Consider the following 55,719-nt stretch of genomic DNA (forward strand, 5'->3'; position numbering starts at 1 on the left):
TTCGCGAAACCTCGACGACGCAGACCCATGACAGGAGCCGAATGACCGCAACCGAAAGCCCCGCCACCGCACCGGTGCGATTCGTCGTCATGTACGAAACCCCGTCGGACGTCGACGCGTTCGAACGGCACTACGACGAAGTCCACATCCCGTTGGCGAAACAGCTTCCCGGCCTGCGCCGGTACACGCGCAGCCGGCAGCCGGCGCCGGTGCGGGGCGCGCCGTACTACCTGGTCGTGATGCTGGACTGAGACGACCTGGCCGCGCTGGAAGCGGCGTTCGGGTCCGAGATCGGCCGGCGCACCGCCGAGGATGCCGAGCACCTCGCCCGCTACGCGACCATGCGCGCCATGGTCCTGCGGCTCGACGAGGTCTGAACGCGAACGCTGGTCGCCGCCGTCACGACTCCCGGCAGCACCGAAACTGCCGGCCGGCTACGAAGACGGGTCAGCGCTTCCCGCCGACGCCCGGGAGCGCCCCCATCCTCAGCCGCGCGGGGCGGTCGAGGTCGCGCTCCGGGTGCAGCCACCTGCGTCCTGCCGCCCAGGTGAGCGCGCCCACGGCGAACCCGTAGACCGAGACGAGTCCGTGGCCGTTCTCCTGGAGGAACCACAGCGCCAGGCCGAGCACGACGACGGCGGCCGCGGTCAGCCGTTCCTTCGGGACGCGGGTGCGCACCAGCAGCGGGGCGGCGAGGGTCGCGCCGAGGAAGTAGGTCGCACCGGAGCTGCCCGCGAAGTTGCGGGGATCGACCGGGCCTGCGGCGAGCCCGAGCAGCGCGTCGATGTGCTGCGGCAGCAGGATTCCCGCCAGGAAGAGGACGAGGGCCGGCGGACGGCCCCAGAACCATTCGGCGAGGGCCGCGACCAGCGCGAGGGTCGCGATGTTCCACGCTGCCCCGGCCACGCCGCCGTTCTGCATGAACACCGACGTGAGCACCCGCCACCACCCCGGCTTGGCGGGGTCGGCATCGAGGGCGTCCATCGCGCCGGGCCAGCACAGCTGGAGCACGACCCCGGCCACGGCGGGCACGGTCAGGGCGATCGCGAGCCAGGGCAGCCGCCGGCGCGGGACGGTGTCCCGGCCGACCAGTGCCAGGCCCGCCGCGGCGATCAGGATCAGCAGCAGCGCCGTGGTCAGGGTGAAGACGATCGCATCCATCGGAAACCCCAGTTTTGAACAGTGTTCGAATCAGTCGGACCGCAGCCTAGCGGTACCAGAGCCAAATTCAAACACTGTTCGAATCGGGGTAGGCTTTCATGATGAAGCTCACCACGGCGCGCATCGTGGAAGCGAGCATGGCGGTGTTCCACGAGGTCGGCTACGCGGGACTGTCGATGCGCCAGGTGGCCGACCGGCTCGGGGTGCACGCCGGCAGCCTCTACTACCACGTCCGTGATAAGAACGCCCTGCTCTGCCTGATGGCCGACCGGGTCGCCCAGCAAGCCTACGACGACGGCACCGCGGCCCTCGACGCCCTGCCACCGGAGGCGGCCTGGCCGGAGCGGATCGTCGCCCAGGCCGAGGCGCTGCGCGGGACGCTGCTGCGTCATCCCGGCGGCGCGGTGCTGCTGGCGAGCAGCCCGTGCACGCTCAGCCCCGCCGCACTGGGGTTGATGGAACGGCTGCTGCGCACGCTGGGCGACGCCGGGGTCCCGGTCGCGCACCGGAGCGTCGCGGCGGACGCGGTGCTGAGCCACGTCACCGGGTTCGTCCTGCAGGAGCAGGCCGAACCGGTCACGCCGGACGTGCGCGCGGTGGACGTCGCGGAGCTGGCACAGCGGTTCCCGCTGACTTTCGCCGAAGCCGGCGCCGGTGATCAGGACGAGAAGTTCCACCACGCCGTCCGGCTCCTGTGCGCGGCCATTCGGGCGGCCATCGCGGACTGACCGGCAAGACCTGGACGACGCGGCGATACCGCAAGACCGCCCGCCCGGGAGCCGCGCGCTCCCGGGCGGGCGGAAGCTCAGCCCACCTGCAGGTCGATGCAGGAGTAGAACGCGTTCGCCGTGTCGGCGATGTTCCACACCGCCAGCACCGTCTGGCGTCCGGTGTGGCCGCTCAGGTTCACTTGGTGCGCAACGGTTTCGGACGGCTGCTGGTCGTTGCCGCTGATGTCGGCGACCTTGTCGCCGCCGATCCAGTACTCGTAGTTCGTGGTGCGGTGGCGGGCGGTGAAGGTCCACGTGAACGTCGCCGTCGTGCCGACCGGGGACACGTGCCAGCCCTTGCTGTCGTCGTTCAGCTCGGCGAACTGCGCGTTGCCGCCGTTGCAGGACTTCAGGCCCTTCGGCCCTTCCACGCTCTGGGGCTCGTACTTGATTTCGCCGCACGCCACCGTGCCCTGCGCGCACTGCGCCTGCCGGCTGGCCGGGGAGTTGACGTAGCCGTGCGCGCTCGCGATTCCGGCGGGGCTCACCACCACCAGCACCGGGGCCAGGAGGGCACCCGCCGCGGCCGCGACCAGTTTGCGGTTCATAGCAGCTCCTTCGGGGACAGGCTCGCTTCCCGCCGCCGGGGTACGACGAAGCAGCGGCGAAGCACACCCGCCGCGTCGGGAAGTGGTTCGAGCGAAGGAAATTGTGGTCTAGACCATACGTCGGTTCATGACCTGGGTCAACGGCTGGCAAAGTACTGGTTCATGTTGGTAAGACGCCAACCGGCACCCGATGTTCCGGTCAGCGGGACTCGCCGGGGCGACCGGGACGCACCGCGTGCCGCGCCTGCCTCTAGGATTCCGCCGGTGACCACCTACGACGACACGTTCGAGCACCTCGACGCCTCCGCCCTGCCGGAGCGGCAGCAGAAGATCCTGGTCGCGATCCGGGACTGGGTGGTCCACCACGGCTACTCCCCCAGCACCCGCGAGATCGGCGAGGCCGTCGGCCTGCAGTCGACGTCGTCGGTGTCGAAGCACCTGGCGAGCCTCGAGGACAAGGGGTTCCTGCGCCGCGGCGCGGGCGTGTCGCGCCCGATGGACGTGCGCGCGTTCCTGAACGGCAGCGAGGCGCGGGGAGACGGCGACTCCGTGCCGGTGCCGGTCGTCGGCGACATCGCCGCCGGCACGCCGATCTCGGCCGTGGAGCACGTCGACGACGTCCTCACGCTGCCGCGCGACCTCACCGGGCGGGGCACCGTCTTCGGCCTGCGCGTGCGCGGCGACTCGATGATCGACGCCGCGATCTGCGACGGCGACATCGTCGTGGTCAAGCAGCAGAGCGAGGCCCACTCGGGCCAGATCGTCGCGGCGATGATCGACGAGGAGGCGACGGTGAAGGTCTACCGCCGCCGCAACGGGCACGTCCACCTCGAGCCGCGCAACCCCGCCTACGACGTCATCGACGGCGACCGGGCGGCGATCCTGGGCGTGGTCGTCTCGGTGCTGCGGAGCGTCTGACCCGCTTCACCAGGTCACCGGCAGCTCGTAGACGCCGTACACGGACCCGTCGTGCTTGAACGGGATCCGCTCGACGTCGGTGGCCAGCGCCAGCGTCGGGATCCGCCGGTACAGCGTGCGGTAGACGACCTGCAGCTCCAGCCGGGCCAGCGGCTGGCCGAGGCACTGGTGGACGCCGAACCCGAAGGCGACGTGCCGGTGCGCGTCGCGGGTGAGGTCCAGCCGGTCGCCGTCGGGGAACACCGACGGGTCGCGGTTGGCGACGTCGTTGGCCATGATCACACCCTCGCCCGCGCGGATGGTCTCGCCGCCGATCTCGATGTCCTCCAGCGCGACGCGGCGGCGGCCGTTGTGCGTGATGTTCAGGTACCGCAACAATTCCTCGACGGCCGACGCGACCAGGGCCGGGTCGTCGCTCTCTCGCAGCAGCGCCAGCTGGTCCGGGTGCTCCAGCAGGGCGAGGGTGCCGAGCGCGATCATGTTCGCCGTCGTCTCGTGGCCGGCGATGAGCAGCAGCACGCCCATCTGCGCCGCCTCCGTGCGCGACAGCTCCCCGGCGTGCACCCGGGTGGCGAGCCCGGAGAGCAGGTCGTCGGCGGGTGCCGCGAGCTTCTCCCCCATCAGCCGGTCGAGGTAGCCGACGAGCGCCTGGTGCCCGGCCGCCCGCTCCTCGGGCTTCGCGTCGCGCCGGATGATGACCTTGCTGTTCTCCTGGAAGAAGTCGTGGTCGGCGTACGGGACGCCGAGCAGCTCGCAGATCACCAGTGACGGCACCGGCAGCGCGAACGCCTCGACGAGGTCGACCGGCTTCGGGCCGGCCAGCAGGTCGTCGAGGCAGTCGTCGACGATCTTCTGCACGGCCGGGCGCATCGCGGCGACGCGCCGGATCGTGAACGGCGCGGTCACCATCTTCCGCAGCCGGGCGTGCTCGGGGTTGTCCATCAGGATGAAGCTGATCCCGGTGCCGCCCTTCGGCAGCGGTGCGGGGCTCGGGTAGCCGGGCCGGGTGACGTCCGCGCTGACGCGCGGATCGGCCAGCAGCGCCCGCTGCTCCGCGTAGCGGGTGACCAGCCACGGCGTGCTGCCGTCCCACAGCCGCACGCGCGCGAGCGGCGCCTCCCCCTGCAGTGCCCGGGCCGCGGGCGGCGGATCGAACGGGCAGCCCGCGGCGCGCGTCATCGGGAACTCGGGGATCTCGGCGGTGCTCGTCATCGGTCCTCCGCGGTGGCCGTCGGTTCGTGATCAGTCAACCGAAGACTGCTACGCTAAGTCAAGCGACTGATTTAATTCGGACATCCGGAGGACCTCCGTGCTCGACCCAGCCACGCCCGCCAGAGAGGCGTCGCCCCGCGCGAACCTCGTCGTCGCGGTCCTCGCCCTCGCGGGCATCACCGTCTCGCTCATGCAGACGCTGGTCATCCCGCTGATCCCCGCCCTGCCCGGGCTGCTGCACGCCTCCGCGGCCGACGCCACCTGGGCCATCACCGCGACCCTGCTCGCCGGCGCGGTGGCGACGCCGACCATGGGCCGCCTCGGCGACATGTACGGCAAGCGGCGGATGCTGCTCGTCAGCCTCGGCGCGCTCGTCGCCGGCTCGGCGGTCGGCGCGCTGTCGGACACCCTCGTGCCGATGGTCGCCGGCCGGACGCTGCAGGGCCTCGCCGCCGGCGTCATCCCGCTCGGGATCAGCATCATGCGCGACGAGTTGCCCGCCGAACGGCTCGGCTCGGCGACGGCGCTGATGAGCGCGTCACTCGGCGTGGGCGGCGCGCTCGGCCTGCCCGCGGCGGCCCTGCTGGCCGAAAACGCCGACTGGCACGTGCTCTTCTGGACCGCGGCCGGGCTCGGCCTGGTCGTCACCGCACTGGTCGTCGCGCTCGTGCCGGAGTCGCCGGTGCGCACCGGCGGCCGGTTCGACGTCCTCGGCGCGGCCGGCCTCTCGATCGCCTTGGTGTGCCTGCTGCTGGCGATTTCGAAGGGCGCCGACTGGGGCTGGGGCAGCGCGACCACGCTCGGCCTGTTCGCCGCGGCGGTCGTCGTCCTGAGGCTGTGGGGCCGGTGGGAGCTGCGCACGCCGACGCCGCTGGTCGACCTGCGGACGAGTGCGCGGCGCCAGGTCCTGCTGACGAACGTCGCGTCGGCGGTCTTCGGCTTCGCGATGTTCGCGATGTCGCTCGTGCTGCCCCAGCTGCTGCAGCTCCCGGCCGCAACCGGGTACGGCCTCGGCCGGTCGATGCTCGTGGTGGGCCTGGTGATGGCGCCGTCCGGACTGGTCATGATGGCGCTGGCGCCGGTGTCCGCGCGCATCACCGCCACGCGCGGCCCCAAGACGACATTGATGCTCGGCGCGGTCGTCGTCGCCGTCGGGTACGCCCTCGGCATCGTGCTGATGAGCGCGACCTGGCACCTCGTGCTGGTCTCGAGTGTCATCGGCGCCGGGATCGGGCTCGCCTACGGCGCGATGCCGTCGCTCGTGATGGGTGCCGTCCCGGTGTCCGAAACGGCGGCCGCCAACAGCTTGAACACGCTGATGCGGTCGATCGGGACGTCGGTCTCGAGCGCGACGGCCGGACTGGTCCTCGCGCGGCTGACCGTCCGGTTCGGACCGGCGACGTTGCCTTCGCAGAACGGTTTCCGGCTCGTGCTGGGGATGGGATCGGCCGCGGCGCTCATCGCGCTGGCCGTCGCCGCCTTCCTGCCGCGGCACGCGCGAGCGGTACCGGCGCCCGCTCCGGCAGCCGCCGCGGTGGGCCGCTGACCGAACGCGCACCTCTCGGCCGCTGGATCACCGGCCGCACCACTCCGGCGGCACGTACCTCGGTCCGATCACCTGAGCCGGGGCCGGCCACCCGGTCAGGCCCGGGCGGCCACGCCGTCGAGGTGGAGCACGCCGCCGGTGTGGTGCGCCGTGAAGGTTCTCCAGTCTGGCTCGCTTGTCACCAAGGTCTTCGCGACAACTTTTGTTGTCAAGGCTTCGCCGCGACGACCGCCAGCGTCGTGTACTGCAGCGTGAAGACACCGCCGAGCGCGTCGACGGCCTCGCCGACATCGGCGAGAACCTCGGCCACCGCGTCGGGCTCGAGCCGGGTCAGGCCGCCGGTCGTGCGCAGGAGATCCAGCCATGCGTCGCGGACGTAGGTCCGCTCCCACGCGAACGACGACCGCTCGGGTTCGCCGAAGCGGCCCGACTCCCGGATGCCGTCGGCGAACTTCGCGAACATGACTTCGTAGAGTTCAGCGGGACTCCTCGGCTCCTGCGCGAGCGGCCACTCGGGCCGGACGCGCCGGATGCCCCGGACCTGGGCGTCCGCCACCGCGGCCGGCGGCTGGAACACGTGCGCGAAGAGGGCGAGCACCCCGGCGGGGCGCAGGACGTCGGCCGCCTTGGCCGCGCCCGCCACGGGATCGACCCAGTGCCAGGCCTGCCCGGCGACGACCGCGTCGAAGGCCCGTCCGCCACTGTCCCAGTCCTCGAACTTCGCGACTTCGACGTCGACGCCGCTGCCGCGCGCGACAGCGGCCATCCGCGGATCGGGGTCGACGCCGAGCACCCGGCGGCCCGCGGCGCGGAACTGCCGCGCCGCGATCCCGGTGCCGCAGCCGACGTCGAGGAAGTCGGGGCCGGGACTGGCGGCGACGACGCGGGCGACCAGTTCGGCCGGATACTCGGGCCGGGCCCGGTCGTAGCGTTCGGCGTCTATGCCGAAGGATTCGGCGAAGGCACGGGCTTCATGAGGCTGAGTGGGCATGTGCCCACTCTAATGGGCACTCGCCCACTCGAACTACCGTGTGCGCGTTCGCGGCGGGCGTAACGGAGAATGGGGCCATGCCGACCGGTGTCCACCTGCGCGACGTGCGCCAGCAGCTGTTCCACGCCGCCGAGCGGGTCCTGCTCCGCGGCGGGCCGAACGCGCTCACCAGCCGGGCGGTGACTGCGGAGGCCGACGTCGCGAAGGGCGTGCTGCACCGTCACTTCGCGGACTTCGACGCGTTCCTGGCGGAGCTGGTGCAGGACCGGATCGCGCGCCTGACGGACCAGGCGGCGATCCTGGAGGCGTCGGCGGGGACGCGCACGGTGGCGTCGAACCTGGTGGACGCGGTGACCGAGCTGTTCGACCCGGTCTCGGTGGCGTTGACGAGCTTGGTGTTCATCCGCGACGAGCTCCGCGCCCGCCTGCGCGGCCCGGGTGACGGGCTGCCCTTCCTGGCGGAAGCGCGGGAGATGCTGTCGGCCTACCTGACCGCCGAGCGCGCCCAGGGCCGCATCGCGCCGGACGCGAACGTGGATTCCCTGGCCCTGTCCCTGATCGGAGCGAGCCACCTGCTCTTCGCGGGCCGCCGCCCGAACACGCTCCCGGACCCGGCAGAGCTGGAGAAGCTGGTGGACACCCTGATGGCGGACGTGGTCCAGCGAAGGCTGCTCTGAAGTCCGAAGTAGACAAAGCGAACAATGAAACGCAACCACACGCGGGGGTCCGGGGGGTCGCCCCCGGCGGGGGCGTGGGGGCTCGGCCCCCACAGGACACAGAACGAGAGAGCCCCTGTTCGCGCATTCCGCGAACAGGGGCTACCCCGAATCGAGTGGGCGATACTGGGATCGAACCAGTGACCTCTTCGGTGTGAACGAAGCGCTCTCCCCCTGAGCTAATCGCCCGCTGTACGAACTTCCACGAGGTCCCGGGGGTGGGCTCCTGGTGCGCGATACTGGGATTGAACCAGTGACCTCTTCCGTGTCAGGGAAGCGCTCTCCCGCTGAGCTAATCGCGCGCTGCGGAACTCCGTACTCGCTGAAGCATATCGGACGGTTCCGGAGCGTCAGCAGGGGGCCGGGTGTGACCGCGCGCACGGCGGAAACCGCCGTGACACGAAGGGGCCGAAACGGGCAGACTGCAAGAAGACAGCACGCTTGCGCCCCGGCCGTCGCCGGGCCCGTGCGCCGGAACTGGAGAGCTTCCGCCCTGATGACCGACACCGTGTCCACCCCGCCCGCCGACCTCGACCGCGCTCCGGTGCGCCCGGGGCTCCTCATCGGGGTCCTCGTGCTGTCGGCGTTCGTGATGATCCTCAACGAGACCATCCTGAGCGTCGCGCTGCGGGACCTGACCGGCGACCTGCGGGTGCCGACCACGACCGTGCAGTGGCTGACCAGCGGGTTCCTGCTGACGATGGCCGTCGTCATCCCGACGACCGGGTTCCTGCTCGAGCGGTTCTCGCCACGGCAGGTGTTCCTGTTCTCGCTGTCGGCGTTCAGCCTCGGCACGCTGCTGTGCGCGCTCGCGCCCGGCTTCGGGATGCTGATGGCCGGGCGCGTGGTGCAGGCGTGCGGCACGGCGGTGATGCTGCCGCTGCTGATGACGACGGTGATGCGGCTGGTGCCGCCGGAGCGGCGTGGCGCGACGATGGGCACGATCACGATCGTCATCGCGGTGGCGCCCGCGATCGGGCCGACGATCGGCGGCGCCGTCCTCTCGTGGCTGGGCTGGCGGTGGATGTTCTGGATCGTGCTGCCGCTGGCCGTCGCGGCGCTGGTGACCGGTGCGCTGCAGCTGCGTCTCGACAGCGAGACGCGGCGGGTGCCGCTGGACGTGCCGTCGGTGCTGCTGTCGGCGATCGGGTTCGGCGGCGTGCTCTACGGCCTGTCGTCGACCGGCGAGCAGGCCGGGGCGGAGCCGCTGGTGCCGGCGTGGGTGCCGATCGTCGTCGGGGTGGTCGCGCTGGTGGTGTTCACGTGGCGGCAGCTGCGGCTGCAGCGCCGCGACCGGGCGCTGCTGGACCTGCGGCCGTTCACGCACCGGAGCTTCGTGGTGGCGCTGGTGCTGACGGCGCTGCTGTTCGTCTGCCTGATCGGCGCGGCGGCGATCCTGCTGCCGCTGTACCTGCAGACGGTGCTGCACACGAGCACGTTCGTCAGCGGCCTGGCGGTGCTGCCCGGCGGCCTGGTGCTCGGCCTGCTCGGCCGCCCGGTGGGCGCGCTGTTCGACAAGGTCGGCGCGCGCCCGCTGGTCATCCCGGGCGCGGCGGCGATGGCGGTGTCGCTGTGGCTGTTCACGACGCTGGGGCCGGGTTCGCCGCTGATCGCGGTGATCGGGATCCACGTGCTGCTGATGGCCGGGCTGGGGCTGATGATGACGCCGCTGTTCACGGAGTCGCTCGGCGTGCTGCCGGACCACCTGTACTCCCACGGCAGCGCGATCCTCTCGACGCTGCAGCAGGTGGCAGGGGCACTGGGGACCGCGGTGTTCGTGAGCGTGGCGACGCTGTGGAGCGCGAACGGGGCCACGACGGGCCCGGACGCTTCGGGGTTGCGGGCGGCGTTCGTGGTGGCCGGGGTGATCGGGTTGGTCGCCTTCGCCGGGACCTGGCTGATCCGCTCGACGGGCGCCAAGGCGACGCCGGAGCACTGACTGTCCACTGAGGACAAAAGTCCCGCTTCCGCTCAGCGAAGGCTTGGGGGGAGACCTGCGAGCGGAAGCGGGAGTTCGAGGCCGGTACGGGGGTCGCCTCGCGGCGAGTGGCTCGACACGGCTCCAGCCGAACTGGTGTTCCGTGAAGGCAAGGGGTGAGGCCCGGGGACTCCTCCGTACCGACACCCGTTACAACGCCTCGTGCGCGCCGGTGTTCCCCGACGTGACCGGGCTCATGCCGCATCCGCCCCGGCTTCCGGATCGACGCGCGCCCGGTGCCCCTCCAGGACGTCAAAACCCCTGGAGGGACACCGGAACGACTCAGCGCGTCGTCGTCACTCCTTGACCTTCGGGGTCGCCCGCACGCCCGAGTGCAGGTACCGCTCCCCCGTCGGCAGCGTGGAGAACGTCACCGACACCCAGCCGCGCATGCCCGCCGGGCTGTAGGCGAAGTGCGCCGGGCCGACCGGCACCAGTTCGTCTTCGGTCGTCGGCTCCGGCATCAGCTCGGCGAGCGGGCCCGTGATGGTCTGCCGGATCCACAGCTTGCCCTCGCGGGTGAGGACGTCGATCCGGACCGACTCCCGCTCGTAGACGCCGAGGAACTCCGTGGCGTCGACGTCGGGAGCCGGCACGGCCGGTTCCAGCGGGCGCGGCATCGCGACACCCGCCAGCTCGGCGAAGATCTCGCGGTAGAGCTCTTCGTACAGGTCGTGGGTGCTGCCGCCGTTGGTGAGCAGCGTGACCGCCAGCCCCTGCTCGGGCAGGATCCGCAGGAACGCCGCCTGCCCGATCGTGTTGCCGTCGTGACCGTGGACGCGGTGGCCGTCCCAGCCGAAGCGGATCCAGCCGAGGCCCCACGAGTCGCCGAGCGTGTCCTTGTCCGGCATCTCGAACTGCTCCTGGGTCATCGCCTCGGCCGACTCCGCCGAGAGGACGCGCGAGCCGTCCGGGCCGAGGCCGCCGGTCAGGTGCAGGCGGGCGAACGCCAGGACGTCGTCAGTCGACGCCGTGATCAGCCCGGCCGGACCCGCCGACCGCTGCAGGCCCCACACCGGTGCCGGCTGCGGCTCGTCGTCACCGGCCGCGACGTGCCCCATCGCCGCGCGGTGCAGGAGCGCCTCCTCCGGCAGGGTGCTCGTGCGCTTCAAGCCCAGCGGGGTGAACAGCCGCTCGCGCAGGGCCGCGTCCCACGTCTTCCCGGTCAGCTTCTCGATCACCCGGCCGACCAGGACGAACCCCGAATTGCAGTAGGACAGCGTCGCGCCGAGCGGATGCGTCTGCGCGGCCTGGTCGAGGATCCCGACGTACTTCTCGAGGCAGTCGTCGCCGCGGCCGGTGTCGGTGAACACGTCGCCGTCGATGCCGCTGGTGTGCGTCAACAGGTGCCGCAGCGTCACCTTCTTCGTGACGTCCGGGTCGGCCAGGCGCAGCTCGGGCAGGACGTCGATGATCGGCGCGTCCAGCTTCAGCAGTCCTTCGTCGACCAGCTGCATCGCGACGGTGGCCGTCCACACCTTGGTGATCGAGCCGATCTGGAACACCGAGTCGTCGGTGACCTCGACGCCGGTCGCCTTGTTCAGCACGCCGTGGCTCGCCTGGACGACCTCGTCGCCGTCGAGCCGCAGGATGCCCAGCGCCGCACCGGGGACGCGGTGCTTGCGCGCGAGCTCGGCGAGGCGGCGGCGCCAGTGGGCGGCGTCGATCGGCCGCCGCACCGGCTTGCCCGGCTCGCCCGCGTACTGCTCGACCCAGTCGACGATGCGGCGGTTGAAGTCCACGCGGTGCGACGGGCGGCCTTCGAGGATGAACAGGTGCGACGCGCCCGGGTAGAGCACCAGCCGGGTCGGCACGCCCTGTTCGCGCAGCGCGCTGAACCACTGCTCGGCCTGCCCGGCCGGGCACCGGTCGTCGGCGGCGCCGTGCACGACCAACGTCGGCGTGCGCACCTTTTCCACCTGCGCCAGCGGGGAAAGCGCGGCGTAGTGCGCACGGTTCTCCGCCGGGACGGCCCCGAGCTCGACGACGCCCAGGTAGTGGCCGCTGTCGGACGTCCCGGCCATGCTGACCGCGTCGCTGACGACCCCGCCCGCGACCGCGGCGGCGAACCGGTCGTCCCGGCTGGTCAGGTAGCAGGTCATGTAGCCGCCGTAGCTGTAGCCGGCCACGGCGAGCCGCCGCGCGTCCGCCACCCCTTCGGCGACGAGCTGGTCCAGCGGCTCGAGGAAGTCCTTGGCGTCGGCCACGCCCCACGCGCCGACCGCGGCGGTGTAGAACGCTTCGCCGTAGCCGTCGCTGCCGCGCGGGTTGAGCAGCAGCACCGCCCAGCCGCGGGCCGCGAGCTGCTGGTGGTAGAGGTGCACGGCGTCGGCGCCGCCGCTCCACGCGTTGTGCGGGCCACCGTGGATGTCCAGCAGCAGCGGGAGCGGGCCGGTGCGGGCGGGGTCGCGCAGCAGCCAGCCGTGCACGACCGTGCCGTCGGAGACGGTGAACTCCCGCTCCTCGTGGGTGAACAGCTCGACGTCGTCCGCGCCGTGCGAAGTGACGACCGTGGCCGCGCCCCCGGTGACGTCGAGGGTCGCGATCTCGCCGTAGGACGTCGGCGTGGTCAGCACGACCGCCGCGGTGGTCCCGGCGACGCTCAGCCCGGCCACGGCCGTCCCGGTCTCGCCGAGGACGAGCCGCGGCTCGCCGCCCGCGACGTCGACGGCGTACAGGTGCGTGTAGCCGCGGTCCCGGACGCAGAACAGCACCGTCGAGCCGGCGAGCTGCGGCAGCGCGCCAGGGTAGCCGGGCCCGCCCGGCATCACGTTGCGGTCGAGCGGTGCGGCGAGGTCGACGGTCTCGCCGCCGTCCAGCGGCACGCGCAGCAGCCCGGCGTGGCCGGTGGCGGTGTCGAGACGGCCGACGACGAGCAGCGCTTCGCCGTCGGCGGTCCAGGTGACGGTCCCGCACATGCCTTCGGCCGAGCCGGCCAGGCGAGGCTCGGCGGTGCGGTCCCCGGCGTCGAGAACGTGGACGGCGGACCGGAAAGTCAGGTCGGCGTCGGCATCGGGCGCCGCGGGGAAGGCCAGCCGCGCGCCGTCCGGCGACCAGGCCGGGTCGCCGGCGTGCCAGTCGCCCGACGTGACCCGCCGGACCTCGCCGGTGGCGACGTCGAGGACGTGGACGTGCTTGCGCAGGGTCCGCAGGAACCCGGCGCCGTCGGCCTTGAAGTCCAGCCGGTCGGCGACGACCGGGGCGCTCGCGCGGCGGCCCTGCGCGCCGTCGTCCTCGCCCTCCTCGGCGGCGAGGTCGATCGGGGCGCTGAAGGCGATTTCGGCGCCGTCCGGGCGCCACACCGGCGTGCCCGCGCCGAGCGGCAGCGTGGCGACCTGCTCGGGCTCGCCGCCGTCGGCGGGCAGCAGCCACAGCTGCGGCGGGCCGTCCTGGGCGCGCAGGAACGCGATCCGCGTCCCGTCCGGCGACCACGCCGGGGCCGCGTCGGCGGTGCCGCGGGTGAGCCGGCGCGCCTCGCCGCCGCCGGTGGCGACCTGCCAGAGCGACCGGCTGTCCTCGTCCTTGTCGCGGTCGGCGGTGCGCAGCGCGTAGACGATCCGAGCGCCGTCGGGCGAGATCGCCGGCTGGTCGGGGAACTCCAGGGCGTAGAGGTCGTCGATGCCGAGGCGTCGGGTCATGCGGATCTCCTTGTGGGATAACGGTCTCACGCGGCGAAGTGGCAGGCCGCGCGGTGCGGCCGGTGGGCGGCGCCGTCGGCCGGGTCGGCTTCGGTGCAGAGCGTGCGGTCGGTGTGCACGAGCGGGCCGATCGGGCACCGCGGGTGGTAGCGGCAGCCGGACGGCGGGTGGTGCGGGTCGGCGGGTTCGGTGTCGGCGAGCGGGTCGTCGGTGTCGTCGAGCAGCCCGCGGTGCGCCGAGGGCGCGGCGGCCAGCAGGTCCCGCGTGTACGGGTGCCGCGGATCGGTGAGCACCTGCTCGGCGGGGCCGGCCTCGACGATCCGGCCGAGGTACATCACGGCGACGATGTCGCTGACGTACCGCACCACGGCGAGGTTGTGCGAGATGAACAGCATCGACAGCGCCAGCCGCCGCTGGACGTCGCGGACGAGGTTGAGCACCGCGCCCTGCACCGAGACGTCGAGCGCCGAGGTGATCTCGTCGGCGATCAGCACCTTCGGCTGCCCGGCCAGCGCCCTGGCGAGCGCGACACGCTGGCGTTGGCCGCCCGAGAGCTGCCCGGGCAGCGTCGAAGCCCGGTCCGGGTCGAGGTGGACGAGGTCGAGCAGCCGGGCGACTTCGGCGCGCCGGGCTCCGCGGGAGGTGCCGGGGGGCATGGCCTCGGTGATCGACTCACCGATCGCCATCCGCGGGTCCAGCGACGAGTACGGGTCCTGGAACACCATCTGCAGCGGACGGCGCCGGGGCAGCCGCCGCACGTCGGTGCCGTCGAGCAGCACCCGGCCCGCGCTCACCGGCGCGAGCCCGACGGCCGCCCTGGCGAGCGTCGACTTGCCCGAGCCGGACTCGCCGACCAAGCCGACGACCTGTCCGGACGGGACGGTGAGGGTAATGCCGTCGACCGCGGTCAACCTGCCGTAGCGAACGCTCACCGCGTCGAACTCGAGCGTGCTCACGCTGCCCCTTCCTCGTGCGACTGTCCGGAAAGGACACTCACCTGCGGGTGCCAGCAGGCGACCCGGTGACCGTCGGCGGCCGGTTCCAGGACCGGGTCCTCGGTCCGGCAGCGGTCCGAGGCCAGCGGGCACCGGGCGGCGAACGCACAGCCGGCCGGCACCTGGTCCGGCTCCGGCGGGCGGCCGGGGATCACGGCCAGCGGCTCGTCGCGGTCGGTGTCGAGGTCCACCGTCGTGGCCAGCAGCGCGCGCGTGTACGGGTGCTGCGCCGCGCTTCCGGTCGGCAGGTCCTCCACGACCCGGCCGGCGTACATCACCAGCATCCGTTCGCACGTCTGGGAAACCACGGCGATGTCGTGGCTGATGAGCAGGATCGCCGCACCTTCCGCCTCGCGCGTCCGCGCCAGCAGGCGCAGCACCTGCCGCTGGACGGTGACGTCGAGCGCGGTCGTCGGCTCGTCGGCGATGACGAGCTTCGGCTCGCCCATCAGGCCCATGCCGATCATCGCCCGCTGCCGCATGCCGCCCGAGAACTCGTGCGGGTACTGCCGGGCCCGCCGGGCCGCGGCCGGGACGCGCACCGCGGCCAGCCGGTCGACCGCGCGGGCGAACGCGGCGCGCCGCGACAGGCCGTGGTGCTGTTCGGACACCTCGGCGAGCTGCCTGCCGACCCGGCGGGCCGGGTTGAACGACGTCATCGGGTCCTGGAACACCATCGCCAGCGACGTGCCGAGGTCGCGGTCCGGCGCCTTGTCCACGGGCCTGCCGTCGAATTCCAGCCGGTCCGCGGTGACCACGCCGGGCGCTTCGATCAGGCGGGACACCGCCAGCGCGGTCAGGCTCTTGCCGGAGCCCGATTCGCCGACGACGCCGATCGCCTCACCGGCACGGACGCTGAAGCTCACCCCGCGCACCGGCGCGGTCCACCCGTCCGGGCCGGGGAACGCCACCTGGAGGTTCTCGACGACGAGCACCGCGTCGGCGGTCGGCTCGGCCACCGCCGCCGGCGGCGGGGCCGGGAGCGGACCCAACGAACGCCGCGACGCGCGCGTCCGGACCCCGACCACGCCGGCCACCGTCTCGCCGACCAGGTTGAACGCCAGCCCGGCGAGCACCACCGCCGCGGCGGGCGCGAGCGCGGCCACCGGGCTGACGTAGATGCCGTCCAGGCCTTCGCGCAGCAGCCGTCCCCAGTCGTAGTCCGGGGCCTGCACGCCGATCCCGAGGAACGACAGCCCGGCGAAGGCGAGCAGCGACGAGCCGGCCCCGATGGTCGCGTTGACGACCAGCGGCTCCCCGATGTTGGGCAGCACGTGCCGCGCCAGCAGCCGGATCCGGCCGACGCCGGAAACCCGCGCCGCGGCGATGAAGTCGCGCCCGCTCACCGACGCCGACAGCGTCTGCACGAGCCGCGCGAACGCCGGCGCCATCGCGAACGCGATCGCCAGCACCGCCCCCTGCGTGCCGACGCCGAAGATCACCGCGAAGAACAGGGCCAGCAGCAGCCCGGGGAACGCGACCGCGATGTCGACCGCCGCGACGAGCAGCCGGCCCGCCCACCGCGGCAGGACCGACGGCAGGGTGCCGAGCACCACCCCGGTGCCGACGCCGATCGCGGTCGCGAGGACCGCGAGCCCGATCGAAAGCCGGGTCGCGACCAGGGTCCGGAGCAGGAGGTCGCGGCCGAGGGAGTCGGTGCCGAACGGGTGCGCTCCGGACGGGCCCTGCCCGATCGCGTCGGTGTCGATCGCCGCGGCGCCGTCGCCCCACAGCAGCGGGGCCAGCACCGCCAGCACGACCACCACGGCCAGCAGCACCGCCGAGCAGGCGCCCACCGGCGTGCGCACGGCCGCCGCCCACGCCGATCCACGTCGTCGTGCCATCTCAGGCCTCCCGAATCGCCGAGCGGGGGTCGAGCAGCCCGAGCACGACGTCGACCAGCAGGTTGACCAGCAGCACGCCGACGCCGTAGACCAGCACGATCCCCTGCACCAGCGGGTAGTCCTTCGTCACGATCGACTGCACGATCGTCGAGCCGAGGCCGGGCCAGGCGAAGACGTTCTCCACCAGGACCGTGCCCGCGACCATCGCGGTCAGCATCAGCCCGCCGAGGGTGAGGGTCGCGGTGAGCGCGTTCGGCAGCGCGTGCCGGACGTAGACCAGCCGCGCGGGCAGCCGCTTCGCCCGCGCGGTGCGGACGAAGTCGGCGCCCAGCACGGAAAGCAGTTCGACCCGGACGATCCGGGCCAGCACCGCCGCGGGCCCGATCGCCAGGGCCGCCACCGGCAGCACGTACGAGGCGGCGTCGTCGGCGCCCGCGACCGGGAACCAGCCGAGCCCGACGGCGAGCAGCGCCACCAGCCCGACCCCGATCAGGAATTCGGGGATGGCGGCGACGAAGACGCTCACCGAGGTGAACGCCAGCTCCCCGCCCCGGCGGCGGCCGCCGCGGGTCAGCACCGCGAACCCGACACCCACCGGGACCGCGACGGCGACCACCACCGCGAACGCCAGCACCGCGAGTTCCAGCGTCGAGGGCAGCCGGTCGCCGATCACCTGCGCCACCGGCTGCCCGCTCACCATCGACGTCCCGAAGTCGCCGGTGACCAGGCCGCGCAGGTAGTGCCCGTACTGCACCCACAGCGGGTCGTCCAGGCCGAGCGCCTGCCGCCGGGCGGCGACCAGGCCGGCGGGCGCGGTCATGCCGAGCGCGGCCCGGACCGGGTCCCCGGGGACCAGGTGGATCATCAGGAACGCCGCGGTGAGCAGCGCCCACAGCGAGACGGCGAACCGGGCCAGCCGCCGGGCGGCGAACGCCGGCCACGGGCCGCCGCGCAGGCGGGGTGCTGCCGCCGCCGTGGTCACTTCGCCAGCATCCGGATCGACGACGGCGTCACGCTGCCCTGGCTGAGCTCGAACTTCGCGCCGCTGCCGTAGGTCGGCACCACGGAGTCGAAGTAGGGCACCGCGTCCACGCGCTTGATCAGCGCCGTCTCGGCCGCGAGCCACGCGGGGCAGCTCGCCTCGCCGGACTGCGCCGCGGCCTCCTGCGCCGCCTGGTCGTAGCCGGGGTTGGCGATGTGCGCGAAGTTCGTCCCGTCCGGGGCGGCCGGGCCGGAGACGAACGGCACCAGCTGGCTCGGCAGCGAGAACCCGACCGGGCCCAGCGAGACCTCCCACTCACCGGTGCCGAAGAGCGCCTGGTTGAGGCCCGGGCTGTCGACGCCCTTGAGCGTGACCTCCGCGCCCAGGGACTTCCAGGTCTGCTGCAGCAGTTCGGCGGTCGGCGCCATCGTCGGGCCGAGCTGCGTGCCGTAGAGGACGGTCAGCGTCAGCCGCTTGCCGTTCTTGGCGCGGACGCCGTCCGCGCCCTTCGTCCAGCCCGCGGCGTCCAGGGCGGCCGCCGCCGCGGCCGGGTCGTGCGCGGGCAGGTTGCCCGTGACGGTGTCCCCCGCGCAGGTCTTCGGCACGTCGGTGACCATGCCCTGCGACGGCGTGCCCGCGCCGGCGGTCAGCACCTTGCCGAGCTGGGCCAGGTCGAGGGCCTGGGTGAGCGCGCGCCGGACCGCCTCGTCCTGGCCGGGGCGGCCCGTGGCCTCGTTGTAGAACACCTCGCCCAGCGGGGTCAGCTGGTCGGCGTGGAACAGCTTGCGCGCCTCCAGCCGCTGCCGGTCCGGCCCGTTGATCGCGCCCGCGTTCAGCTCGCCCGAGAGCAGCAGGTTGGTGGCGGTCGTGGTGTTCGGGATGACGCGGACGACGACCTTGTCGGGCAGACCCGGCTCGGCCTTCCAGTCGCCGGGCCCCCACGTGTAGTCCGTGCGGCGGGTCAGCGTGTAGTGGTCGTTGGGGACGACCTCGCTGATCGCGAACATGCCGGTGCCGCTCTCGCCCTTGGCCAGCAGCTTGCGGTCGCTCAGCCCCTTGGCGCAGGCGATCGGCACGCCACCGATGTTGCGGAGCAGGAACGCGTCCGGTTTCCCGCTGGCGACGGTGATCGTGCGGGTCGCCTCGTCGGCCGTCGCCTTGGTGCCGGGCGCGATGTAGAGGCCGGCGATGGGCGATTTGTTGGCCGGGTCGCCGACGAAGTTGATGTTGGCCGCGACGTCGGCGGCGGTCAGCGGACCGCCGTCGGAACACGTGATGCCGGGGCGCAGGGTGAAGGTCGCGCTCGTGGTGGTGGCGTCCCACTTCTCGGCGAGCCCGGCGACCGGCTTGCCGTCCGCGGACAGCCCGAGCAGCGGGTCGTAGAGGAACCGGTCGAGCTGGATGGCCACCGAGAAGACCGTCATGTGCGGGTCGATGGTGCCGGGGTCCGAGCCGATGGCGAGGCTGAACGTCTTGCCGTCCACCGGTTTCCCGTCGCCGGCCGCGGCGCCGCCGCCCGATCCCCCGCAGGCGGTCGCGGTGAGCGCGAGCACCCCCAGCACGACCCCCGCCGTCCGAGTCCTGGTCATGGCGTTTCCTTCCGGAGGTGGTTCACGGCGAGGCGGGCGGCCTTGCCGATCGCGGCGTCGACGGCGGGCTGCCGGTCGGCGAGGGAGTCCGCGCGGGTGAAGACGGCGACGGCGAACCGGCGTCCGTCCGGATAGGACACGACGCCGGCTTCGTTGCGGACCGCCGGGAGCGTTCCGGTCTTGGCCGCGATGGCGACGTCGGAGCCGAAGCCGGACGAGAGCCGGTGCGGCCAGATCTGCTGCGCCATGATCGTGCGCACCCGCTCGCACGCGGCCGGTTCGCCGGCGCGGTCGGTCCAGATCGCTTCGAGCAGGGTGGTGACTTCCCGGGGCGTCGACGCCGTCGTGCGCTCCGGGTCCAGCACCGCGAGCTTCCGGATCTGCTCGGGCTGGGCACCCGCGAACACGGCGTCGAGGTCGGCGTCCCCGGTCGCGCCGAGGTCCGCCAGCACCGAGGCGAACAGGTCCTCGCAGCAGCCGATCAGCCGGGTGCGGTGCAGGCCCAGGTCAGCGAGGACACGGTCGACGGCGTCCTGGCCGACGCGGTGGTAGATCACGTCGGTGGCCGCGTTGTCGCTCATGGTCAGCATGAACAGCGCGAGGTCGCGCCAGCTCAGCTCGACGTCGTCGGCGCACCCCGCGGTGCCGATCCCGCCGATGCGGTAACGCGGCCCGACGCGGGTCCGCTCGGTCTCGTCGAGCCGTCCGGCCACGACCTCCCGCGCGTAGGCGACGGCGACCGGGATCTTGAACACCGACGCGAGCACGACCGGGTCGTCCGCGCCGACGGCCACCTCGTCCCCGCCGCCGATCTCCCGCGCGTGCAGGAAACCCCGCGCGCCCGCCGCGGTGAAGACGTCGGCGATCTTCGTCTCGACCGGGCTCACGCGCGCACCCGCCGGTCGGCCCGGCCGGTGTGCAGGTACAGCGCGCGGCCGGTGCCGTCGTCACCGACGAAGGCGTGCGGCAGGTACATGCCCTGCATCGGCTCGGCCAGGATCAGCGTGTCGCCGTTCATCGCGACCAGCTCGGTCTTCTCGGGCTTGGCCAGCTCCGCGAAGATCCCCTTCGGGACGCGCTCGACCCAGACGCGGCCGTCGTCGTCCTGGCTGACCGTGATGTCCGCGACGGACGACGAGTACTCGCCGACGTACCGGGTGGCGTCGATGCGCGGCGCGGCCGGGTCCGGCACCGGCGGCACGGCCAGCTCGATGCCGGTCAGCTCCTTCAGGAGGTGGCCGACGACCTTGGTGTAGACGGCGATCGGGTGGCCGCCGTTGGTCAGCAGCGCGACGGCGACGCCGTGCTCCGGTGCGAGGCGCAGGAAGGCCGACTGGCCGATCGTGCCGCCGTCGTGGCCGACGACCGCGCCGCCTTCGGACAGCGACCAGCCGAGGCCCCACGCTTCGCCCATCAGGCCGAGGTCGGGCAGCTCCACGACGCGTTCCCGCATGGCGCGGGCGTTCTCGGCGCTGAGCACCCGGGTGCCGTCCGGGCCTTCGCCGTCGCGCAGGTGCATGCCGGCGAACGTGACCAGGTCGCGCGGGCGCATGGCGAGCATCGAGCCGGCCGGGGCGTTGGACGCCGCCAGCGCCCAGACGCCGGCGGGCTGCGGGTCGGCACCGGGCTCGGGCGTGAGGTGGCCCAGCGCGGCCCGGTACCGGATCGCCTCGTACGGGCTCGCCGCCGCGTGCGTCAGTCCCAAGGGGACGAACAGGTGGTCGGCCAGGCAGTCGTTGTAGGCCTTGCCGCGCAGCACTTCCACGACGCGGCCGAGCACGCAGAACGCGGCGTTGTTGTAGGAGAACATCTCGCCGGGCGCGAACAGCTGCGGGACGTCGCCGAGGGTGGCGACGTACTTTTCGACGCAGTCGGCGCCGCGGCCGGTGTCGGTGAAGATATCGCCCTCGAAGCCGGACGTGTGGCACATCAGCTGCCGGACGGTGATCCGCGCGGCGGCCTCTTGGTCGGCGATCGTGAACTCGGGCAGGTACTTCCGCACCGGCTCGTCGAGGTCGAGCACGCCTTCGCCGACGAGCTGCAGCGCCAGCGTGGTCGTCCAGATCTTCGTGATGGACCCGATCTGGAACAGCGAGTCGACGTCCGCCTCGACGCCGGTGCCCTTGTTGAGCACCCCGGCCGCGTGATCGATGATTTCGCCGCCGGCGTACACGGCCACGGCCGCGCCGGGCACCTGGTGCTCGGCCAGGACGGCGGGGAGCCGGCTCTCGAGCCAGGCGGCGAGTTCGGTGAGTTTCGACATGGTTGCCTCTCGTCCGAGATGGGGGAACCGGCGATGCGGGGATGCTAGGACGGCGACCGGGGCGGCCGGTTCGTCGAACCCGACGAGACCCGGGGAAACTTTCATCCCGGCGGACGAACCGGTCGCTTCCGCCGCGGCGCGCGTGGCAGCGACGCGCGCACCGCCGTGCTCCCGACCGCGACCAGGATCTTCACCCTCGCCACCGCGACCGCCGCGTGGACCGCGTGCCGCCGGACCCACGCGCCGGCTTCCGCCGCCCGGCGGGTGATCGCCGCTTCGGCTGTCTCCATGAACACTCCGTCCACTGTGGTCAGTGCGCGAGCCAGGACCGGGCGGTGGTCACCTCGGCGAGCCGCTCCGGGATCGGCGTGACGCCGAGGCCGGGACCGGACGGCACCGGCAGCCGGCCGCCTTCGAGGACGAAGGGCTCGGTGATGTCGCTGGTGTAGAACCGGTCCGACGCCGAGGTGTCGCCCGGCAGGGTGAAGCCGGGCAGCGACGCGAGCGCGACGTTGGCCGCCCGGCCCAGCCCGGTCTCGATCATCCCGCCGCACCACACCGGGACGCCGTGCGCGGCGCAGACGTCGTGCACCCGCCGCGCCTCGAGGTACCCGCCGACCCGGCTGGGCTTGATGTTGACGATCCGGCAGGCGCCGAGCTTGATCGCGTCGGCCGCCGAGCGGGCGGAGACGACGGACTCGTCCAGGCAGATCGGCGTCCGGATGTGCTGGGCCAGCTCGGCGTGGCCGAGCACGTCCTCCTCTTCGAGGGGCTGCTCGATGAGCAGCAGCTCGAAGGGGTCGAGCCGTTGCAGCTGCGGCACGTCCGAGAGCGTGTACGCGGTGTTCGCGTCGACCTGCAGCAGGATGTCGCCGCCGAAGCGCTCGCGGACCGCGCGCACCGGCTCGACGTCCCAGCCGGGCTCGATCTTCAGCTTGATCCGCAGGTACCCGGCGTCGAGGTAGCCGCCGACGACGTCGAGGAGCTTCGGGACGGTGTCCATGATGCCGACCGACACCCCGCACGGCACGGAGTCCTTTGTGGACCCCAACGCCGTCGCGAAGGACACGCCGTGGGCGCGCAGCTCGGCGTCGAGGACCGCCATTTCGAGGGCGCCCTTGGCCATCCGGTGGCCCTTGAACTTCGCCAGCAGCGGCGCGACCTTGTTCGCGGTCAGGTCGTCGGCGGCGAGCAGGGCCGGCACGAGGAAGGTCCGCAGGACGTGCTCGACGCCGTCGACGTACTCCGAGGAGTAGAGCGGGTCGACCATCGCACCGCACTCGCCCCAGCCCTCGCCTTCGGACGTCACCGCGCGCAGGAGCAGGAGCTCGCGTTCGGCCTGCGTGCCGAACGACGTCCGGAACGGCGCGACCAGCGGCATCCGGACGCGCAGCAGTTCCACCCCGGTGAGTTTCACGACGTCCGCTCCTTCGCGACCACGTACCAGCCGGCACGATCGAATCCGATGACGGAGGCGCCGCCGGCGAGCAGGCCGCCCAGCACCTCGCGCAGCGCGACCCGCCACGCCCGGCCGCGGCCGGGGTCGGCGCGCCGGAGCGCCTCGATGTCCGGCGGCACGGCGACGAGCACGACCGGCGCGTCGGCGGGTCCGGTGACCGGGCCGCCGTCGGGCCCGGCCGCCAGCGCGACCGCGGCTCCGTCGGCCCGCAGCGTGGCCGCGTCGAGCCGGGTGGGCCTGCCCTCGGCGGCCGCCCGGACGGGCGGGCTCGCCAGGTCCCAGACGGCCATCAGCCGGTCGGTGTCGCCCGCGCCGTTGATGCCGTCGTGCATCGGGCCGTAGAAGTCGGGCAGGTACTGCTCGGGGCGGGCGGCGAGCTTGGTCAGGTTGAAGTGGGCGTTGCGCCGCACCAGCGGGTCGAACGTCCACGAGATCACCTGGACGTCCCGGCTCAGCGCCCACGCGCGTTGGTGCAGCTTCAGCGCGAAGCCGATGCCGCGGCCGTGCCCGGCGGTGGCGACCCCGGCGATGTGGCTGTGTAGTCCCGGGTGTAGTCCCGGGTGCAGCCCCGGGTGCGGCCCCGTGTGCGGCCCCGTGTGCGGCCCCTCCTTCGCGGGTCCGCCGAAGAACCCGAAGCAGGCGCCGAGGAGGTCGGGCCCGTCGAAGGCGCCCCCGACGTAGTTGCCCGCCGTGACCATGGCACGCAGCAGTTCGGACGTCACGGGCTGGTTGCCGGGAGCCGGGCGCCAGATCGACTCGAAGAGCCGGGTCACGGCGGTCAGGTCGGCGACCTCGGCCAGGGTCCGGACGTGGACCCCCGAGGCCGTGGCGGCGGCGGCCGCGACGGCGGCCGCCTCGTCCCGCAGCGGCGGGGCTGTGTTCGTCACGACTTCTGTCACGCCTCCGATCCTGTCCGGAGACCGCCGGCCGGTCACCGTTGTCCCGTACCGGATTCGCCCCGCGTGTTCGTCGGCGCGGACGAACTCCGGTGCGCCAGCACGGTTTCGGCGAGGGCGGTGAGCAGCACGGTCCGGCGCCGCAGCTCGGCGACGACGACGTGTTCGTGGTCGGCGTGGGCACCGCCGCCGACCGCGCCGAGGCCGTCGAGCGTCGGAATGCCCAGTCCCGCGGTGAAATTGCCGTCGGAGGCGCCGCCGACCGCCGCCTCGGTGAGCGTCCCGGCCGCGAGTTCGTTGGCGAGCGCGAAAAGTCCCGACGACGCCTTCGCGTCCAGTGGCGGCCGATTGACGCCGCCGTCGATGCGGATCGCCGCGCCGGGCAGGTGCGGCCGCAGGCTCCGGATAGCCGCGTCGACGCGGTGCTGCTCGGCCGCGTCCCACGCCCGCACGTCGACCGCGACGCTCGCCGCGGCGGGCACGGTGTTGGTCGTCGTCCCGGCCGTCAGCGCGGTCGGGACGACACTGGTGCCGCGGTCCGCGTCGGCGAGCGCCGCCACCGCGAGGATCTGGTGGGCGACCTCGATTCCCGCGTTGACGCCCTTTTCGGGTTCGAGCCCGGCGTGCGCGGCGCGGCCCTCGACCTCGATCCGGTACCGGGAAACACCTTTGCGGCGGGTCTTCAGGGCGCCGCCGTCGGCCGACGCTTCGAGCACGAAGACCGCGTCGCAGGTCTTGGCTTCCTCCTCGATCAGGGCGCGGGACAGCGGCGAGCCGATCTCCTCGTCGCCGGTGACGAGGACCGAGAGGCCGCCGCGGTCCGGTAGCGCCGCGGCGGCGTGCAGGGCCATCACGACGCCGGCTTTCATGTCGAAGCAGCCCGGCCCGCGCAGGACGCCGTCGCGGACTTCGAAGGGGTGCGTGCGCAGGGAACCCAGCGGCCACACGGTGTCGTGGTGGCCGAGCAGCAGCACGCGCGGCGGGCCGTCGCCGAACCGCCAGCGCAGGTGGGTGCAGCCGTCGGTGACGAGGCGTTCGGGCTCGGCGCCGAGCAGCCGTCGCCCGATCCCGGCGACGGCTTCGGCACTGCGCGCGACGGCGTCGTGGTCACTCGACGGTGACTCGCAGCGGACGAGCGTCCCGATGTCCTCGATCACCGCGGCTCACCTCGCAGCGGCCGGCCGGGCAGCGCGCCGGTGTCCAGGTTTCCTTCGCTGACCACGGGAACCCCGCCGACGTACAGGTGCCGGACGCCGACGGACGGGCGGGTCGGGTCGGCGTAGGTCGCGGTGTCGGTGATGCTCTCCGGGTCGAGGACGACGAGGTCGGCGTCCGCGCCCACGCCCAGGTGCCCCTTGCCGCGGGCGTGCGGCGCGACGTCGTCGAGGATGCGCGACGGCAGGTACGAGCAGCGGCGGAACGCTTCGAGCCAGCTCCACGCCCCGGCTTCGCGGACCATCAGGCGCAGCGTCTTGGCGAAGGTGCCGGCGGTCCGCGGATGCGTCGTGCCGCCCGGGGGCAGCGGCCACTCGGTGCTTTCGGTGCGGCCGTCCGTCCAGTAGACGGGCATCGCGTCGCTGGCGACGACGGCATCGGGGAACGCGAGCGCCTGGTGCAGCAGCCCACGGTCGCGGGGGTCGGTCTCGTCCAGGAACTCGAGGAGGCACGGCGCGCCCGGGTCCTGCCGCCGCAGCTCGTTCAGGCGGCTTTCGTCGCGGACCCGCTCCCCCGTTTCGAGGATGACGACGCTCGAGGGCTGCAAACCCTTCAGGCGCAAGCGATCCGGTTCGAGGAAGGCGGCGCCGACCGCCGTGCTGCCCGCGCCGTACGGGTAGGCCTCGACGGTGACGCGCGAGCCTTCGCGGCGGGCGGTGTCGAGGGTGGCGAGGACCCGGTCGATGTGGTGGCCGGAGGTGCTGTTGACGTGGCAGTGGTGCATCGCGGCACCGGTCTCGCCCGCGGCGACGGCGATCTCCACCGAGCCGTCGACCGGGATCGCGGGGTCGACCTCGACCAGCTCGCGGACGTGGGTGTAGGTGGGCACGCCGGCCTTCGCGGCGAGGTGCGCGACGGCCATGAACTCGCCCGGCTCGGTCGCGGGCGCGTAGCCCATCAGGACGCCGATGCCCAGGGCGCCGTTCGCGAGTTCGGCTTCGAGCAGCGAAAGCCACGCGGTGAGTTCGGTCTTGGTGGAACTGCGTTGCCACCGCGGGTTTGCGAGCACCGCCAGGCCGCTGTCGATGCTCGCGTCGGGGGCGATGCCGGCGAGGATCTGCGCCCGGGCGGCGCCCCAGGAGGCGGAGAAGCCGTAGTGCAGCGGACGTCCGGCCGCGGCGGCCTCGGCGTAGGCGCGGTCGATCGGCATGAGGCCGGCTTCGAGGTCGAGTGCGGTGGTGACGCCGTCCATGGCCTGCAGCCGCTGCCCGGCGATGGAGTGCACGTGGCTGTGCAGGTCGACGAACCCGGGCCCGACGACGAGCCCGCTGACGTCGACCACGGTGGCGCCCGGCGCTGCGAGGCTCGGCCCGACGGCCTCGACCCGGCCGGCGCCGAGCAGCACGTCGGCGACGCCGTCGAAGCCGCTCCCGGGGTCCACGACCCGGCCGCCCCGCAAGAGTGTGTGCACCCGTCCGCCTCCTCGTCGTCGCTTCCCGGCGACGTTAGGGGGATTCGGGGCCCGGCCGTTGGTCCGCGGCGACGAATCGGGGCGGCGCGGTTCAGCCGCGCGGACGAACCGGCGTCACCGGGGCCAGGAGCAGGCCGGTGACCGCGTCGATCAGGCCCGTCCCCGCGTCGTCCCAGGTCGCCCGGGGCGTCGGGGTGCCCTCCGCCAGCGCGCGCTCACGCTCGGCCGTCATGTGGATCATCAGCTGGCGGGCCATGTCGCTGCGCTCGGCGCGGACGTCCGCCGGCAGGCCGTCCAGGCAGCGGTTGAGCCCCTCCACCGCGCGGGCGAGCGCGGGGGACGCCAGGGACTCCTCCGCGATGATCGCCCGCAGCGCCGGGTCGGTCATCACCTGGGCGCTGAACCGCGCGAACCACGTCGGCGCGCCCAGCTCCCGCAGGTACGTCGTGCTCGGGCGGACCAGGCAGGCCACCCACTCCCGCAGGCCGGCGTCGTCGCCGGTGGCCTCGACCAGCTCCGCGCGCAGCCGCTCCATCGGCTCGGCGTGCTTGCGGACGATCGCGCGGACCAGGTCGACCTTGGTGCCGAAGTGGTAGTTGACGGCGGCGTTGTTGCCCTGGCCGGCGGCCTCGCTGATGTGCCGGTTGGACACCACCTGCACCCCGTGTTCCGCGAACAGCCGCTCGGCCGTCACGAGGATGCTCTCCCGCGTCGCACTCGCGCGGGCCGCCTTCACGTTCATGTTCGCAACCACCTGATCATCCACGCCGGCCCCCCACCTTACGGAGCCGCCGCGCTGGCGAAAAATCGGCGGAGCGTGGCCGGACAGCCACTGGCCTCGGGAGGCCGCCGTTCCTAGCGTGGTCGATCATGATCGCAGTGCTCGCGCCGATCTTCATCGGCCTCGTCTACGTCCTGCTCAGCTCGCTGATCCCGGAACCGCACCGGCGGAAGATCAACGCCGTCATGGTGGGCGGCGCCGGTGCGGCCTACCTCTCCGGTGGCGCCCTCGGGCCGTGGGAGCTGGCGTTCTGCGCGGTGATGACGTACGTCGCGTTCCGCGGGCTGGACTCGTGGACGTTCATCGGCGTCGGCTGGCTCCTGCACACCGGCTGGGACGTCGTCCACCACCTGAAGGGCCACCCGATCCTGCCGTTCGCGCACGACTCGTCGTTCGGCTGCGCGATCTGCGACCCGGTGATCGCGATCTGGTGCTTCACCGGCGGCCGGTCGGTCACCGGGTGGTTCCGGCGGGTTGGCGCGCCGGAGCCGCGGGTACCCGAGCGGACATGAGCACCGAAGTCGAACGCGCCGCGCACGCCTTCTGCCCGCGGTGCCACCCCGACCCGCAGCCGGGCGAAGTGCTCATCGCGCTGTGCGGCGCCCGGCACCCGTACTACGGCCGCCGAGACCGCCCGGTGAACACGTGCCCCGCCTGCGTCCGGCTGGCCGCGGCGAACGTCTACGCCTGCGGCCACCCCGGCGGTTAGTCCCGGACCAGCGCGGGAAGCTACGGGCTGGTCGAGCGGGAACGCTCCGGGCGCCAGGTCCGCTACCTGATCACGGCGCTCGGAACGGCCCTGCTCACCGGCTAGCCCAGCGACGTCAGCGGTACCGCGAACACCGACCGCCCGCACGTCTGGTTCTGCGCCGTGCAGTCGGCCGTCGACCACTCCGACTGGGACCAGACCAGGCCCGTCGACCAGTCGTAGGTCAGCGCCTCCGGGTGGACCGCCCAGCAGGCCGTCGTGGTGCCACAGGTCGCCGACGTGCTCGCCGCGGTCGTCTGGGCCCAGAGCTGGCCGTTGATCGTCGCCGAGCTGTGCGCGACGTACCACTTGCCGTCGTGGGACAGGACGCCCTGCATGTTGCCCACGGAGCTGCGGAAGGCCTCGGTCGCCGTGCCGGTCAGCAGGTAGTCCGCGCCCATCGGGAACCGGTACAGGCGGCCGTGGAGGCTCTGGTCGGAGAAGTACTCCGTCGTCACGATCGACGCCGGGGTGGTGCTGCGGTCGAGCGACATCGACGAGAAGCACGGCACGCCCGTGTCGGAGGACATGCTGCACGTACCACCGGCGTAGGTGTAGTAGCCGACCTGCATCATCGCGTACTTGTAGGTGTACGCGGCATACCCGCCGGACGTCTTGCCGATCGCGTTGGACGTCGTGTCGGTCATCTGCAGGATGTGCTTCGTGCTGAACACCCGGATCGCGGTCGACGTGCTGCCCTCGGCCGTCACGTAGATCTTGTCGCCGTACCAGGCCATCCCGCCCATGTGCGCCTGCGCCGCGGAGAAGCTGCTGCCGGTGCTGTTCGGCACGGCCAGGTACAGCATCCGGTGCGCGGCGGAAGCGGGGTCGTCGTAGTTGATCGCCTGGATCCGCGCGTCGTTGTACCGGCCGAGCGCGTCGGTGCCGTGCCAGCCGGACAGGATGATCTTGTCCGCGCCCCACAGGCCGTCGTCGTCGGCGTCGCCGGAGGTCGTGATGCCCTGCGGGCTCCACGTCGTCGTGCTCGCGCGGTCGGCGTCCCAGCACAGCGACTTCGTCGCCGTCGGCGCCTTGGGCAACGCGGCCTTCTCGGCGGCCGTGCAGCCGGTCATCGCGTAGCTGGGGTCGTTGACGACGGTGTTGAGGCTGACGTTCGGCAGCGCGTTGTCCAGCGCCGTCAGCGCGGCGGCCGGCGTGGCGTGCCAGACGAGGTTCTGCTTGGTCGTCGTGGTCAGCGGGTCGCTGTAGGCGGCGCTCGCCGTCCCGGGCAGCGCCAGCGCGCCGGCCGCCACGGCCAGCGCGAGGAGGAGGATCTTCGGAGTTCGCATGGGCGGCATTGCGCCAGACGCGGGTCCAAATTCCGTACACTCGCCCGCCCGGCTCTTGTATCAGCCGGTGCTCGCTCTCGCATCCTGGTACGGCTGGCCGTCCTGACCGGTGTGCCCCGATAGTGGTGGGGTGCTCACTTCCCGTGCCCCGCTCACCCTGCCCCGGGCCGAACGGACCGCGACGCGAGTGTCCTACCGGGACGCACTCGTGGCACCGCTCGCCGGGTACCGGCCGCTGCTGCTCGACCTCGTCGTCCCGGCCGGAAGCCCGGCCGCCGCCGGACATCCGGTCGTCGTGTACCTCTACGGCGGGGCACCCGCGGCCGGGTCGCACAAGCACAGCCTGCTGGGCGACCGGGTCGCGGATCGGTTGGTGGCGGCCGGGTTCGCCGTCGCGCGGGCCCAGTACCGGCACGGGCGCGAGGCCGCTTTCCCCGCGCAGGTCCACGATGTGAAGGCCGCCGTGCGGTGGGTCCGCCACCACGCCGGGGACCTCGGCCTCGACGCCGGGCGGGTCGCGGCGTGGGGGCACTCGGCGGGCGGCTACCTGGCCGCGATGCTCGCGGTGACCGCGGACGACGACGGCTTCGAAGGGGACCTCGGGATCACCGGCCCGTCGAGCCGCGTCGGCGCGGCCGTCGCGTGGAGCCCGCCGACCGACTTCACGCGCATCCCGCCGCCGCCGGCGGGTTCTCCCTTGCACAGCACCGGTCACGACCCGCACGACTGGCTCCCCGGCCCGACGGCGAGCCCGCTGCTGCACGCGTCCGCCACCGCGGCGCCGCTCCTGCTGGCCCACGGCACCGACGACGCCGGGATCCCGATCGCCCACAGCGAAGCACTGGTCGCCGCCTACTGGCGCGCCGGTGCCGACGCCGACCTGATCCGCCTCGACGGCGCGGGCCACTTCTACGGCGAACGGAAGCTCCGGCACGTCACCGACGCCGGGATCGCCTTCCTCCGCAACCACCTCACGGCGACACCCGGACGCGCTACGCCGAACAGGTGACATCCCGGGTCGGGCACCAACCGGGTGCGCGCCTCCGGAGTGAGCGGACCGCACACCCGGAGACCCCAGGAGGAAGCGTGCCGAACCGCCACCTGTCCACCGTCGCCGCCGCGGCGTTGCTCGCCTTCGCCGGAACTGTCGCCGTCGCGCCCGCCGCGTCGGCGCACGACGCCGTCGGCGAGGTGTACGGCTGTCTCTACCAGGGCCAGTTCCGCTGCGGCTACGGCGGCGTGACCAACGGCCACACCCGCGTGTACTCCTGCGACACCGCGAGCGACGGCTACGGATTCCGCACGGAGTACCGGCTTCGCAACGGTGCGACCGGCGGGGTCGACGACGCCAACGGCAGCAGTTCCGGCTGCAGCGCGATCACGCCGGGCACGGCGGCCAATCCGGTGGCCAAGTTCCGCGCGTGCCAGAAGCAGAACGCGTGGTGGTGCACCGACTGGCTGACCGCCTGAGCGCCGGTCAGCCGACGACGTCGATCTCGAACGGCTCCGCGGCGCTGTACTCGAGGTCGGCCCACACCGCGCCCGGCAGGGCGAAGCGGCGGTGGGACGTCAGCCGGTCGTCGTAGCCGGGGTCGGACTTGGGGTTGTGGCCGATGCCTTCCCGGTCCGAGCCCCACGCGAAGATGTTGCCGACCCACATCGGCTTCGACAGGCCGTCGCCGTTGATCCGCGGGCGGACGACGACGGCGGCGCCGGTGCTGCCGGACAGGTTGAGCCGGACCGTGTTCTGGCCGGCGTTGGGCGGGGTGACGGTGATGCGTTCCATGAGCTCCACTTCCGGTTCGGCGGCGGTCAGCGAGCCCGGCGAATCCACGCCGGGCCAGAAGTCGGCGACGACGGAGATGTCGATGCCGGGGGCGACGTCGAGCAGGTACTGCGCGGCGATCGCGCCATCGGGGATTTCGGGCCGGCCGGTGGCCGTGGCGATCCAGTACAACGGCGGCTCGACGCCCTGGGCGGCGAACGCGGCCTTCACCTTCGGCCAGGTCGAGCGGTTGCAGTAGACGACCGGGTGCGCGAACCCCGATTCGCGCCGCCGCCGGGCCCAGCCCGGCGCCTGCTCGGGCGTCGCGTCGCCGAGTTCGACGTCGAGGACGTGCCCGTCGTCGGTCGACGCCTTCTTCACGATCCGCACCTTGAGGGCGTCCGGGAAGAGCGCCCAGTCGTCGGCGCTCCACGGCGCGAGCTTGATCCGGTCGACGTACCCGGCCACCAGCACGGGCCGGCCGTCCTTCTCGAGGATGTTCCCCGCGGTGACAGCGTCATACATGGTACGCATCGGCTTGCCTCGAAATCGTGCGGCGGCGGATATCGACGTATTCACGATCGCGCGAAGAGGATAACGCCACAACGGCGGAAAGGGCGCCTTTTAGGGCGAAATCGGCATACCGAAAAGACTTCACGGGCGAGGGCGGGTCCGGAAACAACCGGACCCGACCTTCTTCAAGGTCATTCTTCGCGCAAATTCTCCAGGCTCGTGGTCCGCCACAACGCCGGCAGGGTCAACGCGGTCACGAGCAGCACTGCCGCGACGGCGGTCACCGTCAGAAGGGCGATCGACGGCACGTCGGCCGCCATCGGGCGGTGCACCACGAACGTGAGCACCAGCCAGTCGAGGGCGAGCCCGGCGGGCACGGCGACGAGCACCGCCACCGCCACCGGAATGGCCAGCTGCCACACCAGGGACCGGGCGAGGACGCCGCGCCCGACGCCGTTCGCCGTCAGCGTCGCGAGACTGCGCCGGCGTTCGCGCAGCTGCTCCCACGCGGCGACCAGCAGGCTGCCCGCGACGAACAGCAGCACCAGCACCGAACCGACCGACAGCACGTGCGTGATCAGGGCGTACGTCCCGTCCCGCCCGGTCGCCAGCGAGTCGACGGATCCGTTCCACCCCACCACGTTCCGGACGCGCTCCACCTGGTCGGCGTCGGCGGCGGGCAGGGTCGCGTTCACGGTCAGCCCGGCACCCGACGCCGACGCCAGCGCGGCCGGGGTGACGACCAGCTCAGCCGCGTCCTCCCCGTACATCGGCACGCGGTGCACCGCCGGCACCGTCCACTGGGGAGCGTCGGCCCGGTGGGCCCGCCGGACTTCCGAGAACCACACGCGCTCCCCCGGCGCCGGCACGGAGCTGCTGCGGGTCGTCGCGGCGTAGACGTCGCCGTCGCGGCAGTCGGCGACGCCGGCTTCGGCCCGCAGCTTCGGGCAGCTCGCGACGACGAACGACGTGCGTTCCCCGGACGCGGTCTCGATCAGGGACCCGGTCCGCACCGGCACGCCGGCCAGCCCGGGCAGCGCGTGGAGGGCGGCGGTGAACGCCTCGCCGTCGGCGACGCTCGTGGCGTAGTAGGTCGCGAGCACCCGGATGTCCCGCGGCGCGGGGAGCTCGCTCTCGGTGCGGGCGTAGACCCCTTGCAGCGCGATGGATCCGGCCAGCACCACGGCGATGCCGCTGACCAGGCGGGCCGCCGTGGCGCTGTCCAGCTGGAGGCGGCGGACGGCCAGCAGCCACGCGGGCGAGCCACCGCCGAGCAGGCCCGCGACCCGCTCGACCACCCACGGCAACAGGAGCGGCACGGCGGTGAGGACGAACACCACGCCGGCGATCACGGCGGGGTTGCCGGCCCGGTAAGTCTCGGCGCCCGCGGACCCGGTCACCAGCAGCGCCCCGCCCGCGACCGCGGGAAGCAGGCGCCAGCCCAGTTTCCGCCGGGTCCGCGTGCCCCGCCGCTCGACGCCCAGCGGCTCGATGACGACCTGCCGCAGCGCGAACACGGCCGCCGCGCACGCCAGCACCGGCAGCGCCAGCAGGGCCGGGACGCCGAGCCGCCAGTCCGGGACGACGTCGGTGCCGAAGAGGCCGCCGCGGAAGGCGTCCACGGTGATCGCCGGGACGAGCACGCGGATGAGCTGGAACAGCGCGACGCCGGCGAGCATTCCGGCGAGCGAGCCGAGCAGCGCCTCGCCGGCCGCGATCCGGTGCACCTGGCCGCGGTCCGCGCCGGCCAGCCGCAGTGCCGCGAGCCGCCGGTCCCGGGCCGCCGCGGCGAGCCGGGTGCTGGTGACGACGAAGACGAACACCGGCACCAGGCAGGTCGTCGCACCCACCACGACCAGCAGCAGTTCGAGCGAGGTCAGGTCGCGGCGGGAGGTCCCGGCCCCGAACCGGCTCACCAGGGAGACGTCCGGCTGCCGCGCGACGGTGTCGGAGCCGACGTAGAAGTACAGCTCGTTCGGGCCGGTCAGCCCGGCGGACCCGATCGTCCCGATCACCCGGTGCGGGAACCGCGGGCGCAGCAGCTCGCCTTCGGGCGACCGCAGGAGCTCCGCCAGCGCCGGGGAAAGCACCGCCTCCCCCGGCCCCGGCAGCCGGTCCACGCCCGGCGCGGCGGGCGGCCGCGGCCCGGTGGGCTGCACGAGGTAGCCCTGCAGGCCGCGACCGCGGAACTCGTCGTGCCGGCCGGCCACCTGGATCGGGTCGACGCCGCCGACGGCCGCGCCCTCGACGAGGACGCGCGCGGCGGCCCGGTCGTCGCGGGCGCCGAGCAGGTTCGGCACCGACGTCGCGGTGAGCAGGACGGCGACGCCGAGGCCGACGCCGACCGCCGTCAGCGTGAGCCGCACGAGGGCGGTGCGCGCTCCGCCGCCGCCCAGCGCGAGGCGCATCCCCAGCGCGAGATCGGTGGCCCAGCGCCGGATCACCGGATCACCTCGAGCTCGCGCGTCCGGCCGTCGCGCACGACGACCTCGCGGTCGGAGTACGCGGCGACGCGCGGCTCGTGCGTGACGAGGACGACCGCCGCGTCCCGCTCACGCGCCGCGGTGGTCAGCAGCTGCATCACCTGCTCGCCGTTGAGCGAGTCCAGCGCACCCGTCGGCTCGTCGGCGAAGACGACGCGCGGGCCCGTCACGAGCGCGCGAGCCACCGCCACGCGCTGGCCCTGCCCGCCGGACACCTCGCCCGGCCGCTTGCCCGCCACGTCCGCGAGGTCGAGCTCGCCCAGCATCTCCCGGGCGCGCCGCGCCGCCACGCGGCCGCGCTCGCCGTTCAGCCGCAGCGGCAGAGCCACGTTCTCCAGGCAGGTCAGCTCGGGGACGAGCCGGCCGAACTGGAAGACGAACCCGAAGTCGGTGCGGCGCAACGCCGAGCGCACGCGGTCGGACAGCAGCGCGAGGTCGGCGCCCTGGTAGCGGACCGTGCCCTGGTCGGGCCGGACGATCCCGGCGAGGCAGTGCAGGAGCGTCGACTTGCCGGCCCCGGACGGGCCCATCAGGGCCACCACCTCGCCCGCGCGCACCCGCAGGCTCGCCGACGTCAGCGCGTCCGTCGGCCCGTACGCCTTCCGCACCTCCGCGGCCTCCAGCAGGACGTCGGTGCTCACGCGATCTCCTTCGCCAGCTGGTCGAGCCGGGCCGCGGTCAGCTCCAGCCAGCGGAGGTCGGCCTCCAGGTGGAACAGCGCGTGGTCGCAGACGAGCTGGTCGACGAGGTCGCCGCGGGTCTTGCGGCGGGTCAGCTCGCGCATGGCGTCGAGGTGGGCCGTGCGCTGGACGTCGAGGACGTCGGCGGCCGGGCGGCCGGAGAGCAGGGCGAGCACGACCTTGGTGTAGAGCGTGTTCTGCAGGTACGCCTCCGGCTTTTCCGGGGTCGCCAGCCAGGTGCCGACGTCGGCGACCCCGGCCTCGGTGATCGCGTACCGCTTCCGCTCGGGGCCGCCGCCGGCCTCGATCCCGTCGGCCTCGACGAGCCCCTGCTTCAGCAGCCGGGCCAGCGTCGAATAGACCTGGCCGTAGTGGACGCGGCGGTCGTGCCCGAACCGGTCGTCGTAGGCGCGTTTCAGGTCGTAGCCGTGGCGTGGCCCGTTCTCCAGCAACCCGAGCAGGGTGTGTCCGATCGACATGCGGCGGACTCTACACGGTGTGTATAGCCGGGGTTTATACACCCCGTTCATAGTGATCAGCCGAGGATCGCCCGCAGCGGTGTCGCGGGCCGGCCGAGCAGGTCTTCGAGGTCGGAGCCGGTGGTGGCGAACTCGCCCCGGCGGGCGGCGCGGAACATGCCGAGCAGCATCGCCGCCTGGCCTTCCGGCACGCCGTGCGCGGTCAGGCCGGCCACCCACTCGTCGTCGTCGGCGACGACGCGCCGGATCGTGCGCCCGGTGCTCCCGCTGAGCAGTCCCGCGACGTCCTCGAGGTCGAGCGCGACCGGCGCGGTCAGCGGCGGCGTCGGTCCGTCGAAGCGGCCCTCGTCGGCGAGGACGACCGCCGCGGCCTCGGCGAGGTCGGCGTGCGCGGTCCACGACACCGGCCCGTCGGCCGGCGCGACCAGCTCGCCGGTTTCCCGCGCCTGCCCGAGCAGCAGCGGGACAGTGGCGGCGTAGAAGCCGTTGCGCAGCGCGGTGAACGCCGGGCCGGCCGCCGCCAGGTGCCGCTCGGCCGCGGCGTGGTCGGACATCGGCGCGAAGAGCGAGTCGCCGGCCGCGGCCTGGTGGCTCGTGTACAGCACGCGCTTGGCGCCGGCGTCACGCGCGGCGTCGATCGCCGCGGCATGGTGCCGCCGCGCCTCCTCGCCCGTTTCGTCGGTGGAGACGACGAGGACCTGCGTCGCCCCCTCGAACGCCGACGCGAGCGAGTCCGGGTCGGCGAAGTCCCCGCGCCGCACGCGCACCCCGCGCTCGGCGAGGCCGGTCGCCCGCCCCGGCTCGCGGACGCTGACCCCGACCTGCTCGGCCGGGACGCGCCGCAGCAGCCGTTCGACGACCTGGGAGCCGAGCTTGCCGCTTCCGCCGGTGATCACGATCATGGTGGATCCTCTCGGTGCTTAACGTCGATATTAACCACGTTAGCACCACTGATAGCGAACATGCGTTACCATCGGAACCATGGTGAAGAGCCGAAGCGAGACGCGGGCGCACATCGTCGAGACCGCCGCGCGGCTCCTCGGCGACGACGGCGCGGCCGCGCTCACCATCCGTGCGGTCGCGCAGGCCGCGGGCCTGCAGCCGCCGGCGCTCTACCGCTTCTTCGAGGACAAGGACGCGTTGCTCGACGCCGTCGCCGAGCACGTGTTCACCGCCTACGTCGCCGGGAAGGCGGTCGCGGAGGATGGCGACCCGGTCGAGGACCTCCGCGCCGGCTGGGACGCGCACCTCGCCTTCGGCCTGGCGAACGCGGTCCTGTTCGGCCTGCTCGTGACGCCCGGCCGGACGTCACCGGCGGCCGAGGCGGGGCTGGCGGTGCTGCGCGCCCGGGTCCACCGCGTCGCGGAGACCGGCCGGCTCCGCGTCCCCGAATCCCTTGCGGTGGACCTGATCCACGCCGCCGGCACCGGCGCCGTGCTCACAGCGCTGGCCCGGGCGCCGGAACACCGGGACCCGGGCGTCGCCGACGCGCTGTTCGAAGCCGTGCTGGCCCGGATCGTCACCGGCGCGCCGGTACCGCCCGCCGCCCCGGCGGAACTGGCGAAGCTCACCGGCGCCGAGCGCGCCCTGCTCGCGGAGTGGCTGGACCGCGACTGAGCCACCCGGACTCGCGGCGTGGTTGCCGGCCGCAGGACCCGGTTCCGCCGTGGGGCGGGGTCATCCCGTCGGCTGCTTCGTCTTCTCCGCCTTCTTCGACTCCTTGGCGGCCTGCTTCGACTCTTTCGCCGCTGCCTTCGACTCTTTGGCGGCCTGCTTCGACTCCTGCTTCGCCGCTTGCTTGTCCGTCGCGGCCGTCCCGCCGGCGCCGGTCGTCTCGGCCTGGTCCCCGGCCGCCGAGCCGGCCACGGACGACTCCGGCGTGGGCGGCACCGACGTGAGCTGCGCGTCCGACGAGGACCGCCGGTCGCCGCCGGCCGGTACGCCCGCCGCGGGCCGGGTTCCCACCGGCTGCGAGGTCGAGCCGTCGGCGCCGGTCGCCGGAGGCGCGGGCGCGATGTCGGACGTGCTCGCGCCGATCGTGACGGTCGTGACGAGCGCCGCGCTCGCGGCGGCCACCTTCGCCGCCGTGGCCCACGAAAGCGCGGAGGCCCCGGTGCTGGCGGCCGCCCCGGACGAGGCGACGGAGCCGGACGCGGTCAGCCAGTGCGTCACGACCGGGATGCCCAGGATGAGCGGGGCGACGGCGGCGGGCAGCTCCTGGTTGAGCTCCCGGAGGCCGGTGGCCAGCTTCCGGCAGTCCGGGCAGCGGTCCAGGTGGGTCGTGATCCGGTGCGCCTTGTGGTCGCCGACGCCGTCGCGCACCCAGCGGGCGAGCTGGCCGGAGACGATCCGGCAGGTGCGCCGCCGCGCCTCGGGGACGTGCTGGTCCAGGTACGCCTGCCGCAGCCCTTCCCGGGCGCGGTAGGCCAGCGCGGCGACGCCGTTGGGCGTCATCCCGAAGTCCTCGGCGATCTTGGCCGGCGACTCGCCCTCGATCTCGGTCCGCCACAGCACCGCCCGCCACCGCTCGGGCAGGCTCGCGAACGCGCCCGCGGCGACGATGCCGTGCATCCGGCTGCCCACCGGCTCGTCGCTGCCCTCGCTCGGCAGGATGTCCGGCACCTCGGCGACCAGCGAGAGCGCGGAGTCGCGCCGGCGCCAGCTGATCAGCGTGTTCCGGATGGTGGTGAGCAGGTACGGCCGGAATTCCTCGTCCGGGCCCTCGCCCGACTGCAGGATCCGCAGCACGCGGGTGAATCCTTCGGCGATGAGGTCGTCCCGCTCCGCCTCGCCCGACGCGATCGTGGCCGCCACCCGGCGGGCCGCGACCAGGTGCCGGTCGTAGAGCTGGCCGTACGCGTCGTTGTCCCCGCCGCGCACCGCCTGGATCAAGACCGCGTCACTCGGGACGTCCGCCGTCCCGGCCACCGCCGGTGCCACCTCGGTCACCCACACCCCCTTGCCCGTGCGCTTGCACGTGCACAACGTTCCGCGATAGTCGTCCACCACGAGGCCCGGCGCAAGGTTTCGGCCGCGAAAGCCCCGTTTCTTCCGCGGTGAGTATCCCGGACCCGCGTCTTGTCAGGCGACTGAGCACTCCGGCGCGGTTTCCGCCCGCGCCGTCGGCCGGTCGTTGCCCCGGCGCGACCGGCCGGGTAGCGACGAAGGGCGGTGGCGACCGCGCCCGTGTCCGATGTGGACAGTGTGCGCCGCGGCGCCGTGGACCTCGGCTCCGACACGCTCTCCTACGACGTGTTTTCGCAGGCAGCGCAAGCGGTCCGGACGCATGACCGCTGCGCCGATCGGCGTCTTGTGGCGCGGCCGCCCGGCCGGGACAGTGGGTGCACGACCGGTACTCAGGGGGGAAACCATGACCATCGGACATCGGTTCGGCGCGCTCGCGGCCGCCACGGCGGGACTGCTCGCCACCACCTCGCTCGTCACGGGCACCGCGGCGAACGCGGAAGGAACGGCCTGCTACACCACCGCCCCGGTGCAGCTCGCGGCCGCCGGGGCGTGGTCCTACGCTTTCCGGGTCCAGTGGTGCGCGCACGGGCCGGCGATCCTCGCCATCTCGCTGTCGGCCGACCACCAGGTGCTCGACCCGGCGTGCACCTGGCTGGGCACCGTCGAGCAGTCGGTGACGAAGACGCCGGACGGGGTGTCCCGCGTCGCGTACAACCGGAGCGCGGTCTCCTGCCCGGCCGGCGTCGCGCAGCCGTGGGCGACCGTCACCGTGAGCCCGGAGAACGTCTACACGGTGGACGCCACCGGCATCGACCACTGAAACCTGTTCCTCCGGGCTTCACCACGGCCCAGCCCTTGCGTCACCGCGGCCCAGGGCATAGAACAGTAACGTGTTCTAGTTCGACGCCGTGGAAGGGACCGGGATGGACGAGCAGGCGATGCGGTATCCGAACCACCTCGGGCATCTGGTCGTCTCCGCCCTGAAGCGCCACCGGGACGCGCCGGTGATGGTGCTGGGCGAGACCACGATGACCGGCGGCGCGACGGCCGAGCAGGTCAGCCAGTACGCCCAGGCCTTCGAGGAGCTCGGCGCCGGCACGGGCGCGGCGGTGGCGCTGCTGTCGCTGAACCGCCCCGAGGTCCTGCTGATCATCGCGGCCGGCCAGCTGCAGGGGTCGCGGCGGACGGCGCTGCACCCGCTGGGCTCGCTCGACGACCACGCCTACATCCTCGGCGACGCCGGCATCACCACGCTGATCATCGACCCGGTGCCGATGTTCGTCGAGCGCGCGCTCGGCCTGCTCGACAAGGTGCCGGGGCTGACCCAGGTGCTCACCATCGGGCCGGTGCCCGAGCCGCTCGCCCACGTCGGCACGGACCTCACCGCGACCGCCGCCAAGTTCGAGCCGGGCCCGCTGAAGCCCGCCGTTCTGCCGCCGGACCAGGTCGTCTCGATCACCTACACCGGCGGGACGACCGGCAAGCCCAAGGGCGTCATGGGCACCGCGCAGGCGATGGCGACGATGACGCAGATCCAGCTCGCCGAGTGGGAGTGGCCCGAAGCGCCGAAGTTCCTCATCTGCACGCCGCTTTCCCACGCGGGCGCGGCGTTCTTCGCGCCGACGCTGCTGAAGGGCGGCTCACTGGTCGTCGTGCCGAAGTTCGACCCCGCCGACGTCCTGCGGATCATCGAGGAGGAGCGGATCACGGCGACCATGCTGGTGCCGACGATGCTCTACGCCCTGATGGATCACCCCGACTCGCGCACGCGCGACCTGTCGTCGCTGCAGACGGTGTACTACGGCGCGGCGTCGATCAACCCGGTCCGGCTGCGCGAGGCGATCGACCGGTTCGGCCCGATCTTCGCGCAGTACTACGGCCAGTCCGAGGCGCCGATGGCGATCAGCTACCTCGCCAAGGGCGATCACGACGACGCGCGGCTGTCGTCGTGCGGCCGCCCGTCGGCGTTCCTGCGCACGGCACTGCTCGACACCGACGGCAATCCGGTCGCCCCCGGCGAACCGGGCGAGATCTGCGTGGCGGGCCCGCTGCTGGCGGCCGGCTACTGGAACCTGCCCGAGGTGACGGCGGAGACGTTCCGCGACGGCTGGCTCCACACCGGCGACGTTGCCCGCGAGGACGAGGACGGCTTCTGGTTCATCGTCGACCGGGTGAAGGACATGATCGTCACCGGCGGCTTCAACGTGTTCCCCCGCGAGGTGGAGGACGTGGTGGCCGAGCACCCGGCGATCGCGCAGGTCGGCGTAATCGGCACCCCGGACGAGAAGTGGGGCGAAGCGGTGACGGCCGTGGTGGTGCTGCGGTCCGACGCGGCCTCTGACGACGCCGCGATCGAGAAGCTGACCGGCGAGATCCAGGCGGCGGTGCGCGAGCGGAAGGGCCCGGTGCACGTGCCCAAGCAGGTGATCGTCGCGGCATCCTTGCCGATGACCGGGCTGGGCAAGCCGGACAAGAAGGCATTGCGCGCCCAGTACGAGCCCCGGCGCGCGAGCGTGTAGGGCGTTATCCGGCGGCGACCGCCTTGAGCTTGCCGGGGTTCATCATCCACAGCACCTGGTCGATGCCCTCCGCCGAGGCGGTCACCGTCAGCACCGTGAACACCTCGCCGTCGCGTGACAGCAGCATCGCGTGCGCGCCGTTGACCATCGCCGGGGTCACCGTCACGCCCACCCAGAACCGGTCGTGGAAGGCGCGGAGGTACTTCGCCACGGTCGTCGCGCCGCGCACCGGGATGCGGGAGGCGCGGACCACGCCGCCGCCGTCGGAGTAGCTGATCACGTCGGCCGCGAACAGCTCTTCCAGTGTCGACAAGTCGCCTTCCTGTGCCGCGGTCACGAACGCGGTCAGGAGCCGGCACTGCTCGGGCGGCGCGGCCGGCGTGCGCCGCTCCGCCGCGAGGTGCTTGCGCGCGCGGCTGACCAGCTGACGGGCCGCGGCCTCGCTGGTGCGCACGATCTCGGCGATCTCGCGGTACGGGTAGTCGAACGCCTCGCGCAGCACGTAGGCCGCGCGCTCGGTCGGGCGTCAGCTTCTCCAGCAGGAGCAGCACCGCGAGCTCCAGCGCGGCGGCCCGCTCGGCGCCCAGCGCGGGGTCGGCCGACGTGTCGACGGGCTCCGGGAGCCACGGGCCCACGTACGTCTCGTGCCGCGCGTAGGCCGTCTTGGTCGCGTTGATCGCCAGCCGGGTGGTCGTCGTCGCGAGGTAGGCGGCGGGGGTGCGCACCGCGGCCCGGTCGCTGGCCTGCCAGCGCAGCCACACGTCCTGGAGCAGGTCCTCCGCGTCGGCGGCGCTGCCCAGCATGCGGTAGGCGATGCCGAACAGGCGCGGCCGGACGTCCGCGAAGACGGCGGCCGCGTCCTCCAGGCCGGTGTCCTCCACGCGTGCGCATCCCTTCCGACGGCGGCTCCGGCAGCGTATCCGCCGTCCGTTGTCACGAACGAGAGCGCTGTCTTGTCTTCGCTGGTGCGCACCCGTCCCGGGCCGTCCGGGCGGGCGCCGAGCGGAAGGAACGGGACATGAAGGTCGTCGTCATCGGCGGAACCGGCCTGATCGGCACGAACGTGGTCACGCGGCTGGCCGGGCACGGCCACGAGGCGGTCGCCGCCGCCCCCAGCACCGGCGTGAACACCCTCACCGGCGAAGGGCTGAAGGAGGTGCTGCTGAGCGCGGACGTCGTGATCGACGTGTCGAACTCGCCGTCGTTCGCCGACGACGACGTCATGCACTTCTTCCGCACCTCGACCGGGAACCTCGTCGCGGCGGCGAAGGAAGCGGGCGTCGGGCACTACGTCGCGCTGTCGGTGGTGGGCACGGACCGGCAGCCGGACGTCGGCTACTTCCGCGCCAAGGTCGCGCAGGAGAAGCTGATCACCGAGTCGGGCCTGCCGTTCTCGATCGTGCGGGCGACGCAGTTCTTCGAGTTCGCCGGCGGGATCGCGGACACCTCGACCACCGACGGCGTCGTCCGGCTGCCGGGCGCGGGCGTCCAGCCGATGGCGGCGGCCGAGGTGTCCGCCGCCGTCGCGCGGACCGCGGCCGGGCAGCCGGTCGGCGGCCTCACCGAGATCGCCGGCCCGGAGGTGTTCGGCCTCGACGAGTGGGTGCGCACCGTGCTGACCGCGCGCGAGGACCCGCGCGAAGTCGTCACCGACCCGAAGGCGCCGTACTTCGGCGCGGTGCCGGGGCCGCGGGACCTCCTGCCCGGATCGGGCGCGAAGCTCGCGGAGACGAAGCTCGCCGACTGGCTGGCCCGGTCGTGACCGGAGTACGCTGATACTCAACTTGTTGAGTAGTTGAGGTGAGGCATGACCAGCTTCCGGAAGGCCGTCGAGGCCCGTGACCCCGACGCGATGGCGGCGACGCTGGCGGAGAACGTGGTGTTCCGCAGCCCGGTGGCGTTCCAGCCGTACCCGGGCAAGGCGATCACGGCCGCGATCCTGCGCGGCGTACTGCGGGTGTTCGAGGACTTCCGGTACGTCCGCGAGCTGAGCGGCGGGGAAGGCCGCGACCACGCGCTCGTCTTCGAGGCCCGGATCTTCGACGCGCGCGTCGAAGGCTGCGACTTCCTCCACTTCGACGACGACGGCCTGATCGACGAGTTCACCGTGATGGTCCGCCCGCTGTCGGCCGCGCAGGCGCTATCGGCGGCGATGGCGGCGCAGTTCGAGCAGATCCAACGCGAAGCACTCAACTAGTTCACTATGGCTCTCCGGCACGCGCTGATGGCGGCGCTCCTCGAAGGCGAGGCATCGGGCTACGACCTGGCGAAGGGCTTCGACGCGTCGGTCGCGAACTTCTGGCCGGCGACGCCCCAGCAGCTGTACCGCGAGCTGGACCGGATGGCCGCGGACGGCCTCGCCCGCGCCCGCCTGGTCCACCAGGAGAAGCGGCCGGACAAGCGCCTGTTCTCCCTGACGGAGGCGGGCCACCGGGCCCTCCACGACTTCACCGCGGGCCCGCCCCGCCCGGGCGTGATCCGCGACGAGCTGCTGATCCAGGTCCAGGCGGTCGACACCGGCGACGAAGCGGCGGTCCGCCAGGCGCTGAAGGACCGGATGTCCCGCGCGGAGGCGAAGATCGCCCGCTACGAGCGCCTCCGCGCGACCCTGCTGGACGGCCGCTTCGAGGACGACTACCTCGCCGACGCCGAGCGCGTCGGACCGTACCTAACCCTGATGCGGGGCCTGTCGTTCGAGCGGGAAAACCTCCGCTGGTGCGAACAGTCCCTGAAGATCCTCGAACGCCGGGCCACCGGTCGTGAGTGAGAAACAGGGTTAGAACGCTGTGCGCTGTCTCAGGACATATCGGACAGATATGTCTCAGGACTTCCCGGACAGTTTCTGGTTGGTGAGGCGTTGGTAGCGTACCGAGCGGTCTAGCGTGAGTTGGCGGGCGACCGTGTCGTCGACCATGACGGTGACGCGGTCGCCTTGCCAGTAGACGGTGGCGGCGTGCCCGGCCCAGGTGCGTCCCAGGACGATGGAGCAGCCGGAGAAGGCGATCACGCCGGTGGCGGAGACGGGGCGGGTGGTGACGCCGCTGGGCCGGCGGGGCCCGGTGGCGGGGGTGGCTTTGGGGCGGGCGTCGTAGCGTTGCTGGGGTGTCTGGCCGTCGAGGCTTTGGTGGCGGCGGTTGTTGTACTCCTGTCGGTATTCGTCGAGAAGCTGTTGCAGGGCAGCAAGGTTCTTGGCGGGTGGTCGGGCGGCGAGCCATTTCTGCAAGGTCTGGTGGAGGCGTTCGTTTTTGCCGCAGGTCTGCGGGTGGTGCGGGGTGGAGGCGATGCTGGTGACCCCGAGTTCGGCGAGGTGGCGTTCCAGTTCGACCATCCAGCCGCGGTGGCGGCCGGTGAAGGCGAGCCCGTTGTCGGACAGGAGTTTTACAGGTACGCCGTAGCCGGCGAAGGCGTGTTGTAGCGCGGTCCAGGTGTCGGCGGTGGTTTCGCCGGGGGCGGCGTAGGAGCCGACGTCGAGGCGGGAGTGGTCGTCGAGGATCTGGAGGATGCAGACCTTGGTGCCGTCGGCGAGGTGGTGCTCCATGCCGTCGATCTGCCAGCAGCCGTTGGGGTCGGCGTAGGTGAACCGGCGCCGGGTCCGGGGTTTCTTGCGCGGCTGCGGGACGATCTGGCCGTGGGCGCACAGGATCCGGTGGATCGAGGCCCGCGACGGGACCGGGGTGACCCCGGCGTCCTTCAGCCGCCAGCGGATGGAGATCGGGCCGTTGTCGAGGCCTGCCTCGGCCAGTTCCTTGCGGGCCCGCAGCACCGCCTCGGCCACCGCCGCGCTGAGGGTGCTGGGGCGGTGGTGCGGGGCAGTGCTGCGGCGGGTGAACCCGCTGGCTCCCTCCGTGCGGAACCGGGTTACATACTTGTAGAAGGTGTCCCGGGACACGCCGTGCTCGTGGCAGAACCGCGCCACGTTGATCTTCTCGCCGTGAGCGGCCTGCGCGACCGCGGCGACGAACTCAGGATCCATCGAAAACCCTGTTCTGCCCATCGCCGCATGATCACCACAAAAGCCCTGGTCACCACACCGACAGGCCGATCAGTGTCCGCGATGTCCTGAGACATCAACTGTCGGCGATGTCCTGAGCTGCGGCACAGGGTTAGAACGCTGTTTCTCACTCACGACCGGGGTCAGCTCATGCCGACGATCGCGGCCACCCGTTCGGTGTCGGCGGTCTCGACGAGCAGGTCAGCGGCTCCCGGCCGGCCCGCTTGTACGGCTCTTGTACGGCGGCCGCCGACGATCCGCCGGACATCCCGATGGAGGAAACGTGAAAACCACCCTCAAGGCGGCCGTGGCCACGATCGGCCTGGGCGTCGCGCTGACCGGGCTGGCCGCACCCGCGGCGCAGGCCGCGTCGGCCTACCCCGTCACGACCACAGTGGACGGTCGTACCGTCAAGGACCCGGACGTCGCGGTCGGCGAGCAGCGCATCGCGAACATGTATCCCTCGGGCACGGCGGTGACGCTGGCGTGCCAGGACACCGGCCCGGCCTACGGCGGCAGCAGCATCTGGGACCTGACCACCGACGGCCTGTGGGTGCCCGACGCCTACGTCAAGACCGGCTCGACGTCGATGGTCGCGCCGCAGTGCACGACGCCGCACGCCTTCCCGGCCAAGGCCGACCTCAACGGCCGCGCGCAGAAGGGCGACGCGGCGGACGCGGCGGGCAGCGTCGCGAACAAGTACCTGACCGGCGCTTCGGTGCCGGTGGTCTGCCAGGCCACCGCGTCGGACGAGATCTGGGACTTCACCAGCGACCACCTCTGGGTGCCGGACGCCATGGTCAAGACCGGGACCGACGGCTTCGTCGGCGGCGTCCCGCACTGCGACACCGACGGCCTCGAGCCGGGAGGCTCGGCCAACCCGGCGGACCCGCGGGCCGACAGCGCCATCGCGTTCGCCAAGGCCCGCCTCGGCCACACCGACTGGAACAACCAGTGCGAGCTGTTCGTCGAGCGCGCCTTCGGCACCAGCGCCCGGTTCGCCTCGGCCACCGCGCACTACCAGTGGCAGAAGGCCAACGGCCGCATCCACACCGGTTCCGTCGCCCCGGCCGGCGCGGCGGTGTTCTTCACCAGCACGACCAGCAACGGGCACATCATGCTCGCGCTCGGCGGCGGCGTCGCGATCAGCACCGGCCCGTCGGTGTACCAGACGAGCACGTACGCGCAGCGCTCCGACTACCTCGGCTGGGCGTACGTGCCGTCGAGCTGGTGACCGCGGTCGTCGCGGCGGCGTTCTCGAAATCGATCTGCCACCCGGCGGGCACCAGGGCGCGCTCGAAGCACGTCCGGTGCGCGCCGGGATCGGGTTCGGACTCCATGGCTGTGAGCACAGCACGCCTCCTGGCCCTCACCGGTCTCAATGTGAGACGTCACGGAAAAGATCTTCCCCTCTTCACCACGAAGCTGTTGCCCATTCACCTCGCCTGGTTCCAGCGTGGACCGGGCTTTGATCGGACCACTGGGGGTCTCATGTCATCGCGCCATCGATGGGGCAAAGCCGTCCTCGCGGCGGGCGTCCTCGCGGGCCTGGTGGTCGCTCCGCCGGCCGCCTTCGCCGCGGCCGGGCCGACCGCCCTGCCCGCCTCGCAGTACACCCTGACCGCGAACTACCACCAGTTCGACACCGTCACCACGGCTTTGGTGTCGACGCTGGGCACCGCCGCCGTCCACACGGTCATGGACAACGCGAACCACGACCGCACGGCGTTGCCGTCGTCGTTCTCCGTCGGCGGGCTCTCGACCGGGTTCCAGTTCGACAGCGGCGACAACTCCGACTGCGCGAACTACCCGCAGGGCATCACGACCAGCCGCGACGCGGTCGGCACCGCGAACAGCGGCAACTACGACGGGCACCAGCTCGTCCTGGTCAGCTGGTACACCAAGGACGGCTGCGACGGCGACCAGGCCCGCAGCCGGATCACCCTCGTCGACTGGGACGCCACCTACCCGAACAAGTACCGCAAGGTCCTGCTCGTCGAGCCGACCGGCACGGCGGCGGCGCCCGACTTCAAGGACATCCCGATCCACGCCGGCGGTGTCTCCTGGTACGGCGACTACCTGTACGTCGCCGACACCGGGAAGGGCATGCGGGTCTTCGACATGCGGAAGATCCTGAAGACGGACACCGGCGGCACGGCCGACCAGATCGGGCACCAGAGCGGGACGACGTACTACGCCCACAACTACGCGTACGTCCTGCCGCAGGTCGGCACGATCACGGCGCAGACGACGTCGGGCACGAACCTCGCGTGGTCGTCGATCTCGCTCGACCGGGTGAGCAGCTCGATCGTCATGACGGAGTACACCTGCCAGTCCGGCTGCACGGGGTATCCGAACCGCGCCCCGCGCGCGATCCGCTACCCGTTCACCTCGGGCGTCTTCGCGGCGACGACGACGGCGAGCCAGGCGCTGCAGCTGCCCTGGTACAACCTCAACGGCGTCGCGTCCCACAACGGCCGCTGGTGGTTCAACTCCTCCGGCCAGAAGAAGCTCTACTACTGGACGCCGACCGCCGGGCCGTCGACGTTTTCCTGGGTGGGCAGCGGCGAAAGCCTGTCCTACTGGGAGGACTCGACCAGCGCCGACCTGCTGTGGTCCCTGCAGGAAGGCGCGGGCAACCGCAACGTCTTCGCGGTGACGCAGGCGACGTACGGCGGCGGCTGAGGTAGCGTGGCCGTATCGGACACTTCGGACAGCAGCGCGACCCGAGACGAGGACACCGTCTCGGGTTGCTGCTCGCTGTCCTGCTGATCCTCTTCGCGGCGCCTGTCGTCCAGCCTTCGTCGGCGTCCTTCGACGGTCCGGCTGTGGCCACCGCGCAGTCACCCACCCTTGCCTCCGCTCGGCATGCGGTGCCGCGGGTGCCTGTCGCTTCGATCCCCTGGGCCGTCTTTCCTTCTTCCGCTGGGTTTTCCTCGACTTCGTCGGGGCCTCTCGTCTTTCCGATCTCCGCTTTTTCGGCTGGCGTCCCTACGCCTGTTCGGTCCAGTCGTGCTCCGCCGTCCTTCGTGAGCTGAATCTCTTTCTGCAGCGTCGTTTCCGGCGTCGTGCTCACTGCTGCTCGGAGGACTTTCCCATGCCCACTGTTGTACTGACTCTTCTTGTCGGCGTCGTTGGCGCTGCCGTCGGGCTGCTCGTTGCAATGGTTCGCCGGGATGAGCCGCTGTGGGGCGGCTTGGGGATTTGCCTGCTTGTCGGGCCTGGTTCCTTGCTGGCCTTCGTGCATGTGGGTCTTACCGGGTTCTAGGGGTACATGATCACCTGTTCGGAAAGGTGGTCCTGGTCGTCGGGGCCGGTTCGGGGTCGGCGCGGACGCGGCGCGGGTGTTCGCCGCGGACGGCGCGTCGGTGATGCTGGTGGCCCGCACCGAAGCACCCTTGGCCGAGCTGGCTGCGGAACTTTCGGATTTCGATGTCGCCCACACGACCGGCGATGTCTCGTCGGCGTCCGATGTGGACGCGTTCGTGGCGGCGACGGTCGCGCGGTTCGGCCGGCTCGACGGCGCGTTCAACAACGCGGCGATGGGCGGCGCCGGGCGGCTCGACTCGGTCTCCGAGGCGGACTTCGACCGGCGGGGCGGCCGCGGCCGCCCCACCGAACGTCAGGCCAGGTCGGGGATCAGCTCGCCGATCAGGCGGATGCTCTTCAGCACCTTCTCGTGCGGGATGCCGCCGATCTGCTGCAGGCACATCATCCGGTCGATGCCCAGGTCGGCGTACGCGCGCAGCTTCTTGCGGCACGTCTCGGGGCTGCCGACGATCAGCGAGTCCTGCGCGCTCAGCACTTCGAAGACCTCGTCGTCCGGCACCTGCTCGCCCTGGAGGATCCGGGCGATCAGCAGGTTCGCCTCCGACGGCACGTTCGCCGCCTCGCCGCGCAGGAAGTCGCCCGTGAGGCCGGGCGACTTCACCAGCTCCTCGTTGCGGGCGTTGGCGCGCACGAACTCCGTCGCCGCCTCGAAGAACGTCAACGCCGTCACCGTGTACCAGGCCGCGGCCGCCGCCGCGCCGTTGCGCATCGCTTCCTCGTCGGTGTCCGCGCAGTGGACGAACGTGAAGAATCCGACCTGGTCGTTGACGAACGCCCCGACGGGCGACGTGCACTGCGCGGCCGCCGCGCGGTACAGGCCGACCAGGCGGCCGGCGCGTTCCAGCGACTCCCACATCGTCGTGCCCAGCACGCCGACGCCGCGGCGGCCGGCCTCCTCGAACGACGCCGGGCTCGCCGCCGCCTGCCAGAGCGGCGGGTGCGGCCGCTGCAGCGGCTTCGGCCCGATCCCGGCGCCGTCGACGCGGTAGGCGTCGCTCTCGTAGGAGAAGCGTTCGGACGTCCACATCTTCGGCACCATCTCGAACGCCTGCTGCGTCTGCGCGCGGGCGTCGTCCGGCTCGATGCCGAACAGGCGCCACTCCGGGATCGTCGAGCGGGTCAAGCCGAGCTCCACCCGGCCGCCGCTGAGGTGGTCGAGCGTCGCCGCCCGCTCGGCGACGCGGATCGGGTGGTTGAACTTCCCCGGCGCGAGCACCGCGGAGTGGCCGAGCCGGATCCGGCTGGTGCGCTGCGAAAGCGCCGCCAGCATCAGCTCGGGCGCGGACGACAGGCTGAACTCCCCCGCGCCGTGGTGCTCGACCTGCCACCAGCACCCGTAACCCAGCTCGTCGGCGAGGACGGCCTGGTCGATGGCCTGCCGGAACCGCAGCTGTTCGTGCCCTTCGGGCCAGGGCCGCGGGTTCTGGATCTCGTTGAACAGGTCGATCTTCATCCACGGCCTCCGCGTCGTCGGGGTCACCGAGAAGTCAGTCCCCGAGAGCGAGGACGTCGTTACCGAAGGTCGCCCGGACGGAGCAGCATCGCCTCAGACACCGCCCGCGTCCGCGCGACATGGCCCTCGCCGGCTGAGACGCCGGTCACGTCCGCGTGGCTCACCGCGCCGGGCAGCCGTCGGCCTGCCATCCTGTGCCGCGTCGGGAAAGACAGGCGGACGGAGGCACCCGTGGGCGTCATCAGCTGGATCGTGCTCGGGCTCATCGCGGGGATCATCGCGAAGGCCCTCATGCCGGGCAAGGACCCGGGTGGCTGCATCATCACGATCCTGCTCGGGATCGGCGGCGCGTTCGTCGGCGGCTGGGTCGGCAAGACCCTGTTCCACACCGACCTCGGCACCTTCTTCGACCTCCGCACGTGGGGCCTCGCGGTCCTCGGTGCGCTGATCATCCTGGTGATCTACCGGATGGCCTTCGGCCGCAGCCGCCGCGACTGACGTCCCTGGCCGAGGTGCCCGGCATGCAGGTCGTGGCCTGCTGGCCTTCAGCATTCCCCCGCCCGGAGGCGATCAGCCATGACGATCCCGTTCTCCACTTCCACCGCCTCGACCGGGAAAGGACCGTTGCTGACCGTCCGCGGCGAGCTCGACGTGGCCACCGCGTCGCAGCTCCGCACCCGGATCGGGGAGCTGACGCTGACCGCCGGGCAGCTGCTGGTCGTGGACCTGGAAGCGGTGACCTTCTGCGACTCCAGCGGGATTTCCGCGCTCATCGCGGCGCGGAACGTGGCCGAGGCGGCGGAGGCGAAGGTCGCGCTCGTGGCCGTGCCCGCCCGGCTCTCGCGGACCTTCGCGCTGACCGGGCTGGCGGACTTCTTCCCGACCTTCCCGACAGCCGAGGACGCCGTGGCCGCCCACGGCTGAAAGCTCTCCCGGCGCGTCAGAGGCAGGGCGGCCGGTAGCCGTCGACGCGCAGGCCGCGGAACTCGAGCGTGTTGGGTGTCTTGCCGACGAAGACCAGGCCGCGGGCCTCGGTGAGCGCCGAAGCGAACGAGTACGCAGGCGTGCCGAGTTCGGGCAGCGAAGTCCAAGCGCGGGGCTCGAAGCTGAAGAACTTCGTGACGACCTTCCCGCGCGTCGACGGCACCAGCGTGAGCCACTTGTCGCCGCCGCTCCAGTGCGAGGCCGGGCGCAGCTGGACGTAGAGGTCGTCGGTCGCGCGGTAGGTCAGCCAGAACCCGGCCGAGTGCGAGAGATCGGCCTGGGCCTCGAACCGGTTGCCGAGCCAGACGACGACCACGTGCCACTCGGCGTCGAGGAACGTCACCTTCGCCGCGTACCGGTGACCTTCGGGGACGAGCAGGCTCCCGGTGGGCGGGACGGTGCTGCCCTCACCGCCGGCGAGCCACTGCTGCAGCCGGTCGATCGACGGCGTCGCGCACTCGCAGGCAGGCCGCGGCGACGCGTTCGCGGGTGGGCTGACCAGGGAAAACACGAGGAAGGTTGCGAAGATCGCGAGCGTCCGGGCAAAGGCGAGGCGCATGCGGGGAAGCTACCAGAAGCGGTGTGCTCCGCGTCACGGAATGCGCGTCGATCTTGGGCGCTACAGAGGGGTAGGAACCGTTCGAATCCCCAGGGAGGGCCATGTCCGCCACCACCACGCCGCAGGAAGCGTCCACCACCCCGGTGGTGCCCGCGCTCGACGATTTCGACTTCGAGCTCACCGACGGCGCGGCCTGCCGCATCGACGACCCGGACTGCGAAGCCTGCCAGTGAGCCCCTGGCCCCGGTGCGCTCCGTACCGGGGCCGGGCCTTCGCGGCGACGCGCGATTCCGCGGCGTCCTCGACGCCGGGAAACGAATTCCGGGCACGAAACGGCCGCAGCCGGAAACGCTCCGGCTGCGGTCGCAGGCCAGTTCGCCCCTTAGTTGTAACCCATTTCGTCGGGGGACACGCCGTTGTAGCCCATTTCGCCGGGCGAAGCGGTGTTGTAGCCCATTTCGCCGGGACTGACCGGCACCGGGGCCACGCTCTGGCCACCGGCGACGCTCGCCGCGGAAGTGCCGAGGATACCCATCGCGACGATGTTCAACACGGCCGCGGCACCGATCACGACCGTCTGGTGAACCCGCATCATTCCTCCGGGTTGGTCACTCGTACGTGACTGACTTTTCGGGCTTGGCGGACGATGGCAGAGCCGGGGGAACCGTTGGCCAATGGCCGGTGAATGGCCAGCCAACGGCAGACGGCGGAATCACGCCGAAACGGCGAATGCGAACACCGACCCAATTCGATGTTTCCGGCGCGGGACGCGCGGGTGACCGAACCGCTGGTCGGTCAACTCTCGTACATCTCTTGTTCAACTCTTGTTTTCCTTCTATTATCTCGGTATGCGACCGCTCACGGACAGTGCCGAGCTGCTGGTCGGCCGGGACGGTGAGCTGTCCCGGCTGGCGGGCTGGGTCCGTGACGTCGCCGACGGCCGCGGCAGCGCCGTGCTCGTGGACGGCGAGCCGGGGATCGGCAAGTCCGCGCTGGTCCGGGCCGCGTGCGTGACCGCTCTCGGTGCGGGCTGCCAGGTGTACTGGGGCGCCGGCGACGAGCTCGGCCAGGCCCTGCCCCTGCTGCCCCTGCTCGACGCGCTGCGGATCTCCGCGGCCGCACCGGATCCCCGGCGCGCGGCCATCGCCGGGATGCTGCGCGGGGAGGCCACCGCGGCCAAGAGCGCCGACCTCGCCGTCGCGGCCGCCGAGCAGCTGCTGGCCCTGGTGGAGGAGCTCTGCCACGCCGGACCGGCGGTGCTGGTCGTCGACGAGCTGCAGTGGGCCGACCGGACGACGGTGGCGGTGTGGAGCCGCCTGGCGCGGTCGGTGCGGCAGCTGCCGCTGCTCCTGATCGGCGTCATGCGCCCGATCCCCCGCCGCGACGACCTGCGGGTGCTGCGCCGGATCATCGAGCCCGCCGTACGGCTGCGGGTGGGCAGGCTGCCCGACGCGGCGGTGCTCGACCTCGTGGCGACGCTGGCGGGCGGCAAGCCGGGCGACCGACTGGCGGAGCTCGCCGACGGCGCGGCCGGGAACCCGCTGTACCTCACCGAACTGCTCGGCGCGCTGACCCGCGGTGCCTGCCTGGCCGTCGACGAGGCGGGCATCGCCGAGCTGACCGGCGGCCCCGCGCCGGACTCCCTGCCGGAGGCCATCGCGGACCGCCTGGGCTTCCTGTCCGAGGCGGCGCGGACCGTGCTCCGGGCGGCGGCGCTGCTCGGCGTCGGCTTCTCGGTCGCGGATCTCGTGACCGTGACGAGCTCCCCGCTGGCCGGCCTGCTGCCCGCGCTCGACGAGGCGCGGGCCGCGGGCGTGCTGGCCGAGGCGGGCGACGACCTGGCGTTCCGGCACCCGCTGATCCGCAAGGCCCTCTACGACGAGCTGCCGGCGTCCGTCCGCGTGGCCTGGCACCGCACCGCCGCGGAGGCACTGGCCGAGGCTGGCGCGCCGGTCGAACGGGTGGCCCGGCAGCTGCTGCCCACGCTGTCCACAAAGGACAGTCCGGAGCGGGTGCCGTCCTGGGTGGTGCACTGGCTGCTCGACGCCGCCGCGCCGCTGACCGGTCAGGCGCCGGCGGTCGCGGTCACGCTGCTGCGCCGCGCGGTGCGGGACGCGCCGTCCGGCGACGCCGCGAAGGGCGTGCTCGCCGGCCGGCTGGCCGACGCGCTGTACCGCGTCGGCGATTTCGCCGAAGCCGAGCGGGTCGCCTGCCGGGCCCTGCCGCGGGCCACCGACCCCGGCCTGCTCGTCGACCTGCACACGACGGCCACGCAGTGCCGCGCGATGACCGGCCGGTCCGCCGAGTCGCTCGCCGCGCTGGCGGAGGCGGTGGCCACGCCGGGCCTGCACGCCCGGCACCGCGCCCGGCTGCTGGTGCTCACCGCGCGCACGCACCGGGACCTCGGCGAGGTCGACACGGCCGCCCGCGTCGCCACGGCGGCGCTGGCCGAAGCCGGCGAAGACCGCTGGGCCACCGGGTGGGCGCTGCACGTGCTGAGCCTCGTCGCGATGATGCGGGGCGAGTGGACCGAGGCGCTGCCGCGGTTCGACCGCGCGATGGCCATCGCACAGGGCGATCCCGCGCTGCTCGACCTCGCGCTGCTGCTGCGCATCAACCAGGCCGTCACGCTGGGCGCGCTCGACCGCTACCCGGAGGCGCTCACCGCCGCGGGCCGGGCCCGCGAACTGGCCGACCGCACGGGCAGCGTGGTGCGGCTGACCCAGACCCAGAGCGCGCTCGGGCAGCTGCTGCTGGGCAGTGGCCGGTGGGACGACGCGCTGGCCGAGGTCGACGTCGTGCCCGACGACCTCAAGGACCCGAGCGTGGCCTGCTGCGACCACGGCGTCGCGGCGATCATCCACTTCCACCGCGGCGAGGCCTCGGCGGCGCGCCGGCACCTCGACGTCGCGGCGCCGTACTCGGAGCGCATCGGCGGCCGGGTGGTCGAGTCGCTGGCGCGGGCCCGCGGTCTCGCCCTCGAGCTGGCCGGCGCGCCGGACCGGGCACTGGCCGCGCTGACCGCGGGCCTGACCGGCGAAGACGAAGGCGAAGACCTGCTCGGCGACGCCGCCCGCCTGGCCGTGGACATCGGCGACGCGGCGACCGCGGCCGAAATCCGGTCCCGGGCCGCGGCGCTCGCCGCGGCGTCACCCGTCCCGCACCGCAGCGCGCTGGCTTTGTACTGCGACGGCCTGGTCTCCCGCGACGCGGCGACGCTGCTGCGCGCGGCCGACGGCTACCTCGACGCGGGCCGCCCGCTCCCCCGCGCCCGGGCCCTGGAGGCGGCCGCGATCGCGTTCGCCGAAGCGGACGACCGCGGCTCGGCGAGGGCGGCGTTCACCCGCGCGCTGGACCAGTACACGGACCTGGGCGCGCAGTGGGACGTGGCCAGACTGCGCGCGCGGTTCCGGGTGTTCGGGATCCGGCGCGGCCCGACGGCGAAGCACCGCCAGGCCACGCACGGCTGGGACAGCCTGACCCCGACCGAAGGCAAGATCGCCGCGCTGGTCGTCGAAGGCCTGTCGAACCCCCAGATCGCGGCCCGGCTGTACCTGTCCCCGCGCACGGTCGGCACGCACGTGTCGCACATCCTGACCAAGCTCGGGGTGCACTCGCGCATCGACATCGCCCGGGAGGCGAGCCGCCACCTCGAGTCGGGCTAGCGGTTTCCGGAGTGCCGGATCCGGCTCCACACCGGGACGGCGTACCACCACAACGCGAACCACCCCGTCGCGCCGCCGGTGAACCACGCCGCGACCGACGCACCCAGCGTGACGCTGAGGATCAGCAGCAGCGCCGAGCTGATCGAGAGCATCAACAGGGTCAGGCCGAACAACGCGAACCGGCTGGACGCCTGCACGAGCTGCCGCTTGAGCCGTCGCTGGAAGACCAGGCGGTGGAAGGCGGCTGGGGCGATCAGCAACGCCGTCGCGGCGGCACCGAGCACCAGCGAGCTGACGTAGACGCGCCGTTCGAAGTCGGTCAGCGTCGCGAACCGCGGGGTGAAGGCGACGGTCAGCAGGAATGCGAGCAGCAACTGCACCCCGGTCTGTGCCACCCGCACCTCCTGCAGGATCTCCGCGTAGTTGCGGTCCAGTCGCTGCGTGGGGGTTTCCCGCCGGGCCGCGAAGTTCCACTCGTCGTGGGCATCCGGCGGCTCGAGCGGGTGCGGGTGGTCCGGGCAGGTCGGTTCGATCCCGTTCGCGTTCATGCTTCCCACGGTGCCGGGCGAAGTGGATCGAGACATCGGTCGGCCGACGGATCCCGGAAGCGTTCGTCACTCCCGGTAGCCGGCCCAGGCGACCTGGACGAAGCTGCGGACCAGCGGGCTGTGGCCGGTCTTCGGCCACGCGACGACGAGGTCGCTCGGCGGCCGGTCCGCGAGCGGGACGACGGTCAGGCCGGCCGGCCGGGGCTGGTCGACCGGGGCGAGCGCCGTGGTTCCGTTCCACAGCACGGCCTGCAGGCATTCCTGGACGGTCCGCAGCACCGGCGCGGCGTCCTCCGGCGCGCCGGCGGTCCAGTAGGCGGTCCACCCGGGATCGGTCCCGTCGGGCAGCCGCACCCACCGGCGTCCGGCCAGCTCGGCCACCCGCACCGAATCGCGGCGGGCGAGCGGGTCGTCGTCGCGCACCACCACCCCGACCGGCACCGAACGCAGCACCTGCGTGCCGATTCCCTTGCTGTCGAACGGAGTTCGCGTCAGCGCGACGTCGACCAGGCCGGCGCGCAGGCCGGCCGTCGGGTCGCCGAGATCGGCTTCGTGGACCCGGACGCCGACGTGCGGGTGACGCTCCCGGAAGAGCGGGACCAGCCGGCCGGCGACGTGCTCGGCGGCGTCGGCCAGGGTGCCGACCGTCAGGGTCGCCGCGCCGGCCGCGGCGGTCACCCGGCCGCGGATCCGGTCGGCCTGCTTCAGCAGCGCGTCCGCTTCGCCGTAGAGCGCGGTGCCGGCGGGCGTGAGCGTGACGCCCTTGGGGGTGCGCTCGAACAAGGCGGCGCCGAGCTCGTCCTCCAGCTGCCGGATGGCCCGGCTGAGCGGCG

General features: G+C 72.7%; 53 protein-coding genes, 2 tRNA genes and 2 pseudogenes (1 of these 57 only partly in view). 23 read left to right on the forward strand and 34 right to left on the reverse strand.

What is annotated here, in order from left to right; all coding sequences use genetic code 11:
- Nucleotides 1-41 precede the first annotated feature (41 nt).
- The gene (locus OG738_RS38175; RefSeq protein ID WP_329048352.1) at nt 42-251 is read left to right on the forward strand and encodes an EthD family reductase; all 210 of its coding nucleotides are present in this window, start codon (nt 42-44) and stop codon (nt 249-251) included.
- 196 nt (nt 252-447) lie between these two features.
- Here the strand turns inward: OG738_RS38175 and OG738_RS38180 are convergent, their stop codons facing one another.
- Nucleotides 448-1,161 carry a hypothetical protein gene (locus OG738_RS38180; RefSeq protein WP_329048354.1) on the reverse strand — a complete coding sequence of 238 codons (714 nt, stop codon included), beginning with the start codon at nt 1,159-1,161 and terminating at the stop codon, nt 448-450.
- Between the two features lie 101 nt (nt 1,162-1,262).
- Between OG738_RS38180 and OG738_RS38185 the strand changes: the two genes are divergently transcribed.
- Nucleotides 1,263-1,889 carry a TetR/AcrR family transcriptional regulator gene (locus OG738_RS38185; protein WP_329048356.1) on the forward strand — a complete coding sequence of 209 codons (627 nt, stop codon included), beginning with the start codon at nt 1,263-1,265 and terminating at the stop codon, nt 1,887-1,889.
- Nucleotides 1,890-1,966: 77 nt separating this feature from the next.
- Here OG738_RS38185 and OG738_RS38190 read toward each other — a convergent pair whose 3' ends face one another.
- Nucleotides 1,967-2,479, reverse strand: coding sequence for a lytic polysaccharide monooxygenase auxiliary activity family 9 protein (locus OG738_RS38190; protein WP_329048357.1), 513 nt, complete (start codon nt 2,477-2,479; stop codon nt 1,967-1,969).
- 264 nt (nt 2,480-2,743) lie between these two features.
- Here OG738_RS38190 and lexA point away from each other — a divergent pair, with 264 nt between their 5' ends.
- Nucleotides 2,744-3,397 (forward strand): transcriptional repressor LexA, encoded by a 654-nt coding sequence (gene lexA / locus OG738_RS38195; RefSeq protein ID WP_329048358.1) that lies wholly within the window; start codon nt 2,744-2,746, stop codon nt 3,395-3,397.
- A 6-nt stretch (nt 3,398-3,403) separates the two neighbouring features.
- Here the strand turns inward: lexA and OG738_RS38200 are convergent, their stop codons facing one another.
- Entirely contained in the window at nt 3,404-4,609 is a 1,206-nt protein-coding gene (locus tag OG738_RS38200) for a cytochrome P450 (RefSeq protein WP_329048360.1), read from the reverse strand.
- Nucleotides 4,610-4,706: 97 nt separating this feature from the next.
- Between OG738_RS38200 and OG738_RS38205 the strand changes: the two genes are divergently transcribed.
- On the forward strand, nt 4,707-6,155 hold the full coding sequence (locus OG738_RS38205) for an MFS transporter (protein WP_329048362.1): 1,449 nt from the start codon (nt 4,707-4,709) through the stop codon (nt 6,153-6,155).
- 208 nt (nt 6,156-6,363) lie between these two features.
- On the opposite strand, the gene OG738_RS38210 is transcribed toward OG738_RS38205, so the two are convergent.
- Nucleotides 6,364-7,146 (reverse strand): class I SAM-dependent methyltransferase, encoded by a 783-nt coding sequence (locus tag OG738_RS38210; protein WP_329048363.1) that lies wholly within the window; start codon nt 7,144-7,146, stop codon nt 6,364-6,366.
- A gap of 77 nt (nt 7,147-7,223) precedes the next feature.
- On the opposite strand from OG738_RS38210, the gene OG738_RS38215 reads away from it, so the two are divergent.
- On the forward strand, nt 7,224-7,823 hold the full coding sequence (locus OG738_RS38215; RefSeq protein WP_329048365.1) for a TetR/AcrR family transcriptional regulator: 600 nt from the start codon (nt 7,224-7,226) through the stop codon (nt 7,821-7,823).
- Between the two features lie 156 nt (nt 7,824-7,979).
- Here OG738_RS38215 and OG738_RS38220 read toward each other — a convergent pair.
- Together OG738_RS38220 and OG738_RS38225 are read right to left on the reverse strand one after the other, a co-directional pair.
- A tRNA-Val gene (locus tag OG738_RS38220) sits at nt 7,980-8,051 on the reverse strand.
- Nucleotides 8,052-8,089: 38 nt separating this feature from the next.
- Nucleotides 8,090-8,164 (reverse strand) — tRNA-Val (locus tag OG738_RS38225).
- Nucleotides 8,165-8,358: 194 nt separating this feature from the next.
- Between OG738_RS38225 and OG738_RS38230 the strand changes: the two genes are divergently transcribed.
- The gene (locus OG738_RS38230; protein ID WP_329048367.1) at nt 8,359-9,801 is read left to right on the forward strand and encodes a DHA2 family efflux MFS transporter permease subunit; all 1,443 of its coding nucleotides are present in this window, start codon (nt 8,359-8,361) and stop codon (nt 9,799-9,801) included.
- Nucleotides 9,802-10,136: 335 nt separating this feature from the next.
- Here OG738_RS38230 and OG738_RS38235 read toward each other — a convergent pair whose 3' ends face one another.
- From OG738_RS38235 to OG738_RS38295, 13 genes are all read right to left on the reverse strand, one after another.
- On the reverse strand, nt 10,137-13,478 hold the full coding sequence (locus OG738_RS38235; protein WP_329048368.1) for a serine hydrolase: 3,342 nt from the start codon (nt 13,476-13,478) through the stop codon (nt 10,137-10,139).
- 26 nt (nt 13,479-13,504) lie between these two features.
- A complete protein-coding gene (locus OG738_RS38240) occupies nt 13,505-14,434 on the reverse strand; it encodes an ABC transporter ATP-binding protein (protein WP_329048369.1) in 930 nt (309 codons plus the stop codon).
- On the reverse strand, nt 14,431-16,317 hold the full coding sequence (locus OG738_RS38245; protein ID WP_329048371.1) for a dipeptide/oligopeptide/nickel ABC transporter permease/ATP-binding protein: 1,887 nt from the start codon (nt 16,315-16,317) through the stop codon (nt 14,431-14,433). Before OG738_RS38245 ends, OG738_RS38240 begins: the two co-directional genes overlap by 4 nt.
- A gap of 1 nt (nt 16,318) precedes the next feature.
- Nucleotides 16,319-17,299 carry an ABC transporter permease gene (locus tag OG738_RS38250; protein ID WP_329048372.1) on the reverse strand — a complete coding sequence of 327 codons (981 nt, stop codon included), beginning with the start codon at nt 17,297-17,299 and terminating at the stop codon, nt 16,319-16,321.
- Nucleotides 17,296-18,888, reverse strand: coding sequence for an ABC transporter substrate-binding protein (locus OG738_RS38255; RefSeq protein WP_329048374.1), 1,593 nt, complete (start codon nt 18,886-18,888; stop codon nt 17,296-17,298). The genes OG738_RS38250 and OG738_RS38255 overlap by 4 nt, the downstream gene beginning before the upstream one ends.
- Complete coding sequence (locus OG738_RS38260) at nt 18,885-19,775, reverse strand: serine hydrolase (RefSeq protein WP_329048376.1); 891 nt, start codon at nt 19,773-19,775, stop codon at nt 18,885-18,887. The genes OG738_RS38255 and OG738_RS38260 overlap by 4 nt, the downstream gene beginning before the upstream one ends.
- Entirely contained in the window at nt 19,772-21,151 is a 1,380-nt protein-coding gene (locus tag OG738_RS38265) for a serine hydrolase domain-containing protein (protein ID WP_329048378.1), read from the reverse strand. The genes OG738_RS38260 and OG738_RS38265 overlap by 4 nt, the downstream gene beginning before the upstream one ends.
- A gap of 101 nt (nt 21,152-21,252) precedes the next feature.
- The gene (locus tag OG738_RS38270) at nt 21,253-21,441 is read right to left on the reverse strand and encodes a hypothetical protein (RefSeq protein WP_329048379.1); all 189 of its coding nucleotides are present in this window, start codon (nt 21,439-21,441) and stop codon (nt 21,253-21,255) included.
- Nucleotides 21,442-21,461: 20 nt separating this feature from the next.
- Nucleotides 21,462-22,568, reverse strand: a complete 1,107-nt coding sequence (menC, locus tag OG738_RS38275) for an o-succinylbenzoate synthase (RefSeq protein WP_329048381.1) — start codon at nt 22,566-22,568, stop codon at nt 21,462-21,464.
- The gene (locus OG738_RS38280) at nt 22,565-23,509 is read right to left on the reverse strand and encodes a GNAT family N-acetyltransferase (RefSeq protein ID WP_329048383.1); all 945 of its coding nucleotides are present in this window, start codon (nt 23,507-23,509) and stop codon (nt 22,565-22,567) included. The genes menC and OG738_RS38280 overlap by 4 nt, the downstream gene beginning before the upstream one ends.
- A gap of 32 nt (nt 23,510-23,541) precedes the next feature.
- Nucleotides 23,542-24,663 (reverse strand): M20 family metallopeptidase, encoded by a 1,122-nt coding sequence (locus OG738_RS38285; protein WP_329048384.1) that lies wholly within the window; start codon nt 24,661-24,663, stop codon nt 23,542-23,544.
- The gene (locus tag OG738_RS38290) at nt 24,660-26,132 is read right to left on the reverse strand and encodes an amidohydrolase family protein (RefSeq protein WP_329048386.1); all 1,473 of its coding nucleotides are present in this window, start codon (nt 26,130-26,132) and stop codon (nt 24,660-24,662) included. The genes OG738_RS38285 and OG738_RS38290 overlap by 4 nt, the downstream gene beginning before the upstream one ends.
- 91 nt (nt 26,133-26,223) lie before the next feature.
- Nucleotides 26,224-26,874 (reverse strand): TetR/AcrR family transcriptional regulator, encoded by a 651-nt coding sequence (locus OG738_RS38295; protein ID WP_329048387.1) that lies wholly within the window; start codon nt 26,872-26,874, stop codon nt 26,224-26,226.
- A gap of 128 nt (nt 26,875-27,002) precedes the next feature.
- Between OG738_RS38295 and OG738_RS38300 the strand changes: the two genes are divergently transcribed.
- The gene (locus OG738_RS38300; protein WP_329048389.1) at nt 27,003-27,425 is read left to right on the forward strand and encodes a DUF6010 family protein; all 423 of its coding nucleotides are present in this window, start codon (nt 27,003-27,005) and stop codon (nt 27,423-27,425) included.
- Complete coding sequence (locus OG738_RS38305) at nt 27,422-27,622, forward strand: hypothetical protein (RefSeq protein WP_329048390.1); 201 nt, start codon at nt 27,422-27,424, stop codon at nt 27,620-27,622. The genes OG738_RS38300 and OG738_RS38305 overlap by 4 nt, the downstream gene beginning before the upstream one ends.
- A gap of 101 nt (nt 27,623-27,723) precedes the next feature.
- On the opposite strand, the gene OG738_RS38310 is transcribed toward OG738_RS38305, so the two are convergent.
- Nucleotides 27,724-28,950 (reverse strand): hypothetical protein, encoded by a 1,227-nt coding sequence (locus OG738_RS38310; RefSeq protein WP_329048391.1) that lies wholly within the window; start codon nt 28,948-28,950, stop codon nt 27,724-27,726.
- A gap of 130 nt (nt 28,951-29,080) precedes the next feature.
- Between OG738_RS38310 and OG738_RS38315 the strand changes: the two genes are divergently transcribed.
- Nucleotides 29,081-29,959, forward strand: coding sequence for an alpha/beta hydrolase fold domain-containing protein (locus OG738_RS38315; RefSeq protein ID WP_329048393.1), 879 nt, complete (start codon nt 29,081-29,083; stop codon nt 29,957-29,959).
- Between the two features lie 77 nt (nt 29,960-30,036).
- Nucleotides 30,037-30,420, forward strand: coding sequence for a hypothetical protein (locus OG738_RS38320; protein ID WP_329048394.1), 384 nt, complete (start codon nt 30,037-30,039; stop codon nt 30,418-30,420).
- A 7-nt stretch (nt 30,421-30,427) separates the two neighbouring features.
- On the opposite strand, the gene OG738_RS38325 is transcribed toward OG738_RS38320, so the two are convergent.
- The 5 genes from OG738_RS38325 to OG738_RS38345 form a co-directional block, all read right to left on the reverse strand.
- Entirely contained in the window at nt 30,428-31,249 is an 822-nt protein-coding gene (locus OG738_RS38325; RefSeq protein WP_442875837.1) for a hypothetical protein, read from the reverse strand.
- Nucleotides 31,250-31,419: 170 nt separating this feature from the next.
- Nucleotides 31,420-33,672, reverse strand: coding sequence for an FtsX-like permease family protein (locus OG738_RS38330; protein WP_329048398.1), 2,253 nt, complete (start codon nt 33,670-33,672; stop codon nt 31,420-31,422).
- Entirely contained in the window at nt 33,669-34,352 is a 684-nt protein-coding gene (locus OG738_RS38335) for an ABC transporter ATP-binding protein (protein ID WP_329048399.1), read from the reverse strand. Before OG738_RS38335 ends, OG738_RS38330 begins: the two co-directional genes overlap by 4 nt.
- Nucleotides 34,349-34,870 (reverse strand): PadR family transcriptional regulator, encoded by a 522-nt coding sequence (locus OG738_RS38340; RefSeq protein WP_329048401.1) that lies wholly within the window; start codon nt 34,868-34,870, stop codon nt 34,349-34,351. Before OG738_RS38340 ends, OG738_RS38335 begins: the two co-directional genes overlap by 4 nt.
- A 56-nt stretch (nt 34,871-34,926) precedes the next feature.
- A complete protein-coding gene (locus tag OG738_RS38345) occupies nt 34,927-35,772 on the reverse strand; it encodes an NmrA family NAD(P)-binding protein (RefSeq protein WP_329048402.1) in 846 nt (281 codons plus the stop codon).
- 79 nt (nt 35,773-35,851) lie between these two features.
- On the opposite strand from OG738_RS38345, the gene OG738_RS38350 reads away from it, so the two are divergent.
- The gene (locus OG738_RS38350; RefSeq protein WP_329048403.1) at nt 35,852-36,487 is read left to right on the forward strand and encodes a TetR/AcrR family transcriptional regulator; all 636 of its coding nucleotides are present in this window, start codon (nt 35,852-35,854) and stop codon (nt 36,485-36,487) included.
- A 60-nt stretch (nt 36,488-36,547) separates the two neighbouring features.
- On the opposite strand, the gene OG738_RS38355 is transcribed toward OG738_RS38350, so the two are convergent.
- Nucleotides 36,548-37,819 (reverse strand): sigma-70 family RNA polymerase sigma factor, encoded by a 1,272-nt coding sequence (locus OG738_RS38355; protein ID WP_329048404.1) that lies wholly within the window; start codon nt 37,817-37,819, stop codon nt 36,548-36,550.
- Between the two features lie 421 nt (nt 37,820-38,240).
- Between OG738_RS38355 and OG738_RS38360 the strand changes: the two genes are divergently transcribed.
- Together OG738_RS38360 and fadD8 are read left to right on the forward strand one after the other, a co-directional pair.
- Nucleotides 38,241-38,657 carry a hypothetical protein gene (locus OG738_RS38360; protein ID WP_329048405.1) on the forward strand — a complete coding sequence of 139 codons (417 nt, stop codon included), beginning with the start codon at nt 38,241-38,243 and terminating at the stop codon, nt 38,655-38,657.
- Nucleotides 38,658-38,760: 103 nt separating this feature from the next.
- Nucleotides 38,761-40,356, forward strand: a complete 1,596-nt coding sequence (fadD8, locus tag OG738_RS38365) for a fatty-acid--CoA ligase FadD8 (RefSeq protein WP_329048406.1) — start codon at nt 38,761-38,763, stop codon at nt 40,354-40,356.
- 4 nt (nt 40,357-40,360) lie between these two features.
- Here fadD8 and OG738_RS38370 read toward each other — a convergent pair whose 3' ends face one another.
- Both OG738_RS38370 and OG738_RS38375 read right to left on the reverse strand, forming a co-directional pair.
- The gene (locus OG738_RS38370; protein WP_329048407.1) at nt 40,361-40,858 is read right to left on the reverse strand and encodes a sigma factor-like helix-turn-helix DNA-binding protein; all 498 of its coding nucleotides are present in this window, start codon (nt 40,856-40,858) and stop codon (nt 40,361-40,363) included.
- A 223-nt stretch (nt 40,859-41,081) separates the two neighbouring features.
- A pseudogene (locus tag OG738_RS38375) lies at nt 41,082-41,159 on the reverse strand (hypothetical protein); the annotation flags it as partial.
- Nucleotides 41,160-41,374: 215 nt separating this feature from the next.
- Between OG738_RS38375 and OG738_RS38380 the strand changes: the two are divergent.
- The 3 genes from OG738_RS38380 to OG738_RS38390 are packed head-to-tail and all read left to right on the forward strand — an operon-like array spanning nt 41,375 to nt 43,123.
- Entirely contained in the window at nt 41,375-42,118 is a 744-nt protein-coding gene (locus OG738_RS38380; RefSeq protein ID WP_329048409.1) for an SDR family oxidoreductase, read from the forward strand.
- A 45-nt stretch (nt 42,119-42,163) separates the two neighbouring features.
- Nucleotides 42,164-42,553, forward strand: a complete 390-nt coding sequence (locus OG738_RS38385; protein WP_329048411.1) for a nuclear transport factor 2 family protein — start codon at nt 42,164-42,166, stop codon at nt 42,551-42,553.
- 6 nt (nt 42,554-42,559) lie between these two features.
- Nucleotides 42,560-43,123 (forward strand): PadR family transcriptional regulator, encoded by a 564-nt coding sequence (locus OG738_RS38390; RefSeq protein WP_329048413.1) that lies wholly within the window; start codon nt 42,560-42,562, stop codon nt 43,121-43,123.
- 54 nt (nt 43,124-43,177) lie between these two features.
- Here the strand turns inward: OG738_RS38390 and OG738_RS38395 are convergent, their stop codons facing one another.
- The gene (locus tag OG738_RS38395; RefSeq protein WP_329045404.1) at nt 43,178-44,329 is read right to left on the reverse strand and encodes an IS481 family transposase; all 1,152 of its coding nucleotides are present in this window, start codon (nt 44,327-44,329) and stop codon (nt 43,178-43,180) included.
- Between the two features lie 301 nt (nt 44,330-44,630).
- Here OG738_RS38395 and OG738_RS38400 point away from each other — a divergent pair, with 301 nt between their 5' ends.
- The 3 genes and pseudogenes from OG738_RS38400 to OG738_RS38410 form a co-directional block, all read left to right on the forward strand.
- Nucleotides 44,631-45,581, forward strand: coding sequence for a hypothetical protein (locus OG738_RS38400; RefSeq protein WP_329048415.1), 951 nt, complete (start codon nt 44,631-44,633; stop codon nt 45,579-45,581).
- A gap of 257 nt (nt 45,582-45,838) precedes the next feature.
- Nucleotides 45,839-47,032 carry a hypothetical protein gene (locus OG738_RS38405; protein WP_329048416.1) on the forward strand — a complete coding sequence of 398 codons (1,194 nt, stop codon included), beginning with the start codon at nt 45,839-45,841 and terminating at the stop codon, nt 47,030-47,032.
- A gap of 686 nt (nt 47,033-47,718) precedes the next feature.
- Nucleotides 47,719-47,880, forward strand: a pseudogene (locus tag OG738_RS38410) (short-chain dehydrogenase); the annotation flags it as partial.
- 89 nt (nt 47,881-47,969) lie between these two features.
- Here OG738_RS38410 and OG738_RS38415 read toward each other — a convergent pair.
- Nucleotides 47,970-49,130 carry an LLM class flavin-dependent oxidoreductase gene (locus OG738_RS38415; RefSeq protein WP_329048418.1) on the reverse strand — a complete coding sequence of 387 codons (1,161 nt, stop codon included), beginning with the start codon at nt 49,128-49,130 and terminating at the stop codon, nt 47,970-47,972.
- A gap of 231 nt (nt 49,131-49,361) precedes the next feature.
- Between OG738_RS38415 and OG738_RS38420 the strand changes: the two genes are divergently transcribed.
- Both OG738_RS38420 and OG738_RS38425 read left to right on the forward strand, forming a co-directional pair.
- On the forward strand, nt 49,362-49,628 hold the full coding sequence (locus tag OG738_RS38420) for a GlsB/YeaQ/YmgE family stress response membrane protein (protein ID WP_329048419.1): 267 nt from the start codon (nt 49,362-49,364) through the stop codon (nt 49,626-49,628).
- 78 nt (nt 49,629-49,706) lie between these two features.
- Nucleotides 49,707-50,054, forward strand: a complete 348-nt coding sequence (locus tag OG738_RS38425; protein ID WP_329048421.1) for an STAS domain-containing protein — start codon at nt 49,707-49,709, stop codon at nt 50,052-50,054.
- 16 nt (nt 50,055-50,070) lie between these two features.
- Here the strand turns inward: OG738_RS38425 and OG738_RS38430 are convergent, their stop codons facing one another.
- Complete coding sequence (locus tag OG738_RS38430) at nt 50,071-50,673, reverse strand: hypothetical protein (protein WP_329048423.1); 603 nt, start codon at nt 50,671-50,673, stop codon at nt 50,071-50,073.
- Between the two features lie 101 nt (nt 50,674-50,774).
- On the opposite strand from OG738_RS38430, the gene OG738_RS38435 reads away from it, so the two are divergent.
- Nucleotides 50,775-50,906, forward strand: coding sequence for a hypothetical protein (locus OG738_RS38435; RefSeq protein WP_329048424.1), 132 nt, complete (start codon nt 50,775-50,777; stop codon nt 50,904-50,906).
- A gap of 149 nt (nt 50,907-51,055) precedes the next feature.
- Here OG738_RS38435 and OG738_RS38440 read toward each other — a convergent pair whose 3' ends face one another.
- Nucleotides 51,056-51,265, reverse strand: coding sequence for a hypothetical protein (locus OG738_RS38440; RefSeq protein WP_329048426.1), 210 nt, complete (start codon nt 51,263-51,265; stop codon nt 51,056-51,058).
- Between the two features lie 256 nt (nt 51,266-51,521).
- Between OG738_RS38440 and OG738_RS38445 the strand changes: the two genes are divergently transcribed.
- Complete coding sequence (locus tag OG738_RS38445; RefSeq protein ID WP_329048427.1) at nt 51,522-54,338, forward strand: helix-turn-helix transcriptional regulator; 2,817 nt, start codon at nt 51,522-51,524, stop codon at nt 54,336-54,338.
- Here the strand turns inward: OG738_RS38445 and OG738_RS38450 are convergent.
- Both OG738_RS38450 and OG738_RS38455 read right to left on the reverse strand, forming a co-directional pair.
- On the reverse strand, nt 54,335-54,886 hold the full coding sequence (locus OG738_RS38450; protein WP_329048428.1) for a DUF6328 family protein: 552 nt from the start codon (nt 54,884-54,886) through the stop codon (nt 54,335-54,337). The two genes, OG738_RS38445 and OG738_RS38450, sit on opposite strands and share 4 nt — an antisense overlap.
- A 66-nt stretch (nt 54,887-54,952) precedes the next feature.
- Nucleotides 54,953-55,719 carry the 3' portion of a LysR family transcriptional regulator gene (locus OG738_RS38455; RefSeq protein ID WP_329048429.1) on the reverse strand. It continues 88 nt past the right edge of the window, so 767 of the gene's 855 nt are visible here — the last part of the coding sequence; the start codon falls outside the window, past its right edge; its stop codon occupies nt 54,953-54,955.

This window comes from Amycolatopsis sp. NBC_01488 (assembly GCF_036227105.1).
In the GTDB taxonomy this organism is placed as follows: domain Bacteria; phylum Actinomycetota; class Actinomycetes; order Mycobacteriales; family Pseudonocardiaceae; genus Amycolatopsis.

Excerpts from the sequence above, each read along its gene's own strand:
- OG738_RS38360 (WP_329048405.1), top strand. The coding sequence starts at position 38,241 with ATGACCATCGGACATCGGTTCGGCGCGCTCGCGGCCGCCACGGCGGGA.
- OG738_RS38215 (WP_329048365.1), top strand. The coding sequence starts at position 7,224 with ATGCCGACCGGTGTCCACCTGCGCGACGTGCGCCAGCAGCTGTTCCAC.
- OG738_RS38230 (WP_329048367.1), top strand. The coding sequence starts at position 8,359 with ATGACCGACACCGTGTCCACCCCGCCCGCCGACCTCGACCGCGCTCCG.
- OG738_RS38185 (WP_329048356.1), top strand. The coding sequence starts at position 1,263 with ATGAAGCTCACCACGGCGCGCATCGTGGAAGCGAGCATGGCGGTGTTC.
- OG738_RS38445 (WP_329048427.1), top strand. The coding sequence starts at position 51,522 with ATGCGACCGCTCACGGACAGTGCCGAGCTGCTGGTCGGCCGGGACGGT.
- fadD8 (WP_329048406.1), top strand. The coding sequence starts at position 38,761 with ATGGACGAGCAGGCGATGCGGTATCCGAACCACCTCGGGCATCTGGTC.
- OG738_RS38235 (WP_329048368.1), bottom strand. The coding sequence starts at position 13,478 with ATGACCCGACGCCTCGGCATCGACGACCTCTACGCCCTGGAGTTCCCC.
- OG738_RS38340 (WP_329048401.1), bottom strand. The coding sequence starts at position 34,870 with ATGTCGATCGGACACACCCTGCTCGGGTTGCTGGAGAACGGGCCACGC.
- OG738_RS38255 (WP_329048374.1), bottom strand. The coding sequence starts at position 18,888 with ATGACCAGGACTCGGACGGCGGGGGTCGTGCTGGGGGTGCTCGCGCTC.
- OG738_RS38350 (WP_329048403.1), top strand. The coding sequence starts at position 35,852 with ATGGTGAAGAGCCGAAGCGAGACGCGGGCGCACATCGTCGAGACCGCC.
- OG738_RS38435 (WP_329048424.1), top strand. The coding sequence starts at position 50,775 with ATGTCCGCCACCACCACGCCGCAGGAAGCGTCCACCACCCCGGTGGTG.
- OG738_RS38200 (WP_329048360.1), bottom strand. The coding sequence starts at position 4,609 with ATGACGAGCACCGCCGAGATCCCCGAGTTCCCGATGACGCGCGCCGCG.
- OG738_RS38345 (WP_329048402.1), bottom strand. The coding sequence starts at position 35,772 with ATGATCGTGATCACCGGCGGAAGCGGCAAGCTCGGCTCCCAGGTCGTC.
- OG738_RS38265 (WP_329048378.1), bottom strand. The coding sequence starts at position 21,151 with ATGTCGAAACTCACCGAACTCGCCGCCTGGCTCGAGAGCCGGCTCCCC.
- OG738_RS38270 (WP_329048379.1), bottom strand. The coding sequence starts at position 21,441 with ATGGAGACAGCCGAAGCGGCGATCACCCGCCGGGCGGCGGAAGCCGGC.
- OG738_RS38425 (WP_329048421.1), top strand. The coding sequence starts at position 49,707 with ATGACGATCCCGTTCTCCACTTCCACCGCCTCGACCGGGAAAGGACCG.
- OG738_RS38190 (WP_329048357.1), bottom strand. The coding sequence starts at position 2,479 with ATGAACCGCAAACTGGTCGCGGCCGCGGCGGGTGCCCTCCTGGCCCCG.
- OG738_RS38395 (WP_329045404.1), bottom strand. The coding sequence starts at position 44,329 with ATGGATCCTGAGTTCGTCGCCGCGGTCGCGCAGGCCGCTCACGGCGAG.
- OG738_RS38440 (WP_329048426.1), bottom strand. The coding sequence starts at position 51,265 with ATGCGGGTTCACCAGACGGTCGTGATCGGTGCCGCGGCCGTGTTGAAC.
- OG738_RS38300 (WP_329048389.1), top strand. The coding sequence starts at position 27,003 with ATGATCGCAGTGCTCGCGCCGATCTTCATCGGCCTCGTCTACGTCCTG.
- OG738_RS38180 (WP_329048354.1), bottom strand. The coding sequence starts at position 1,161 with ATGGATGCGATCGTCTTCACCCTGACCACGGCGCTGCTGCTGATCCTG.
- OG738_RS38245 (WP_329048371.1), bottom strand. The coding sequence starts at position 16,317 with ATGGCACGACGACGTGGATCGGCGTGGGCGGCGGCCGTGCGCACGCCG.
- OG738_RS38380 (WP_329048409.1), top strand. The coding sequence starts at position 41,375 with ATGAAGGTCGTCGTCATCGGCGGAACCGGCCTGATCGGCACGAACGTG.
- OG738_RS38325 (WP_442875837.1), bottom strand. The coding sequence starts at position 31,249 with ATGCGTACCATGTATGACGCTGTCACCGCGGGGAACATCCTCGAGAAG.
- OG738_RS38175 (WP_329048352.1), top strand. The coding sequence starts at position 42 with ATGACCGCAACCGAAAGCCCCGCCACCGCACCGGTGCGATTCGTCGTC.
- OG738_RS38295 (WP_329048387.1), bottom strand. The coding sequence starts at position 26,874 with ATGAACGTGAAGGCGGCCCGCGCGAGTGCGACGCGGGAGAGCATCCTC.
- OG738_RS38390 (WP_329048413.1), top strand. The coding sequence starts at position 42,560 with ATGGCTCTCCGGCACGCGCTGATGGCGGCGCTCCTCGAAGGCGAGGCA.
- OG738_RS38210 (WP_329048363.1), bottom strand. The coding sequence starts at position 7,146 with ATGCCCACTCAGCCTCATGAAGCCCGTGCCTTCGCCGAATCCTTCGGC.
- OG738_RS38405 (WP_329048416.1), top strand. The coding sequence starts at position 45,839 with ATGTCATCGCGCCATCGATGGGGCAAAGCCGTCCTCGCGGCGGGCGTC.
- OG738_RS38430 (WP_329048423.1), bottom strand. The coding sequence starts at position 50,673 with ATGCGCCTCGCCTTTGCCCGGACGCTCGCGATCTTCGCAACCTTCCTC.
- OG738_RS38450 (WP_329048428.1), bottom strand. The coding sequence starts at position 54,886 with ATGAACGCGAACGGGATCGAACCGACCTGCCCGGACCACCCGCACCCG.
- OG738_RS38385 (WP_329048411.1), top strand. The coding sequence starts at position 42,164 with ATGACCAGCTTCCGGAAGGCCGTCGAGGCCCGTGACCCCGACGCGATG.
- OG738_RS38415 (WP_329048418.1), bottom strand. The coding sequence starts at position 49,130 with ATGAAGATCGACCTGTTCAACGAGATCCAGAACCCGCGGCCCTGGCCC.
- OG738_RS38310 (WP_329048391.1), bottom strand. The coding sequence starts at position 28,950 with ATGCGAACTCCGAAGATCCTCCTCCTCGCGCTGGCCGTGGCGGCCGGC.
- OG738_RS38305 (WP_329048390.1), top strand. The coding sequence starts at position 27,422 with ATGAGCACCGAAGTCGAACGCGCCGCGCACGCCTTCTGCCCGCGGTGC.